This window comes from Candidatus Bathyarchaeota archaeon (genome assembly GCA_026014465.1).
Taxonomy (GTDB): domain Archaea; phylum Thermoproteota; class Bathyarchaeia; order Bathyarchaeales; family Bathycorpusculaceae; genus JADGNF01.
Genome location: JAOZID010000004.1, coordinates 172,381 through 230,051, shown reverse-complemented (window position 1 = coordinate 230,051; position 57,671 = coordinate 172,381). Strand labels below are relative to the sequence as shown.

The window sequence follows — 57,671 nt, the reverse complement described above, 5'->3', positions numbered from 1 at the left end:
ACGTTGAACATGAACTTTAAAAGTTTACGAACCTCCGCAAGCTCGTTAGCACAAACAGCAGCACGGTCCTTATTGTTCTTCTTCAACGCGCCCATACAGGATTCAAAAAGTTTGCGGTCACGCTCTTTAAGGCGGTAGCTAGCCTGCTCCAGCTTGTTTTGCTGAACCTTGAGCGAGTAAATGGACTTGGAAGCAACTTCCTTAAAAGTCGGAGGAGGAGAACGACTTAAGCCTCTAATTTTTGCTCCCTCCCCAACTCCGCCATCGTAATTTCTCCGTTTTTAACCTATATTCCAGCTTTTCCTACTTCTTTGACGTAAACTACTACGGGAGGTTCTGGAAGGTCAGATCCGTCAGAGGCTTCGGATGAATCAGCAGCTGCAGGTTCTTTTTTAGGTTCTTCTTTCTTTGCTTCTTGCGGCTTTGACTCTTCTTGCTTTTGCTCTTGTTTTGGTTTCTCAGGTTCTGTTTCAACGACCGTGGTGGTTTTCTGTTCAGGAGCTTTTGCCGGGGGGGTTTCGGGTTCTGGAGGTGGAGAATCACCCAGGAGCATGTTTGAGAGTTTGGCTCTGATGGATTCAAGGTCAGATTTTTCAGCGTTAGCCCGTCTTATGTGTTCTTGCATTAGGCCAAAAGCGGATTTGTACACGTCTTCGGCTATTTTGCCTATTTCGTGTTCCAGTTCAAGGTGCAAGACGCCGTAGCTTAAGGCTTTGAGTTCTTCTTCGCAACGGTCAATTTCATTGGTTATGTCGTCGGAAAGAGACTGTGCATCTCTGCGTAGCTGACTTAGAATGGAGCTGAAATTGCCGTGAAGTTCATTATAAAGCTCAGGGCTGATTTTCTTTTTATCAGCCAAATCTTTGAGGGCTTCATCTTTACGCCATATGAAGGGAATTTGGTCGCAGAAAACTGCGGCTTTAGATTTAATTTTTGAATTTAAAGTAACCTCGGTTCCGTCGAACACAAGGTCTTCGATGGGCTGCTTTGTGAACCGTCCATCGCTTGATTCGATAAATGCAAAGTCAAGTTTACCACTTGGAGATGTGGCAAAGGTGATTATTCGTCCAACTGAACGACCGTATTCGTCTTTTACTGGTTTACCAATGGAAAGAAAAAGGTTGGAGGGTTGAGACATGTTTTACACTCCTGTTTAGAATCCTTGCGTTGATTTCTCTGTCTGTGACGCTGAGGATGGCATTGCTTGGGGCAGGTCTGGGAACTTGTCTTTGACTTTTTGTTCTGCAACGGTTGCGGCTTCTGCAAGGATCTTTGAGGCGTCCTCGTTTACTGCGTCGAAGTTTAGTGTCATGCCTGAGCCTTGTCCTGCTTCGATCATGATTCCGCTGAGCATGTTTCCGATTTCACCGAGTTCATTTTCGGCCTCTGGGAACACGCTGGTTAGACCAGTTCGAACAGAACGTAGAACACCCACTGCGGGACCTAAAGTGGATACTACATCACCTAGCTCGGATACAGTGCGTAATCGTAAAACGATTTGTTCAAGGGCAAGTCGAGCGTTTATTATGAGTCTTTCCATCTTGCGCACTTCGGCAAGTTCGTTGGCAAAGACGTTTGCGCGTGCAGTGTCGTGCTTGGTGTATGCGTCAACTATTCGGGAGAATATGGCTTTGTCACGTTGTGAGAATCGGTCAGTTGCTTGGTCAAGTTTTTGAACTTGAAGCTCAATACGCCTAACGGCGAAATCTAATCTTGGTTTAAGTGGACCTGGCGGCTTTACAGCGTCTTTTATGCGATTTGTGAACGGTGTATCATCCCGTTTAGTATCCCATTTCTTAGTGAACCTTTCGGACAAATTATTTCCTCCTAACACAGAGGAGGTGGAAATGGGTCTTATACATTGTTAATATGATGACAATATGGACGTATATACGTAGAGATATACTGGCTCAAAAAAGGGGTTTTAGACTTTAATTATAGAATTAAAACAGGAGGCAGTCACTTTTCAGAAATTAGACAAAAAAGTGTAAGCTATACTAAAAAGAAGCGCAGTTCACTTGCTAAACAAGGTGAAAACTATGGGTGAAAGATTAAAGATATTTGCTGTCGTTGCACTCTTAGGCTTCATTGCCGGTGTAGTCGCCCAGTTGTTTGCCGAATATGCAGTACCATGGATTATGACTGTGCTGCCAGGTATTCTAGAAGCGAAATTCTTGCTTTCAGGCTTAGCTGGGTCAGTGCTAACAGTCGCGATGGTCAGCGTATGGGCATACTTCTCAGGGACAAGAGACAGATAAATAATTCAAACAACCCTTTTTCTTTGCGGTTGCACGTTTCCAAAGCCGCTACTTTGGACTCTGTTCCCTGCATAAAAAGAGGGCAAAACAAAAAAGTAGTGGACTCAGTAGCGGAAAAAGATGTCATCCGCGCGAAGCGTCTTCGTACCTCGATTTCCTCATTGTCCAGCAACATAAAACACGTACCGATTTATTTGCTTTCCTAAAGCAGACAAACAAAAAGCAGCCTTTTTGGAAGTATTTTGGAAAAGACAAATAGGGCACTTGTTGCCAGTGTATAGTGTGAGCCTTTATGACTATGTGGTTTTATGTCAAAACAAAGGATACCCCCAAAAAAGTCGGTGATGTAGTTTGTGCCTTCAACGTTTTCCAAGATGACCATCCAAAAGGCAGGTACAGTTGGGTCATGGAGGAAGGCAAAGATGAGTACTGGCAAATAAAAAGCAAATATGAAGGCATCAAAGAGGATTTAGCCAATGTGGCGGTAGTTTACAGGGTAGGAGACACCGTGGTTTTAGGTGAGGTCAAAGACAATTTAGTGCCAAACCTTCTCGACCCGCTGATAGGACAATACGGTTTTGACAACATCAAATGGATAGTATCAAACCCCAAAAAATGAAATGCCAATAATAGTTCAGGGTTTGTGATATAATTTCTAGCGTATTCGGATTATTGAGAAAGGCTTTTAAGAACAAAAAGGAGTTATTAAAACTCTCATCCATAACATAGACTGAAGGATGTTTATATGAAAAAAGATGGCAAATACTTATTCACTTCAGAATCTGTGGGCGAAGGACACCCCGACAAGGTTTCAGACCAAGTTTCAGACAGCATTTTGGATGCTATTTTATGCAATGACCCAAAAGCTAGAGTTGACGCGGAAACTCTTGTTATGCAGGGGACAGTTGTAGTTACAGGTCAAATCACAACTAAAACTTATGTGAATATTCCAAAAATCGTCCGCCAAGCCCTAAAAGAAATTGGCTTAGACAACGCCAAAGACGGTTTAGACTGGGAGACATGCGGCATCTTGGTTTCATTAACCGAGCAATCCCCAGACATTGCTATGGGCGTGGATGAAGACGAAAGCCACGAGCAAGGCGCAGGCGACCAAGGCATGGTTTTTGGCTACGCAACCAACGAAACCAAAGAACTCATGCCCCTACCCATTATCCTTGCCCACAAACTCGTCAAACGCCTATCAGACTGCAGAAAACAAAAAATCCTGCCCTACATGCGCCCTGACTGCAAATCACAAGTCACCGTCGAATACGAAGACGGCAAACCAAAATGCGTCCAAGCAGTAGTCATAGCCGCCCAAAACAACGGCAAAGTCCCCGACTCCCAAATCGGCAAAGACGTAATTGAACAAGTGATCAAAGCCGTAATACCCGCAGAAATGCTCACCCCCCAAACAAAATACATCATAAACGGCACAGGACGCTTCGTGCTAGGCGGAACCCTCGCAGACTCAGGTTTAACAGGCAGAAAAATCATCGTCGACACCTACGGAGGCGTTGGAAGCCACGGAGGCGGATGCTTTAGCGGCAAAGACCCCTCCAAAGTAGACCGCAGCGGATGCTACATGGCCAGATACATAGCCAAAAACATAGTCGCCGCAGGCTTAGCCGACCAATGCGAAATCCAAATCAGCTACGCCATCGGAGTCGCACAACCCATCAGCGTCTTAGTAAACACATTTGACACAGGAAAAATCCCCGACGAAAAAATCCTAGAACTCGTCTTGGAAAACTTTGACATGCGCCCCAAAGCAATCATCGACCACCTACAACTACTCAGACCCATCTACAGAAAATCCGCCGTATTCGGCCACTTCGGCAGAACCGACGTAGACTTCCCATGGGAACAAACCGACAAAGCAGAAACCCTACGCCAAGCACTAAAACAATAAATCAACGGAGACACATAGTCTCCATCACCCTTTTACACAAACAAAATTTTAGGTTTCCAAGTAGCCGTTTCTTGAAGCCATCTTTGTCTTTTAGGTTACAAACGGTTGTTGGCTTCACATCTGTGGAGGAGCGGGGTCTTCAGGTGCAGTTACCGCGGATGAAAGGTCGAGTTTAGGGCGTTTGCGTCTTGTTCGTATGACAACCGTGATGCTGATGACGATTGCGATTGTTGCGATGGCTGCAATTCCGATGAGGTATAGCGGTAGGATTATGGTGTTTTGGGTTTGGCTTGTTGTTCCTGCATATTGTTCGTTGCCTATCCAGCTTGCGCGTATGTCCAGCAGTCCAGTGTCGTCGGATGCCCATGTGTAAGTGAAGCTGCCGTTTGTTTGGGATAATACGGTGTTTAAAACTTCCCAAGAGCCGCCATTGAAACTGCAGTACAGGGTTACTTCTTGGTCAGCTATGATGGGGGATAGTTGACCCTGCGCGGTTATGCTGCTGCCTTGAGTGGTGAAGGTAGGTGAAACCGATATGTCCAAGGTGGTTGCTTCTAGCTTCTCGAAGCTGGCAGAAACCTGCCCAGGAGCAATTTGCTCGTAGTCATCCAACGGCAGTATTCGCAAAGAAACATCCTTTAAGTCGTTGGGGCATTCACCGACCCGCCAGCCTTGTTGCCAGTTTGGGGTAGTGCATTCTGCAACATAATATGTTACGCCGTCGTTTGTTAAAGAGTAGACCCTTGAACGGGCGTCCTGGGGCACTTCATCAAGGTGGATACCAATGTTCATGTGTTCCTCAGCCACGTAATGCAGAAGCACTACGTCTAAGCCGCCTGCAATCAAAACTGAAGCAGCAATTATAGCCAAAAGATCACAATCGCCCTTGTTTCTCAGCATGGTCTCAACAGCGTAGTATGCTTCCAAAGTTTCCTCGTAAGGTATCTGATGAACCAAAGTAAGAACCCCGTTTGCAAAGTCCTCGTCATTAGGGTAAATCTGTCTAAGGCAGTCAGCAACGGGCTGTAGGGCATAGGGCGTAACGAACTTTGGAAAGTCGGTATCAGATGAAGAACGGTGATTAAGACTGCTGTAGTGGTTGTTTAGAGATGCGGGGATTACTACGTTTAGGTTATGAGAAAATGTTCCGTCCTCGTGATTGATTAACTGGTAAGTGAGATGTGTGTCCTGCGCGTAGCTTTGCGGCATAACACAAACAGAAGTCAACACAGCAACAGCGAACACTACTATAGCGTGTACATACTTGGTTCTCATAGCGCTTCCACATCCGCAAGAATTTTTACGCCACAATAGTTTATGGGGGTTATGAATGATGAATTAGGAACGTTCATCTATTTTTCCACCTGACTTCACAATATACTCTACAAGTTTCTCTGAGGCTTTATCTAGACGTTCTTGAGGATTATCCAAAGGTTTTCCTGAAGTAGAAAGATGAAGCTCAAGACACGGCTTATTTTCTTTACCGTTAGGATGCGACTTAACATAAACAAGAGGATGCAACTGCATCACTTCATCAATCAAAGGAGCTAAAACGGATTCCATGATTTGCAGGACATAAACGCTTTTTTCGTAGAACCTAACGCCGCCTCCGGCTTCTGCAAGCAAAGACGCAACGTACGCATCGAATATAGCCTCCACCTCAGCAGGCACACCAGGCAACGCCACTAAAACCACGCCGTCAATATTCACACGAACCCCAGGTACAGCTCCAATAGGGTTAGCAACGGGAGTTGTTCCCTGAGGGAGAGTTGCCATTTTAACACGGGGCGCAGACGAAATCTGTTCAGGATGTACATCCAACGAGAATTTGGAGCATTTCTCTTTAACCATACGCAGGGCTTCTTCGTCAACACTTAAGCTACGGTTAAGAGCCAAGGCAAGACCCTGCAAGGTTTTGTCATCAAAAGTTGGACCCAAACCGCCAGTGGTCAAAATAAACTTGGGTTTTCGCGCCACAGCTTCACGAATAGCCGCCGCTATATCATCTACGATGTCGGCAACAACGGTTATACGGTTTACGTTCACGCCTAACTCTGTAGAACGTTTTCCCAACCAAGAAGCGTTAGTGTTTAACACTTTGCCGATAAGCAATTCATTTCCAATACATAATATCTCCAACCCTGCCATCACAGCCAAGGGCATCTCTTCTCCTCTGCAGGAAATAAATCAAAACTCGCCTTTTTTATACTGTTTGATACTGAATCCAAAAAAACTCTAAAGAAAAATAGCCAAAAAAACAGAGCCGTAAACAATCACGACCAAAAAACAAGCCTTATAATGCATCAGAAAAGACGCCCCGAAAAACAGGAAAGGAAAAATAGGCAGCCATTGGGCACCACAACTTGTGTGTTTACCCGAATTTTCCAGATATGTATCTTTGGGTTAGTTCGCTTTGTGGGTTTTCGAAGACTTGTTTGGTTTCGCCGTATTCTTCAAGTTCGCCAACGTACATGAAAGCGGTGTAGTCGGAGACGCGAGCTGCTTGTTGTAGGTTGTGGGTGACAATTATTACAGTGTAGTCTTTTTTTAGTTTTAAGACTAGGGATTCGATGGTGGCTGTTGACTGTGGGTCTAAAGCGCTACAGGGTTCATCCATCAAGATAACTTCAGGTTCAGCTGCCAAAGCTCGGGATATGCAAAGCCGCTGTTGCTGACCACCCGACAAAGTAAGAGCACTATCCTTTAGGCGGTCTTTAACTTCACTCCACAACCCCGCTCCGCGAAGGCTCCTTTCAACAAGAGCATCAAGCTGCTCACCCTTAGCAGTCTTATGAAGCCTAGGCCCAAAAGCAACGTTATCATATATGGACTTAGGAAAAGGATTAGGCTTTTGAAACACCATACCCACGCGGCGCCTTAAATCGTAAACGTTACTTTTGTTGCTGTAAACGTTTTCTCCATCAAGAAATATTGAGCCAACTGTGCGGCATCCAATGATGAAGTCGTTCATTCGGTTGATTGAACGAATAAGGGTGGATTTGCCGCAGCCTGAGGGTCCCATTATGGCGGTGACGGCGTTTTCTTTGACTTCAAAGTTTACGTCTCTAAGGACATGATTTGATTTGAACCACAAATTGAAATTTTCAGTTTCTACTTTAAGCAAAAAAACTGCCTCCAAACAAAGAGTTGAACAGCAAATGTTTGCGACTTAGTTGCCAACCAGGATTCAAAGACATTGCTGACGCTCCGTAAATTGACCAACAAATACAAAGGAACAGGTTATATCAATTCCCACAATAGCCACAATAGACTATTATCGAATATACAAACTATATAGACAAAAAATTTATCATATAATTCTCCTCATCACTACAACTCATTAGGAGAAAGGAACCAGAGGGTTTTCGGGGTTGCAGACTAACCAAAACGAAGAAACAAGAAAAGTACAGTTTACAGGAGGCTCCACCTTTATCATCTCACTGCCAAAGAGGTGGATAAACCAAAACCAACTTGAAAGAGGCAGTTTCATAAAGCTACGTCAAGAAGAAAACGGCACATTGATAATTATTCCACCCAACTCAACCATACACAAAAAACTAGACCAAGCAGCAATCAAAGTTTCGCCTAAAGACAAAACAGAAACTGTTACGCGAAAAACGATATCTGCTTATTTGGCAGGGTTTAACTCGATTTACATAAAGGTTGGGAAGCAAGTTGCGGCGAAGCAGTTATCTTTGAAGCAAAGGCATGAAATCAAAATTTTTGTTCGTCACATGCTTGTGGGTACAGAAATCGTAAATGATACATCATCGCAGATAAGCCTTCAAGTTCTCCTAAGTTACCCCGAGTTAACAGTACAAAATGTTCTTAGAAGAATGAGCATAATAACCGCGTCCATGCACAAAGACGCCATAACAGCCATAAAAAACAACGACCACACCTTGGCAAAAGAAGTGATAGCTACAGATAACGAAGTAGACCGTTTCAACTTGTATGTAATCAGGCAGCTTAAGATGGCTATCCAAAATCCGCGTTTAGCTAAAGAAGTTGGGTTGTCAAGTGGAAAAGACAGCTTATGCTACCGGTTAGTAACCAAAGCTGTAGAGCGTACAGCAGACCACGCCGTAAACATAGCTGAAAACACGTTAACGCTCAAACATGAATTAGACAAAAAAACAGTTGAAGTCCTCGAAAAAATGAGCACCACAGCCATAAGCATGTTTGAAACCGCCATAGATTCACTGTTTAGGCAGGACTACAACAATGCAGAAAGCCTCATAGAAAAAATCAAAGAAGTAAAAGAGTTAGAAAAAGAAGCCGTAGCATCATCGGCAACGCAGAAAGACACAGAGGAAGCGACGGCGTTGCGCTTAATTATTGAGAGCATCAAAAGAACCGCAGAATATGCAAACGACATAGCGGAAACAGTTCTCAATTTAACAATAGAATCTGTACTAACGTGAGAGAAATGCTGGAAAGAACAAGGGAAAAATTGAGAGAATACTTGGACAACAAAACTGAAATAACAGACATACTTTCGATAGTGATTATCACTTTGGGGGTGATGCTGCTTGTTTCAGGGGTTTACCTCATGGTTGTAGGGGAAACCATATCGGATCCAAGCGTCCACCGCAGTAGCGTCCAAGCAGTAATTTCAATCATTGAGTGGATTCCAGGAATTCCCATTTTGATAAGCGAATTAGCAAAGTGCAGCCTAACAACTATTGGCATAGCCAGTTGGGTCATTGGAATTAACCTGCTGCTTGTGGGTCTTGGATTATGGATTAGACACGCACTGGCCCGCATAGCAACAGCAGTAATTCTTCTAGTATCAACCGCGCTTCAAGTTATCCAGTTCATGCTCTCAGGCGCAGGAGGCTCACCCTCATCAGTCTTCGGAACAATAATCAACTTAACCATGCTCTACTTCGTTCTAACAAAATTTGACGAAAACACCACACCAACCCAGTCAAAAAAACCCTAAACGACAACAAAACTAAACAACCAAAAAGAAATAAACAGCTAAAACACACTCCACCTGCACAATAACTAAACTAAGAATCAAAAAGCAGCTGCAGCAACAAATAATCTTAGGTTACTATCAGATAAACTCAGTTTTTGATAACCCGTTTGCACTTCACTTCAAAGCAAAGTTTTCCAAGGACAGTTTGGAGTTTTAGCCACGCGGGTAACGGGCGGTTTCCAAGAATCAGGAGCGTATCAGGAAAGTGTATATGACCTCGGGGGTGAGGGGCACGCTGTTTGAGTCGGACGAGTCGGATAGGAAACAGATGTGGGCTGTTGCTTGTCCAGTGAAAGCCCATTCGGGGATGTAGATTGTTGCGGTAATTGTGGTTTCATCTTGTGATGCAGGGGTGTTTTTTTGGGTGAAGAAGCCAAGGGGTACTTGTTCGTGGTCAAATACTGTTATGTCTAGGTCAGACCACAAAAAGGAGTCTTTGAGGGTACTCATATCGAGAGTGATTTTGAAGGTTTCTCCGCGGTTAATAAGACCGTCAGCCTGGATTAAACTAAATGTGTTCATTTTGTTTAAAGGGAAAAACGCTACGTCACCAAGGTTTACGTCAGCAACGTCCACAGAGGCAGTAACAGACCAAAGACCAAAGATTCCTTCGGATTCAGCTACATTTGCAGCGGGCATTCGAAAGTCAAATAGAGCAAGACCAGCAGAGTCGGTTCGGGCGCTTCTAAAGAAAGCACGTGAGCCATTAGGATAATTAACAGAGAAGGCAACATCCTGATTGACTAAGGAAACGTTTCGGTATGTGACTTCAGCGCATATTTGCACTATACTCTGGGGTACATAAGGACCACTATTAACGTTTGAACCCACACCACCGGTGTTAGTGAACACGTCAAGGCCGATTAATTCAGGGTTTGTCCCCGAAGCCGTTGCATCAACAGATGCTAGGGGCGTCATAGCAGCTGCTGCAGTGCTTGCTTCGCTAAAAAGCACAAAAGGAACAGAAACAACTAGAAGAATCGCCGTCACCGTAATTATGAGACTTCTTTGCTTCATCTTTTCTCACTTTTAGGCAGTTTAGTTTAGCCAACAGGCACAGGGTAGTTGTAAGGGTTTTAGGGGATAATTTGGAAATGGACAATGGTTTCGGGACAGTATGGTACTCCGCCTGCGTGGGGTTCGTCGGTTAAGATGTCAACGTAAACTGTGGCTTCGCCGATGAACGCCCAAGAAGGTATTGCAATGTTGACGTCCACGTTGGTACTGTTTGTTAACTCGGTTTTTGCTGCAACAAAGGAGCCTATGGGAGTTTTAACTTCGTCGTATACCGTAACGGAAACAGCAGACCGCATTGACGAGCCTGCTATGTTCTGAACGGGTACAGTAAGTTCTAACGTAGAGCCTCTTTGTACGTTTCCAGGTAACTGGACACCCGCTGTTTTAACCAAGTAGTTGTATGTGAAAGGAGCAGTATCATTTGCTGGGGGCATTTGGGAGACAGTTGCTAAGGCGGTTATTGACCAGGTTCCAAACAAGCTTTCAGGGTTATCAGTATCGGGCCAGGGTAAACGGTAGTCCACGCAGGCGTGTCCGGTCGCGTTTGTCCGTCCAATTCTAAGAGTTATTGTTGAGCCAGCAGCATCTTGGACAGAGAAACTAACATCTTGGCTGGCAACTGGAGCATCGTTAAGCTGGACAAGAGCGTACATCTGTATCAACTCTTGAGGGCCATAAGCACCCGCAACAGCCCTTGGTCCATTGCCACCGCGACCAGTGAAAACATCCACGACAAGCCCCGAACCGTTATATGCATCAGCAGAAAGCGCAAAAGTTATGGAAACAGTCAAATCAGAATCAGTAACGGTGATATTTCCAGACGATGGAGTAGCCACGTAACCTGAAACGTTCTCAACAAGGTACTGATAAGAGCCAGCTTCAAGCACGAAAGCAAGCTTGGAAGTAGTTGACGACAAGGATTTATTATTACAAGTCACATACCACGCCACACCAGAGGGAAGACCAGTCTGCTCAAAAGTAAGAGTAGTGGCACCCGCGCCAGCCTTAAAAGTGAGGTATATAGTTTGATTGGTATTAGTGACCTTAACAGTTCCAGATGACGGAGTAACCTCATAACCTGCATGGACGTCAACAGAGTAGGAATAAGAACCAGCTTCGAAGATGAAAGGGAGGCTGGAAGCGTTTGACGACAAAGTTTGACCACCACAGGTTACAGACCACTCAGTACCCAAAGGAAGACCAGACTGATTGAAAACGACAGCATATCCTTCAGTAAGTGCAACCTCTATTGAAACAGTCTTAGCAGCATTGCTAACTTCAACAGTTCCAGACGAGGGAGTAGCCGAATAACCCGAAGGTACCTCAACAGAGTACGAAAAAGAACCACTCCACAAAGAAAAAGAAACAGTAGAAGTAGTCGACGACAAAGACTGCCCACCACAATGCACGGACCACTCAGTACCCAAAGGAAGACCAACCTGCTCAAAAGCAACATTGTAAACTGCAGAGGACGAAGACTGAACTACAACAACCGCGTCATTCGTGCCTGCATCACTATAAAAGTCCCGCGGGTCAGCATGGACTTCTGTGGACATTCGCACATCAATCAGGTAAGCATTTGATAGAGTAAGTTCACTACTCCCAGAACCTGTGACTAGGAAAACCAGTGAGGCTAAAACGCCTTCAGTGTTACCTGTCGCAGAAGTAACCCAGCGAGTACAAGTTATACCACCCTTGGTTGTACCGTTCTCATTATCCCATGTGGTTGCGGTATCACCACCAAGAAAAGTGTTGCTATTGGGGTTACTTTTGAGAAATGATCCTTCGTTAACATCGGCTAATTGCAGTACGTGTGGATTCCAGCTAATATCAGTTGACCAAGCCCAAACTCCAGATGCACCAGTGATGTACAAATCAACAGTAACATAGCTGTTTATAGAATCAGACCCCGCCGTAATAATTGAAACGTTGGTTGTGCCCTGTTTCACTACACTAATCGTTCCAGTAGCAACACCAGCCGCATTACTGCTAGAAACCAAAACGGTAGACAACACAAGTAAAGCAACTAAACTAAGGCTTACCACCAAAGTCTTTCTCGTAGCAATCAACTCCACATACAGTTTAGAACATGTTCAGTCAAAGAGGAAATGCTTACAGCTAAAGCGAAGCCCTCTCTTTCATGAACACTAATAGTACACATTGCACCCCAGCGATAGTTTGCTGCTAATTATTTGTGTCTTCAGTAAATAGACTATGTAGAAACCAGTAGAACACAACTCAAATCAGATAACATAAATAGAAAACACATCACCAAAAACAGGCAAGGGTTCCAGCCAAAAACAAGGCAAAAACCAAATAACACACAAAAAGCCAGCTAAGACCGTTAACCAGAACGCCAAAAATGAGCACCAAGACGATTAGGCTTTTTGTCTAACCAAAACACGACAGCCAAAACCAAGACTATTACAACAACTGCTCCAGCATAGGCCAGCGTTAGGTCTGAAACAGAGGATTCATCAGGAGAACCCGAAACAGAAGAACTAGGCGTAGACGAAACCACAGGAGAATACGTGTCAACGGTTATGCTTCCGTTTTTTGTAACAAAGTCTATTTCGTTGTAGCTTTCAACTCCTTCGTTGATAATGATCTCCATTAGGATTGCTTGGGTGAATGTAATTTGTGACTCGCCTAAACCTACTACTTCGAAGGATAGAGTGAGAATTGTTCCGCTGCCGTTAACACTGTTGGTGCTAAGCAGAAGGCAGGATAATTCTGGAATAGTCCCTTCTTGGATTTCAGGAGCTTGTTCAGTCCAGAGGAAGAGAGTTTCGCCGTAACTGTTTAGGAAGGACCCTTCTTCGACGTGGGTAAGGTTGAGGACAGCAGAGTTGAATCTTAAGGTGTTGATGTTCCAACACCAGAGGTTGTTAACGTTGGTTACAACGATGTCTATTTGGACTGTTTCTCCGATTTGGTCGGAGGTTAACTGCAAGGTGGAAGGTTCAACGCTTATTGTTGGTGGTTCGTCAGCATAAACTGGATTGAGGGTTATAGAACTCACTGTAAGGGCTAACACGATGAACAAGGCAGTAACAGAGCGCTTCATGAGCATCCTTTTTTTCCTACCTGATTTTCACATATTAGACTAGTGAAATAGATTATTGAGACAAAAATACACTATATAGAAAAATCAGGCCATACGTCTCTCAAAAATGAGGAAGGAACAGAAATACAAAAGCAATCATTTCCGTTTCTTCAACCAAGAGATAGACCCTGCCAGAGTAAACACCGTAACCGCAACTAAAATGCCTATCATCGCAGGGGGCATAGCAGCGAAGGATTCTTGAGCAGGCGATTGATTAGGATTTTGGCTTGGAGCATAGGTATTACCAGGACTTCCAGATGCATCTGAAGTTTGTCCTACATACACTGTGACCGAAGCCGTGCTGTTATTGCGTTCAGCATCAAAAACGGTTAGCAGTACGGTGTACGTTCCAGCAGTTAGATAAGTGCAGTTTTTCGTCACGGTGGTTCCTATGTCCTTATTTCCTGGGTCCCAATGGTACGCAATTATTGTGCCGTTCTCTGGATCGTAACTTCTAGACCCGTCTAAAAGTATTGACCCGCCAACATCAAGTGTAACTGGTTGGGATACAGGCGCGCCATCAGAAGATATCACTGCAACAGGGGGCAAAGTATCCAATGCCGTAATTGTAACGGTGTCACTGTCTGTGCCAAGTGAATCGGTTATAGTCAAAGTAACTTCATGGTCTCCTGAAGCATCAAACACGTAATCTACAAGTTCGCCTTCCAGCGTTTGCACAGTGCCATCCATGAAAGTCCAAGTATAGATCGGGTTTTCTCCTGTTGAAATAGATTGGGAACCATTAAGAACTACGGAAGTTCCCTGAGGCACTGTCTGGTCCTTGCCTGCGCTTGCAACTGGAGGTCCAGGTACTATAAGAGTAACTGCTCCAGTGAAGGAGTCTGAAACTGGTGTTATATACGGTGCAGGAAAACTAGGGTTACCTTGAGTGTTAGGGGAACGTAAACTAATGTTGAAAAGTGTTACTGGCGTACCTGAGCATTGTTTTATGACTTTGAAGTTAAAGGAAGCAAGTACGCCGCTTCCGCTCACTCCCGTCTTAGAGGAGAGAATAGTGCTGGTAACACCGCTGTTTATTGTGCCATTACTTGGGTCCATAGTCACAAAAAGGGTGGTACTGCTGTCGGTTAAGAATTCGCCTTCTATGGGCGCTTCAAGCAGCTCTATGCAGTCTGGGTCCCAAGTTATCTCAGTGTGCCAAGCCCAAAGGTCTTCCACATCAGAGATTGTCATGTTCATGGTGAAGACCTCTCCGACTTCAGTAGCGGTGTAAGAAGGCGGGTCTAGAGCAACAACTGGTTGTGTTTGAGCAGAAGAAGCAGGCAAATAGGGAAACATCAGTGATAGAAATACAAGGGAAGTTAACAACACAATTACATTTAGTTTTATTTTCATTTTAGGTAAAACTCCCATTAGCAGTAACATAACAAGTGGCAAAGAGAAACAGGTCATTAAAATCCAGTTTTCCATCGCCGTTTAAATCAAAGGACGAATCAAAAACATGATCAGTATTGTATTGGATGTAGGCGTTTTCGAAGGCATCAACGTCAGCATAGGTCACAGCATTATCACCAGTGAAGTCAGAGAATAAAACGTTAAAGGCGGCAGTAGCAAACGCGTTCTCGCCACAGTAGGATGAGGAAGCAAAAACTGTGTAGACGCAATCATCTGGACCTGTCAGGGGAAGATTGAAGGAATGGTAGTAGCTGCCTTGAGAGCCGTTGCTTTGGGGAAAGCTCGCAACGTTTTCGGGGGCACCGTTTGTTATGGTGAAGTTGAATGAAGCTTCAAGTCCCATGGGGAAGCCGCCTTCACTTGGCCAACCCGAATACGTGTTCGCATAACCATAGGCTATTCCTGTGTGTGCCCCAGTTGGGATTTGGATGCTTAGAAGAGCTGTACCAGTCGCACCTGCCACAAGTGAAGGCGTACCAAAAACGTGAGCAACAGGTATACCAGCACTGTCATAAACAGTGATTGTCACCAACATTGTATGCCCAACGTTATCATTGTTAGCGATGTTTACAGCAAAACAACCCAAGGTGCCTGCCGAAATGCTGTCTTGGGGGTTTGCGGACATGTCAGATAAATACGCTGAATTAATATGAACAGGCAAAGGTGAAGGCGATTTTGTTCCAGTTTTGATAGAGTGGGTAATTATGGTGTTTTGGTTTGAGTCTTGAACTTGTAATCCGACTATGCCGTCATTTACGTTTAGGTCGTTGCAGTGTAAGGTGCCGTTAAGAGTTGCGGTGCTGTATCCGCAGTAGGTTTGATTGCTGGGTGTAATGGTAAGGTCTAGATTAAATGCGAGAGCCGAGGTTGAGAGAAAGCTAAGCAGAAGTAAAGGGATTAGAAGAAAAGGAATTAGATATTTTGCTTTCATTTCCATCACGGCTCAGCATCTATCATCAATATGACAGATTTTTCTGGGCACAAAGGCAGACCCCCGACCGCGGGATTGTCAGTGTGTATGTTGATGTAAAGTGTTGCTGGACCAACGAAAGCATAACTGGGTATGGGTAAATTCAGGGTGAAGGTAGCATTAACTGTGTCGTAGGGGATGGTTGTTGGGGTTATTTGGTTGTTTATGGCTTGGGGTAAAAGCTGGTAGGATATTGGAACGTTATGGAAGTCATAAAGTGTTCCTGAAATATAGAAGCTGGTCTGCTGGTCGGCTACAGCGCTCCAGTTAAGATTGCTAACAGTGACATTTACGTTTACAGAGGGACCACTGTATCTGCTAAAATGCGGTCCATAGGTAGGGTTGACTTCACCGTTGTTGTTGGTGATTTTGATATTGGCTGTTTCAAGCACATAATCATACAGGAATACACATGAGTCGCTTAAAGCCACGTCACCGACATTTACTGTCGAATTTATCTTAACCAATCCAAATGCTGATGTAGGGTCTACATCATACCAAGGAAGCCTGTATGAAGCAATAGCTATGCCCTCATTATTTGTAACTGCTATACGCGAAGCAACTTGCTTGTCATTGAGGTATATGTTAAACGCTACTGATTTTTGCGTCACCGCAACTCCTCCAAAAGAGGACTTTAACTGAGCGATGATGGTTACTTCTTCTTCTGGACCAAAGGCGCTTGAATTAGCATTCAGTCCCTGGCCGCCTCTGTCTGTTTTTATGTCAATGGTGTACATGAGCGGCACCCAGTTCCAGGTTATGCTTGAGTCTTGAGTTATGGTGAAAGTTGTAGAAACACCACTGCCGCTTACAGGAACAGAACCAGTGCCAGTCCAGCCTGTACAGACAAAAATCATTCCGTTTTCAGTCACCGAATTATAGGAAACGCCATCAATTACAGTAGTTGCTGCGGTAAGGGATGCAGTCACAAAGTCCCCATCAGCATATTCATGAACTCCAGCACCGGGACTTGGAACGCCATGCGCGGAAGAAACGGACAAGGAAACAGGTTCAGGAGTAGACGTGGGGCTGGGCGTGGGAGTAGGCGAAGAGGAAGGTGTAGAAGTAGGTATGGCTACTTGTTCCCATAACCAAGTTATGGATGAATCTTCTGTGATTGTTATTGTAGTTGAGTTCCCCTCGCCAGTTGGCGAAACTGAACCTGTACCAGTCCAGCCAATACAGGTCCAATTTTTGAGGTTGTTTTCATAGGCGATGTTGGGTGCAGTGCAGGGGATTTCGGTGCCAGAAACGTGCTGGGTTATGCCATTTGTGTCAACGTAGGGTTGAGGTACACTGTTAGGGTCTGAGCCGATTGGAATTAACGCATGATCAGAAGCAACGCTTAACGTATACAAAGTTTCGCTGCTGGCCACTGTTAGAAATGCGCTGTTTGTTGTCGCAGTGCTGGATTGACCAGCCGGGTTTCGCACATCACCATCTGAAATAATTATATCACTGGTGCCATAGCCGATAATTGTGAATCCCAGCCATACCATGCCAAAAGCAGACTGGTTGGTAGGGTTGCTATCTAGCCGAACGCAGCTAATACCGCCGTCTATGGTTCCGGTGATTTGATCCCTAAGGCTTTCGCTAAGACCAGAATACATTGTACTGCATTCAGGAGCCTCACCTAAATCGGGGTCACCTGAATAAACATAGGTTAATTGCAGTACGGACGGGTTCCAATCAAGCATGAAGTTATATGCCCAAACATTAGATGCATCGGTCATATCTACACTCACCCAGAGTTCGTAGCCAATATCATCGGTTAAGGTTAGGCTGTCAGAAGAATTATCGTAAAATATGGCGCTCATTGTTCCAATAGCTGGATCAGCAGCATTAACCGAATATGCAGCAGTTAAGATGGGCAAGATCATTATTAGACATAAAGTTAGTCCAAGTTTATTTCTGCGTTTCAAGCTTCTCCATTCCCCAAGAAACAATAACGCTAGACATAGTTTAGCTAATTAGTATTATCTATATAGAATACAGTCAACACTTTAGAAACACAGTCTTATTTAGACGGGTATGTAAGCATACGAAACAGCAGAGTTTGGACAAAAATTGGGGTTTTCGCAGGTTTTTAAGGAAAATGCAAAACCGCAGAAGGTTTGAGTTAAAACCAAATTTTTGTGAGGAGTACAAGCATAATTTGTTGAAGCGTTTTTACAAAAAAAGAAAGGTAGGTTGCTTTCACGTTTGTGAAGCAAGTTTAGATGCGTTTTGAGAAGCTGCCTTTTTTAAAGGCAACAAATGCTACGAAGCATGCTGCGAGTGCGGCGAGTGCACCAAGGGTGTATTCTGGGATAACCAGAAAGCCGCCAGTGGTAACAACGTTGTCAACGAGGATGTCTACGTTTGCGTCGTATACGCCGTTTTGGTTGACGTCTACTACTACGTCATATAGACCAGGTAGTGCTGAAGCATAGATTACTGCGTCCACATCGCCGTTGCTGTCAGTGGTGATGCTGGTTGCAGTACCAACGACACCTGCGGGGATTGCCATGCCGTCAGCCCAGGTAGCATCTTCAGTGACGTACAATGGGTATGTTGTGGATACAGGAAGACCAGTTCCGACTGCGTATACTGTTTCACTAGGGGCGAATGTGTCTTTTGCTGCATCAAATTCATCAGCGGTCATGAATGTTGGTGGTGGGTTCACGGTGAGTACTGCACTGTTTGCTCCTGCATCTGCACCAGCGCCTTCAATGTCGAAGACTTCTGCGTTGGAGATGACTATGTCACTTTGGCCGTTGCCAACAACTGTAAACCAGACAGTTGCTATGGGGAATTCTGAGAGAGTTGTTACACTTGGTGGGGAGCTTAGTCTGAATTGGCTAAGACCGTCTTTTAGAGAGCCGCCTGTGTGGTTGTAGAGAGATGGATTGCTGCCAAAGAGACCAGTTACCTCATCTTCTAGAAGGTTAGGTGAGGTTCCGATGTAGGGCATTTCGTATGCGGGTGGTGGACCTGGGGGATCAACGCTTGTTTTTGCTTCATAGACGCCATAAATGTCTAGGACTGCAGGGTTCCAGCTGAGATCAAAGTGGAAGCCTAGTAGGTTGGTTGCACCAGAGACTGCGATTTCTACACCGACGTAATCGCCGACGGCATCACTCACAGTCATAGTGTCCAGACCGTTGTCACTGAACACTACACTGATATCACCAGTAGCTATTCCAGTATCTGCATTTGCTACGTTTACTGATAGCAACGCTGGCGCCATCAGGAAGAAAACTAACGCCAAAGTCACTAAGGGTTTTTTCAAAGTTTTCATCATGTTCATATTTCATTCCTCAATTACGAGTTTGTCATTTGTTGAAAAGGGGTTTTTAGGAATAGTAAGCGATGTATGACTGGATGAACAGTAGAATGTCGTTAAAGTCAACTGTTGCATCAGCGTTCATGTTTGCATAGGGGTTTAGCTCATTGTCGCTGTAGAAGCGTAGGTATGACTGTACGAAGTAGATAATGTCTTCAAAGTCAACTGCGCCGTCGGGGTATTGTTGAGTTTGACCTGCAGCTGTTATGTAGGGCTGTAGTTCAGCGTCAAGGACTTGACCGCCAGCCATGTCTGCACGGTTTACTGGGATGTAGCCGTTTGATTCAAGCAAGCTTGCAGTTGAGTTGTAGTTTGTTGGCAATCTTAGATAGCTGACCCAGATTGATTTTACGTAGTCATCGCTGGTTGTTGTTGGAATACCATCAGTAACTTCCCAGAGAGTGCGAACTGCTTTGTACACACCGTTGATAACGTTTGTTTTTGTTGGTGCATGATACTGTAGGGTATCAGCGTTGTAGATGTTTATTCCGACAAGACCGCCTATCTCCATGAAGCCCATACCGATAAATCCGATTGCATAGTCGCGGTTAGAATTGATAGTCATATATTCGTATACGTCAGCGTTGTCAGTTAGAGTGATATGGCTCTGGATGTCTGCGGGTGCATAACCGTTCAAGCTTAAGAAGAAATTGTCAAAGCATTCAAAGGTTCCTGAGGATTCAGGGCGGATAATCCTTGTGATTTCTACAGCGGGTGCAGCAGAGACCAAGTAGTTTGCGGGAAGGTCATCCCAATTGGTGTAAGAAGCGTTGCAGTATATGTCAGCAACCTCTGCAGCAGTCAAGTCTTGTTTTAGGAAAGAATTACCACTGCTGATAACTATGGCAATGCTGTCAGAGCCAACTGCCCAAAGCTGGACATTTTCGGCACCGCTCATTCCCCATTCGCTGACTTTGGGATTGCGCGACATTTGACCTACATCTGCAGGTGTTCCATCAGTGTTGTATACGCCTTTGAATGCGTTGCCGCTTCCTCCAGTGAGGGTGGTGATTGCAAAAGATGTGTCATAGCCTATGCCCAGGTTAGCAAGGTGGGTTGGGAATTTGTCAGTTGCGCCTGCATCTTGGGATACAGGTGCGAGAGTGGAAGAACCTCTAGCAGTTAGACCGTTGCTGTTAATCAAAGCAGCGCTTGCTGTAGTTGCTGTTGCCGCAAAAGCCATCAAAGCAATCAAACTAAGGCAAATTATAGTCATTTTTATATTTTTCAATTTTTCTCCTTCTCCATTATATTCAATTCGTATTGAACGGGTTACCGTTCAGCATCTAAATTTGCCACTAAACATATCTTCATTATCGTTATATTTTATGTAATAAGTAACAAAACAATAGTTTCAGCATTATCACTCTATAGAATACCAAATTTTTGCATTTCACTATCAATTATAAATAGGAAATTAATATTTCCACGAGTACTCTTTATGCTTCCTGATATTGGGGAAGCGAGGAAACTTTGGACAGCAGAATTCTAAAAGAAAAAATAGTTAAAATAGGTCTGCTTGCTTGTGCGGTTTCCTCAATCGCCATAGTTCTCATCATATTGTCCGAGATATTAGCCAATGGAATACCACAGCTAATCGATTGGATGACAAATGGATTTGGAATGAAGTGGGTACCGCACATAGGTGATGAAGGAGTATACGGAATCATTCCATACATGTATTGGACTCTTTACATTGGAATAGCAGCAATGCTGATTGCGACGGCAATAGGGCTCCCATGCGCAATTTACCTTTCAGAATTTGCAAGCTCCAAAATTAGAAACCTCATTAAGCCAAGTTTAGAGATGCTGTCAGGTTTTCCATCTATAATACTTGGATTAATAGGAGCCACGATAGTGCTTGTAACGCTTCAGAGGTATATAACGTGGGCACCTAAAGTACAGGCCATAGCAGCGTTTATAGTCTTAGGGATAATGGCGATACCGACAATATCAACAGTTTCGGAAGACGCCATCAAAGTGGTCCCAAATGAATTAAGAGAAGCAGCATATGGCTTAGGGGCAACGAAATGGCAAACCACCCGCAAGGTGTTATTGCCTTACGCTAAATCTGGAATTCTTGCATCAATCATATTGGCACTAGGAGCCGCAATTGGAGAAGTAATGGCCATTTATTTCATATTAGGCGTAAAACAACCAGGTCCCGACATCACCCTTAGCCCATTTACTGACCCCAGTGTTCTTACATCACTATTGCTAACAGCCGCAGAGAGTGATTTTGGACTTGATGGGGAATTCGGGCACGCAGTTTTCGGGATAGCATTTGTTCTTTTCGTCATATGTGCAATTTTGAATATTGTAACAAGAATAATAGTGTCAGGAAGTAAAAGCGGAGAAAAAACAGTAACTGCGCGGCGATAAAGAAGGTGAGAGAATGAATTTGTCAAAGTATCCAACTCAGTTTTTGCAGTATATTAGGAGCAAAAAGAAAAGAAACTTGGCACCAGGCATCATACTTAGTGTTGTCGCTATAATTCTTGCGGTTATTGTTGTAAACCATTGCGTGTACATGGCATATAACGTTCATGACGAAAACATAACAGGAGCAACAGGCATATTCAATGAAGTTGTCTGCGATTTTGTCGCTGCAACATTTCTGCTAATACCATGTACCGCTTTATTTGCAGTAGGATATCTCTTGATAGAAGGGCACTCGTTAGGATGGAAAACATCATACATCATAGCCGTATCGATGGGTATTGTCGCAATCACAGGCATAATAGAAATACAGATTGCAGTTTTAATCATAGCGTTATTAGTTGTAGCAGCAACAATAGGGTTAATAAACAACAAACGAACCCCAGACAAAGATACACCAACAACCACTGAAGCTACAGTACGTTTCGGATTGAAACTTGCGGGAGCAATTTGTTTAATCATACTATTTGGAATGTTTGCTTATATTGCAATCAGAGGTTCAGGATACGCCAACTTAGACTTCATCACCAGATCATGGGATCAACCCATGGAAGAAAGAGTATTAACAGGAGAAGCTCCAGGTCGTCCACTAGGCGGTCTATCTGATTATGTTATTGGTTCGTTGTTGCTTGTTGTGATATGCGATATAATAGCTGTTCCGTTAGGAGTGGGCGCCGCAGTTTATCTTGCAGAATATGCACCAAAAAACATGTTCACAGACATAATACGTTTCTTTATAGAAACGCTTGCAGGAGTCCCTTCAGTCGTTATAGGGTTAGTTGGGGCGGCAATTTTTGTTACCCAGTTGGGTTTTGGCGCATCCATATTATCAGGGGGGCTAGCATTGATGATGATGATTTTACCTTGGAACATCAGAGTTGCCGAAGAGGCAATGAGGGCAGTTCCGCAGTCTTTCCGAGAAGCTTCTTATGCTTTAGGCGCAACCAAATCGGAAACCGTCGGCAAAATCACGCTTTATGCCGCAAGTCCAGGAGTTATAACAGGCATAATATTAGGTGTAGGCAAAGCTATAGGAGAAACAGCAGTCATACTGCTTACAGTTGGCCCTACACTGCCAAAGAGCCTTCCAGGATCCATTGTTGGAACTAACCAGTTCGTGCCAGCCCTACCGATATGGATATCACAAGTACGAAATTACTTCATCCATGGAGGTGTAGGCCTAGTTAACACATATAACGTGATTTATGCAGGAGCATTAACACTAATAATAATTTTCTTGATAATATGCATCACAGGATTGTACTTGAGGAATCATTTAAGCAAAAAACTTGCGGGAAGATAAGACATGAAGCAGAAGAAAAGGGCAGCTATGAGGAGAGCAGTTTCGGCGGTATTGCTAGTTTTGATTGCTACAGTGTTTTTTACAGCATCAACGGTTCACGCGGCAAACGATGATTGGGAGATGAGGTTAGAGGTTAGCAAAGTGGGAACCGCAGCTACGGGAAGCGCGGGTTTTGTGCCTTTTGACCAGATGCAAGTAACCGCGAAGGTAACATACGACGATGTGCCCTGCTCAAACGTGCTCATTTCATTCAAAGTTCAAGGACCAGCAAACTCAGATAACCCCGATAACGTAGTCAACATCACTATGGTCGAAGAAACAGATGCAAAGGGTGTTGCGGGTTTTTCTTGGCGTGTTCCTTTGTTTAATCAGGATGTGAATTCGGTGGGAAGCTGGCAGGTTACAGCGACGGCGCAAACCACTGAGGGCAGTATAAAACAAGAGTTAACATTTGATGTTGATTTTGATGTGGAGATATCTTCGATTACGTTCTTGGATGTGGAAGAGCAAGAGCGAACAGAGTTTATTCAAGGTGAAAATGTAACAGCTGTTATGGATTTAGTCAATAATGGGCAACCTGATACGGTAACTGTGACCATGAGCGTTCAGGACGCGTCAGGAAATGTAACATCAGTTATAGAATTTGAAGAGCTTGTGGTCAACGCGAGCTCTAACCGGTTGCAGGCGTTCTTTATGGTTCCAGAAAACGCAGCGTTGGGCGAGGCAACGGTTAAAGCTTCAGTGCAATCAGATAAATACAGAGACAAAACCCAAGTATCTGAAAACAAAACCGTTCACTTCACAATCACCAGCGAAACCTTCATACCCAGTGATACAACAGAGCCCGCAGAAAGCACCACAACCCTCTTCACATGGCTACTGGTCTCCACAGGATTCTTCACCTTCACAACGTTTTACATGTTCCTCAAACGAAAGATTATGATATTTAGCCCAAGAAATCCAAGCATGTCACCTCCAGAAATTGACCAAGGTCAGTTCCAGTCAGGTTACCAAACAACAGCCACAGACAACAGCCAAACTGTGGTGCCCATGGACAGCATATCTAGAGCAGACGCACTAAACGACTTGTACAAAGGATTGGAACTATACAGGGAGCCGACGTCCCAAACAATACCAGGGCGCTTGAACAGGATTTCAAACGTCGCATCCAGAATCCAAACCTTAAAATCAGTTCTAAAACTCGAAAAAGAACAACTGGTCATGGACTTAGCAGAACTTAGCAGAAAAGTAGGCGAACAAGAAAGCGACCTAAACAATATCGAAACCATAAAACTGGAAATCGAAAAACTATCGCGAATGCTAAAAGAAGAACCAAACCAACACCACGACTAAACATCAACCAAACAAAACGCCAAACCAAAAAAGAACCTCAACGGTGCTTCCATGCCCCTCTTTTGATTGGCAGCACGAAGCTTTTGTCAAAGTTTTTGTTAGAAACACTTTTTGTAAGGCGGTAGAAGCCCGTTTAGGGCGGCGGCTTGTTTGTTGTTAGTTTTCCTGTGACAAAGGGTATAGCTAGGGACATAACTAGGGTTGCAACTACGACTAGGGAGAAGCCAACTTCGGTGAGTATGCCTCCTTCTACGGCAACTGAAGCAATTACGATGCCTATGGCTCCGCGTCCGCCTAAAATGGAGGCGACTTGTCGGGGGTGAAGGTTTAGTTTGAACTGTAAGGAGCGGTGTGAGACGTAGTATGTGACGTATACGCCTGCGGCAAACGCTAGGGCGGTGATTAGGGCTAAAGCGGCGTAGACGCCAAGTTCAATGTTTGCCAAGATAACTTCTAGGCCTGCGACGCCAAAGAAGAAGGGGATGAAGAAGATGCGGTTTACGGTTGAGAGGGTGTTGGATATTTTTTCGAAGGCTTTTTTCCCGATGAGTCCGTCGTGGATTATTAGTCCTGCGAAGAAGGCGCCTAGGATGTAGCTTAAGCCGATGTTTTCGAATATGACGGAGATGCCTAAAGCGCAGATTATTAGTAGGGCGAAGGGGAAGTCTGCGCGTTTGAAGAAGCATACGGCGCGTCCTAGGAACCGTTCGCAGGATTGGGGTCGGCTGTTAAGTATCCAGTCAACAGAGGCGAAAACCAGTATTAACAGGGCGGTTTGAGCTAAAACCAGCAAGGTGGCTTCGATTGAACGGGTTAACGCAGCCAGTATGATGAAAGCCAGCACATCGGATACGGTTACAGAGGAAAGGATGATTTGTCCCGTATCGGTTTTGAGCAGGTCAAACTGTAAAACCAAAACAGACACCAAAGAAATTGAGGGAACTGAAATTGCCAGTGCAATCACAAGGTTAGCCTGAAGCCCAAAGGGAAGCAAAAACGCGGCGGCTACGGTGGTTAGAATCAGGGGCATTAAAAAGCTGGTTAGGGTGAGAATAGTGGCGCCTATGATTTTTGTTCGCACCATTTGGGTTTTCATTTCAAAGCCGATGTGGAAGATGATGAAGAACAAGGCGATGTATGAGACGGATAGTATTTCGTCGCTTACGGTTATGAACCCCAGTAGGGCGGGTCCAACAATCATGCCGCTGAGCAGTTCGCCTGCAACCGAGGGCAACCCGATTTGCTCAAACAACTCGCCAACTATGATTGCAGCAGCAAGCACGATAAGGGCGTCAGTTATGATGTTAAACATCTTTCATCATTCAGCTAACAGCGAATATATGTAGATAGCGCCTTGAGAATTTAAGCACGCAAAAGCTTTTGGGCAAAATCCGCGTTAAGCGTGAAGCAGCATGCCGATGGAGGCGCCAAAAAAGTGGTGAGCGTGAAGGCTAGCAAAGCTTGCGTTAACGTTATTTTGGGCGGTTACTATTTTTTGCTTAGCCACCATTTGAGGTATTCTTTTCGTCGAGCTGCACGGGGGTCTTCATCGTCGTCGAACATTTTTTTGTCTTTGGCTTCGACTATTTCTTGTTGGGTTACGGTTAAGCCGCAGCTCGTGCAGATGTAGTTTTTGGAGGCGTACTTTAGTTCTCCGCCGCATTCAGGACAATAAGGCATACGGTTTCACGGCTTTTATTTCTGGACATAAATTCCTCTTTTGAAAGATATTAGTCTTCGCCTAAAAAACGCTAAAGGGTTCCCTGCAAGTTCCAAAAGAAACAGGCAGCCAAACAGGAGAATGCATAAACTAATAAAAAAACTTCAGGAGAACAAGAAAAAGTTTACGTTTAAACGTAAGTTTTTTGTTTGATTTCTTTAATGGCTCCCAGAAACTCGGTGTGCTTGAGGTCGTCGTAGTTTATGCCGTATTTGAGGCACAGGGATTTGAGTATCATGGTTTCGATGCTTCTGCCGCCTACGCCAAAGATGCTTTGCAGGGCTAACGAAAAATTTTCCAGATGCTTGGGGATGTCTTCTTTTTTGAGGGAGAACTTTTTTTCGAGGTGGAAGTATACGATTTGTTTTGGTGATTCGCCTAGATTGGTGAGACCGTCTTCTATTGCTTGTAGCAGAACGTCGTCAAAATCTTGTGGTGGATTAGCTATTTTGGTTCTCTCCGTTTTCATAGTGTATTGAACTACTATTTAATGGATGATACGAAGTATTAACAGGGTTATACGTCATTTAGCAGGGCCTCCACGTCTTTGGGGACATCCTGGTCGGCTGTAGCGCTTACAACATCTATGCCGTAGATTTTCCCCAGCCCCTCAAGCTCTTTTCCGCCTGAAAGGTCAAGAAGCAAAATCTTTGTGGGCGTAACATCCATCTTCTTAGCCAGCAACGCCACTATATCGTTCTTTTCGCCCTCCAAGGACACGTCAATTACTACGCGGGTTTGAGCTTTCTCTGCTATGACAGCAAATTTTGAGGGAACCCCTGAAATTCCTGTTATTTCACTGTGCAGTTTCACCGTTAAGCCTTTCTTCTCCAAGAAACGTTTTATGTTGTCCAGAATGGGGAGTTCTTCACTGAATTTTTGCACAACATCGTCGTCTATGCGGTAGGAGAAGACTTTGACGTATTTGACTTGCTGGAAAGTAGAGGTTGTGCCGCAGTTTTGGCAGATATGCACGACTTCGGGTTTGTCAAAGCGGTTGCCGCAGTTGTCACATTGGTAAAAGTTGCCTATGATTTTGTAGGCGGCGGGTTGGTTAGTTAAGTCGGTTGAGCATCGGGGGCAGATTAGCTTGTTTCCCCTAAGAAAATCGCTGCGGGCGCCTATGTATCCGCAGGTTTTGTGTTCGATTAGTTCGGTTAGCATTACGTTTTCAGAGTCGCATCGGGGACAGTGGAACTTTGAATGTACTTCAGGAGAGGAACAGTTGGGGCAGAGCAAAACGCGGTTGGCAATTTTGCTTTTTAGCATGCCTTTTTTTGTTAAGTCATCAAGAACCCCTTTCGCAGCGGGCAAGTCTGCGGTGCCTAAAACGTTTTCTATGTCAAAGTAGCGTATGCCTGATTTTTCTAGTGAGGGCTTAAGTTCTAGGACGCCTTTGCTAATTAGGTTCCCTAGTAAATCATGGGTTTTTTGTTCGTTGATGAGTTCTTGTGATGCCTGCGCTGTAGCAGGGGCTTCCTTTTTTTCTTTCATGCGCTTAACCTCATATATTACCCAACACATTAAAGAAAGCAACGGTTATCAACAGAAGAATAACCGAGTGGCGTAACCCAGCCGAATAACTGCGGTCACCAATTTTGCCAGCAATCAAGCCTCCAAACAGGGATTCTATGATGGATGCCCAAAACAGGATGGACGCGTAATAGTTTATGTCTAAAACGTTGGCGGTCAGGTTGCCAGTGTTTTCCAGTGTCGTACCTGAAAGAGGTCCTAGGAACTGGGTTAGCATGACATAGGTGATTATGAGAAAGATGGTTAGGGCTAGGTAGATTGTGAGGAGGTAGGGTCGGGTGTTGTTGGCTTGTTCTTCTTTGAATTCTTCTAGGCTGGAGAAGAGTTCAACGCTGGAGTTTAGGACTTCACCCATCTTTCCACCAGCCTGATTAGCCTCAACCAAAATTGTTGCAAACCTAGACAAAGCTGAATTATTGACCTTTTTTGTCAGGGACATAATGGCTTCTTCCCAACTTGCCCCCAACACGAACCGAGATATAGCCTGCTCTAACTCGTCAGATAAGGGACCGTAGCCTTTTTGGGAGGCTTCTTCCACGGCGCGGGGCAGGGTGATTCCTGAACGCACCGCTTCAGCGATGTCTCGCAAAACACGGGGGATCGCATGTTCAACTTGTTTAACCCAACGATAATTACTGTACTCTACGACGGCGGGGAAAACCAAGATGATTATCATGCCCAAAGCAAAAGTGTTGTTGACTTGCTGGCTTAAAGGCACCAAGTAGGGCTGTGTGGGCGCGTATAACCCTGAAAGCAACGGCAGCAGCATAACGATTATGCCTACGGCTGCGGAAACGGCGAACACGGCAAGTTTTAGTTTTCTTTGAAAGTACATGTTAATCCTCCGAGGGCAAAATGCCATCTAGCAATACGATAAAGATTATGCAAATCACGGGCAACCCGAAGAACACTACAAGGTTTAGCTGCATAGCAGGGGACAAGCCGAACTGTGCAGAACCTAAAACAGACAGTATGGTGAGCATGATGATGAAGGTTATGGGCGCCATGACCATGGCTGTTACGTAGAGTTCGGAGAGGGCAACTAGGGCGGAGAGGGTTTTTTTGAGTTGTTCGCGTTTTAGGGCGAGGAGCCGTTTGGTTTCGAAGTGCAGCAGGGATTGGAGGTCGCCGCTGGTTTTGGTTGTGTTTGAAATGCCTTTTAGAAGCTTGGAGAAAGTATCAGAAGGACTATGCATCGTAAGGTCCTCTAAAGAAGCGGCTACGTCGAGTCCGAACAGTTTGACGTTGGCTACGAATCTTGTTGCCAGTGACTTGATTACGGGGCGGGGTTCGACTTCGGAGATGCGTGTGAATATACGTTCGACGGGGACGCCTCCAGCGGCTAGGACGCTCATGTATCCGACGGTGTAGATAAGGTTGGAGTCGAGGTGGTTTTTTCTTTGTCTGACGCGGTAGAGGGGTAGAGCCATGAAGGCTGCTGCGATGATTGCTGCTGCGACAAGGGATAAGCAGGAGGTGGCAACTATGCTGGTGAGCAGGGGCACTCGAAGTAGAAACATGTGCAGGAGCATGCCAACGCCAAAGGTCACAGCAAACGAGAGGGTGCAGGAGAAGAGCATCAGCGAATAGTAGGACTGATAGAACATGTGGATGCCGCTTTTCTGGTAGCTCTGCTGGAAAGTAGAGAACTGGGGCAGTTTTCCGCCAAACAGTTTAAAACTTACGTTAGCAAGGCTTTCAGAAAAGCTGGTTTTCGACATTTAAATTCCAAACCTCGCTTTGTTGTAAATTTCACCAGGGTTGACGTAGTATTTTCTAATCACGCCAGAGACTTCATCGTAGTCCTTAAGGCCCTTGCGTGCCATCCACTTCAAGACGTACTCGCGTTTTTCCAGTTCCTCAACAACGCTTTCTATAGGAACATGCTTCATGGCGGCTACTTTCTGAAGCGCGACGCTTTGCTTGTAAGAATCCACCTGCAACGGGAATGTGTCGTCGCGTGGGTCCCATTCGAAGAGTTTTTGGAATTTGACACGTTCGGTTTTGGGGTCTACTCCCGCGATTTCGGAAAGGTCCAAGACGCGCCTGACGATGTTGTCGCGGTATTTGGTTCGGTTAATCAACGCGATGACGTTCATCATGGGGAGGAGCATGGGGGGTATGTTCATGGGTTCGGTTAGGAGGCGTTTTTCTACGGAGTCTACGTCTTCTGCGTGTATGGTGCACATGCCGCCGTGCCCAACGGATATGCTCTGGAACAGGGTGTAGGCTTCTTCGCCGCGGACTTCACCCACGATAATACTGTCGGGTCTTTGCCGCAAAGAAGACTTTAGCAAATCAAACAATGTAACCTCTTTAACGCCTGCCTGCACAGAAGGACGCGTAACCATCGGAATCCAGTTCTCATGAAGCCGCAGCTCGCGCACCTCCTCAATAGTAACCACTTTCATTTCAGGCCTAAGGAAAGAGCAAATAGAATTCATCAAAGCAGTCTTTCCAGAAGCCGTAGCACCCGCAATAGTTATCGAACGACGGTTCTCCACCAAAAGCCAAAAATACGCAGCCATAGCAGGCGGCAAAGTTCCCAAGTTTATGAGGTCAACGATGGTGTAGGGGTTGGCGCGTACTTTTCGGATGGTGAAGGTGTCTCCGCGTTTTGAGACTTCTTCTAGGGTGAGTTGTATACGAAAGCCTTCGGGTAATGCGCCTTCGAGGATGGGGTTGGAAACGGAGATTTGGTGTCCCGCGCGGTATGCTAGTCGGGTTACGAAGGCGTCGAGTTCTTTGTTGGTTTTGAAGACTACGTTTGAGGGGAGGGATTCGTAGAGGCGGTGCCAGACGTAGATGGGAATGCCATAGCCGTTGCAGCTGATGTCTTCGATGTTTTGGTCGCGAATTACCACGTCCACGATGCCGTAGCCTAGAAAATCGCGTTTGATGTAGTAGATGAATTTTTCTAGGGCATCAGATGTGACGTTTATTTTAAAACGTTTAATTAGAACACTAATGCGGTCTCTTAGAAAACCCTCCACCAACGATTCATCTTTGAGGATGCGCAGGGGGATTTGGGTTTCTTCTTTTAGAAGCGTCTTTAGCGTGGAAAGCATCTTCGTTTCAGTTTCATCCATCGTGGGTTCGATAACAGAGTACAGCAGCCTGCCCGTTGCTTTTTCAACTTCGATTCCTACGTTGCCAAACGGGGGAATAACAGAGTAGAAATCTTTGAAGGTGATGTTTTGCTTTTCTTCTGTAGGTTCAGGAGCAGGTTTAGGAGCAGCTTCTTTTTTGGCGGGTTTCTCGGTTTTCTTGGGTTTTTTGTTTTTCGAACGTTTCGATGAAGTTACGTCAAGGAAGATTTGTGGCTTGGATTCCAATTCGGTTTCATCTGAAGCCATTATGGTGCCTCCTGAGTTACCGTTTTTTGACCAATAGTTGTGCCTACCACGGCTAAGATGCGAAAGTCTTCTGCTTCTGGGCTGGTGGATTTTAGGTTGAAAGAGTATGTGCCGTTTTCGTCTAATTTTACCCATGCGGGGTTGGACAAGGTGGAGTTGTCTGAAGCATCGGTGAGGTTTATGCTGGTGCCGTTTACGAATATGGAGGTGTAGGTGTAGGCTGCGGGTAAACCGTCTGTTGAGGATGCCGCAATGGTGTATGTTTGCCAGCTGTCTGCAGGTATGGTTGAGCCAGCGGAGTCGTAGGATAGGAGGATGTTTATCCAGTCAACGTTTAGGAGGAACTGGGAGCTGTCGTCTTTTACTCCGGTGATTTTGATTTGGTAGTTGCCTGAGGTGTCTTGGAAGTGTTCTGTGCCAGAGGGTATGTTCTGCGAGGAAAGCTCGGGCGTGTTTGGGGTTGAAGACGAAGTGTACTGGGCAGTGGTTATGTAGCTTTGTGAGGTGAAATTGTAGAGTTGAACGGTTACGTCGACGTTTGCTACGTCCCAGTAGCTCACAGCAGACCATAACATCGAATTCGGGTCAAGGATGCTTGAAGGTATGGTGAATTCAACGTCTGCGGTGTACTGGTCTGAAATAGTCCATGAGTGTACAAGGGATGCGTCTATTTCCCAGCTGCTTTGAGATGTATCTTCAGATTCTAGTCCAGCAAGCAGCCGCAGCGTCAAAGTTTTTGAGGTAAGATACGAAGAGATAGACACGTTATTCCAGCCGGTAGACAAATCCTCGAACAGGGTTTCCCAGTTTTTCCCGTCCCAAACGTCTACTTGGAGGGCTTCCTTGTCCATTTTACCGCCGTAGATGCACAGCCACTCGTTGGTTTGTTCGTAATCCAGATTTGTCCACTGCAATTCCAAGTTTAGTTCATAGTTTACCTGGTCAGCTTCTACGCTTATTGTTACTAAATCAACGTTCATGTCGTCATTGTTGTTATCAGTAAAGCCAACCCAGCGCATCCTGAAGCCCGAGACAAAGAACTGGCTCTCGGTTATTGTGTCTTGGTAGTGAAGCCATTCTCGTTCAGAGGAGGTTTCACCAAGGTCAGCAGCATTAACCCAATAAAAGCCATTGTAATACTGAAGAAGGAACTCCCCAGATTCACAGCCACCATCACGGTACCAAAAATCCACGTAAACAGCATCAACCTCACGAGTATCCACACCCGCCGTAGTCAATTCACCATACTGCCAAGAGCCCCCATCAAAATCTGCTGAAACTTTCCCGTCATACGCAAAGTTTTGCTCGTTATTCCAACGGCCAGAAGCGCTCCAGCCCGGAGGAGGAAAGATACCTTCAAACGATTCCGCATCAATCAAAGGCACAGTTGATTTGTCACTTGTCTGCTCTTCAGTCAACACGTCATATTTGCCGTCAGGTCCCACCTGCTGCGCCTTAAAATCGCTGCTGCTTCCCAAAGAAGGAACCTCGTCCACGTTAGATTCGTTGGTAGCGACAAAGCTTTCCGTATCCGTAACTGACCCGGTATAGTAAGACTGGAAAACCATAGATTGCAAATCACTTTGCGCCAAATCTTCCACATCACCGCTAACGTATTGCGTATCAGAAACCACACTGGACGCGGAAGGATTAGACGACACAGTTCCATCTCCCCCTGAAATGGTAACTGCGCCGCCACTGCCGCCCCCCTCAGGGGCAGATTCAACCGTGACCTCTGCTGTAGTGAAAACGCCCTCAGGAGCCTGCTCGTAGCTTATCGTGAAAGTTGCAACTCCAGTTTCGGTTGCTTGGTAAATCCAAGTGAAATAGGCGCTTTCGCCGCTTCGAAGCAAGGGCACCGTTAAAGAGTCAGGCGCATCTTTCAAGGTAACTACGCTGCTGGGGGATACGTTTAGCGTGACGGTTAGGTTTTGGATGAGGTCCATGTCGGGGTCGGTGTTTGTGACTATGAGGAATAGGGAGAAGTTGCTGTTTTGGTAAACTGTTGGGGGTGAAACAAAAGAGACGAGTTCGCAGGTGATTTGGCTGGATACTGTGAAGCTGTATTCGTAGGTGTTGCCTGCTTCGGTTACCAGTTGTATGACGTATTGTTGGTCGGGGGAGACGGGGAAGTCGGGGAATATGCTTTTGGTTTCGTCTGGGGCAAGCTGTTCAGCTAATTCAAAGTACCATTGTGCTTCGGGGGTTACGGATTCGTTGAAAAAGCCAAGCCAAAGAACTGTTGCAACTGTGGTGCCCGTGTTTGTTACGGTAACGTTTAGGGTGTTGTCGCTCATTACCAGCACAGAGTTGAAGGCGAGGTCTTCTTGAGTACGAACCCACTCAGCATCAGCTACTAGCCGTGCGGTTTCGTTGTAGCTGTTGATGCTGCTTAGTATTATGCTGTAGAAAGCAAATCCAGAAAGCAAAATTAACATTATGAAGGTGGCGCCCACGATGGTTCCAACACCACGTTTAGAGCGCCTATGCTTTATAGAAAACAGTGCCTTTGCCTCCTCGCTGGGTAACAACCAGAATCTCCAGGGTAGAACCTGATTCGATGGGGATGGGGGAAACTAGTTTGAGCCAGAATAGCTCGTTGACGCCTATTCTCACGTTTGTTTCGGTGAGGTATTGGGTTACGGCTGTGCCGTTTAGGTAGACGGCGTTTATGGTGATGTCTATTTCGCCGTGGTTAAACAGGGTTAGGTTGAACTGGTTGGATGTGTCGTACCAGACTCTGGTGATTGAGAAGCTTTCTCGGACTTGGGCTGCGTCGTTTTGGGATTGCTGCTGGAAGAAGCTGCTTGACGAGTTAAACGAGCTCACGCTGTAAGCGTACACTGCAACACCTGCAACGGTGACTATGAATATCAAGATAAGGCTCCCTATGACTTCGCTTACGCCTTTCTTGTTACGCAACAGCTTCTTCAACATGGTTTTTGACCTTGTCAGTTAGGTTTGAACTAAAAAAAGGAAAAGGGGCAGATAGATCACCCTTCTTATTGGGCTTGGACTGAAGTGCTTACGGTGGTGCCGTCAGTACAGACAACCTTTACCTCATAGAACAGGTTAGACGTCATAGTGTAGGGTAATTCTAGATATGCTGTGCTTTGCACGTTAAGAGCAGGCGATAAGGTTGTAGCATTTGCTACGGCTGTTCCTTCAATGTAGAACTGGTCGAGTTGAAGGTTAACACCGCCGACGTTTCTGACGTAGACTTTTACAGTGCTAGTTGATGCTACTGCTGAGTCAACCTGTAACACTCCAGTATTTGTTGGGTTTTGTTGTACACCGCCAATCCAGCCCATCACATAGGCGTATACTACTACACCAGATGCGACAGCAAGAAGCATGAGTATCAAAGAGGCTATAACTGCGGAGAAGGCAGTCCTGTTTTTGAGTAATCTTCGAGCTTTAATCATGTACACTTCACCTCCAACCATCTCTATCTCAAACAATAAGACACAAGAAGTTGGATATTAAATAAGATTATGACCTACACATACATACCACTACTCAAGAAGAACACAAACACAAAACCACAAACAAACATCAAAAAACAAAAAAAGCCATCAAAACCCAGCAACAAAACCAACAGGTTAAACGTGGGCATACAGGTTGTCGCCACTATAAGTCCCAGTAGCCATCTCGTTTTCTATCTCACGCAACAGCAAGATACGCTTAAACGTCGGCGGATGCGTAGCAAATAAGCCATTCATCTTAACCCAACTGGATTTCGCCTCTTTTTCCATAGCATGAATTAATTCGCGTTCATCCAAAACGCCGTCCTTATCCAGGTCGTACTCGTTTTTCTTCTCCATTATCTGAGCAACTTCTTGCCGCGCCATGGTAGGGTCTTCAATGTAGAAACTCCGTGCGTTGCCTTCAGCCTTGGGCGCTATGGATAAGCCGTACGTGATTTTTGCCAAGGCACTTTGGAGTCCGCGGGGGTCGCTGGTTAGGTATGCGCTGTAGGAATCCGCGTAGTGTTCACGCAGCCTGCTAAGCCGTCTTACTGCAAGAAAAGACAAGATGTAGACAACAAAAGAAATTGCGCCTATAGCCAGCAACGCTGCGCCAGCGTTTCCCTCGTCACGTCCGCGCCTAGAACGTGCACCGCCAAACCATACAGAACGCAGGGCGATTTGGGATATCCAATAAGCAATAAGGGGTAAAGCGGAAAGAACTGTCATGACCGCGTAGTCTTTATGTTTAATGTGCCCCAATTCATGAGCCAACACAGCCTTGATTTCGGCTGGATTCAAACTGGTCAGCAGACCCTCATGCACCGCCAAAACCGCACTTTTGCTGGTTCTGCCAAACGTAAACGCGTTAGGAGCCTTATTGGGCACCGTAGCAAGCCTAGGCATAGGCAGTCCATCTTTCTCAGCTAGTTCCTTAACTGCGTTTTCCAGCCACGGATTTTCCCCTGGCTTAAGGTAATGCAGATGCGTACTCGCGCTAACAATTGCAGGACCAAGGGCATACTGGAACAAAACAAACAAAACCGTCCCAGCCACCGCAAGAAACACCCCAGTCACGACGTCAAAATCCAGCACCGCATACTGCAAAATGAAAATGACACCTAACAAGAACGCGCCAAATATGAAGCTGGCTAAAAAAATGCTTGTGCCCATAGCGAATTTTAGGTCTTTTAGCCCAGCCATCGTGTTGGTGCTCCGGTCTTTTGTAGAATGACAGATTTGCCGAATTAAGTCTTTCGAAATAAAGCAAGCAAACTTGGTGAACGCGTATGTAGAGGAGAAGTGGGGGTGCTGAAAGGGGCTTTAGGCATCAGGGTTTTGGTCGCACACAAAAACACATATTAGACGCTTCTATATTTATTAGTTTTATCTAACTTATGTGTTGGGTTAAACAAGCAAGGCGAAGCATATGGAACTCATTCAAGCAGGGCTAATCGCCAGCTTAATTGCAGGCTTAGCAACAGGCGCAGGAGCACTACCAGTACTCTTTACAAAGAACATCTCAGACGATGTCATGGACCTTTTGCTGGGCTTCGCCGCAGGAGTGATGCTGGCTGCCACCGCGTTTAGCTTGTTGGTTCCCGCTATTGAACTAGGCGGCGCCTTGATAGCAGTAGCAGGACTAGCCGTAGGAGCGGTTACGTTGCACCTTATGGATAAGTGCATTCCGCATTTTCACCCCGTAGCAGGCGCTGAAGGCCCCAAATCCAAGATGCCGCGCGTTTGGCTCTTTGTCCTTGCCATGACCCTGCACAACTTCCCCGAAGGCTTAGCCGTAGGAGTGAGCTTTGGCGCAGGCAACATCGCCACAGGATTAACCACCGCCATAGCCATTGGACTGCAAAACTTTCCCGAAGGATTAGCCGTTGCATTGCCACTACTGCGCGAGAAATACAGCGTCAAAAAAAGCATAAGCTACGCCACACTAACGGGTCTAGTGGAGCCGCTAGGAGGCTTAGTCGGAGTCGCCATAGTCACCATATCCATGTCAGTTATGCCCTTTGGATTAGCCTTCGCAGGAGGCGCCATGCTCTTTGTGGTCATCGACGAAATGATACCCGAATGCCACCGCAAAGGATTCGGACGCAAAGCCACATTTGGCTTCATCACAGGCTTCACCATAATGATGCTCCTAGATACCATCTGTGCATAGAACTTGTTCAAGAAGCTACAGAGGAAAACAAGAAAATTTGGGAAAAAAGGAAAAAGGGTGTTAGATTGGGTAGGCGCCGCAGATTTTGCAGAAGTGGATTTGGGTTTTGATGTGGCTTTTGCAGTAGGGGCATTCGATGCCGCCGTTGTCTGGGTAGATGTCTTTGGGTTTGCCGAAGATTTTGCGGAAGCTTTGGTAGTAGAGGAGTTGTTCTTTGTCTTGGATTTTTACGTCGTCTTCTTCCAGGATGGCTTTCTTTTTGGCTTCGAATTCTTCGTCGGTGAAGACGTCGTTGAACAGTGTGCGGAGAACTTCGGTTCCTGTACCTGCTTCGAGGGGTGCTTTGGGTCGCCAGATGATGTCTTTGGGTATGACGTCTTCGTAGGCTTTGCGCAGTAGCCATTTGCCGTATTTTACGTCGTTGGTGAAGCTGATTTTTAGTTTGATTGGCAGCTTCTTTGCCCAGTCCATGAAGCGGGGGTCAAGGTAGGGGGCTTTGATTTCCATGCCCAAGGACTGCGCCATAGGTATGGAGGAAAAACCCATCTCTGCCCACATTTCCTGCTGCTTCTTTGCAAACTCTGCTTCGGAGAGGTGGAATTGCCAAGGGTAACCAAAAAGTTCGTCCAAACCGTCGCCAGTGAAGACGGATTTTATGCCTTTTTCTTTGAGCAATGTCAAGCCTATGTAGACGGGCATGCTGTTGCGGATTTCCATGGGGTCATATTTTTTGAGGGCTTCTACGACTTTGGGTGCGTTGGCGATGACGTCGTCGCGGTCGAAAACGTGGGTTTCGTGGTTGAGGTGTAGGAGTTCAACCATTTTTTTGACGTATTCGGTGTCTTTGGGTGTGCCCTGTTTGAACGCCATGGTTAGGCATGGGATTTCTGGTTTGTATTTTACTGCTTCGTGGACAATTATTTGGGTGTCGGTTCCTGCGGAGAATAGGAAACCGTCCGCCATGTTTTCTTTTACTACTGTGTTGATTAAGGTTCGTGTTTCTGGCAAAAGGTTAATGTACTCTTTTTCGTCAAGTGCCATTTTGTTTTCCCCGTAAATACTGATTTGTCACATCTGAAGTATTTAAATTTATCCACTTGAATAACAAACGTGTTTAACCATAAACACCTGTACAAAAATAGGCATAAATAATGAACAACCGCCCCAAAAAACGCTTCAGAAAACGTTCAGTTACATTTAAAGGACACAAAACAGCCTCTTAAAACCATAAAACCCAACCAAACAACAAGGTGCACCCCCTTGAAAGTAAGCCTAGTCCACCTCAAAGTAAGAAACGCCCTACCAGACAACCTAAAAGCCGCCAAAACATGCATCCAAAAAGCCGCACAGGAAAACCCCGCGTTTATAGCTCTCCCAGAATACTTCTCCATCCCCAACAACATGGAACACTTCACCTCCGCCAAAGACATGAGCCACGAAACCTACACGGCAACCTGGGAGTTCCTCGAACAAGCCAGCACGCAAATCCCCCAGACATACCTGATGGGCGGCACCGTTCTTGAAGAGGACAACGGCACCTTTTACAACACCAGCTCACTGTGGAAAAACGGCGCTTTAATTGGCAAGTACCGCAAACGTAACCCCATCGCCGTGGAACTCGAAGCAGGCGTAAGCAAAGGCACCCAACCCGCCACCTTCCCCACACCGCACTGCACCGTTGGCATGCTAATATGCGCCGACATGTTCGACCCCCCAACCATAAAAGACATCGTCGATTTAGGCGCCGAACTCGCGTTCCTCCCCGTCGCAGCCATGGGCACCCACCCCCACGTCAAAGGACACCCCCTAACCGAAAAACTCGCCACCGAGAATGGGCTCTACGTCGTCAAAGTCGGCAACGTCAGCAGCAGCGCCCGAGGAGGCAGAAGCGCCTTCATCACACCATGGGGCATCAAACAAGAAGTCACTGACGCTGTTGAAGACGCAGTTATTACCCAAGACTTGGACATGGAGAAACTGCGCGAATACCGCAAGAGCCTCAAAAAATAGCCCGTTAGGGTTTTTGTTTTCTTTTTCTGCGCCAAATGCCAAGGGTAACGGCGGCTGTAGCGGCTATGACAGCGGCGGCTGTTGTGGGCAAGAACCAGGAGTCGTTGGCGGAGGTTGTTTCGACTGCGTTTGCTAGGTTGACGGTGACTTGGTGGATGCTGTGTTGGTAGGTGAAGGAAAGTACCCAAGCATCATCAACTGAGACGGCTTCATAGTAGAGTTGTTTGCCGTCGAGGTAGACTTTGATGTTTTGCGGGCTTGGAATAAGAGTTTTCGCGACCGTTAAGTCAACATACCCCGTAGTTCCCGATGGTCCACTGACGGTGAAGCTAAGTTCAGAGCTGGTGCTGTTGAAAGCTAACTCGGAAACGGTGCTGTTGGATTCAACAAAAAACACGCCCGTATTGCCAAAGGATACAACATTAGTCGGAGACGGAGAAGGCGACACAGTCACAACAGGCACAGGCGTAGACGTGGGGGTAGCTGTGGGTGTTGGTGAAGGCGTAGGTGCAGGCGTAGGTGAGGCAGTTGCTATTGGAGCAGGAGTTGGCGTTGGGGTAATTGTCGGAGTGGGGATGGGAGAGGATGTCATGTTGGGTGTTGGAGTAGGGGTGGCAGTTGGCTTGGGTGTAGGAGTTGGGGAAGGGGTAGGCGTGGGCGTAGCTGTAGGTGCGGGTGTTGGTGTTGACGTGGAGTTTGTGGTCGTTGGTTTGAGTGCGGGGTTTGTTGCGTATTTTAGGTAGCGTCCTGTCTCGGTTAGTTGTTGGAAGCAGATATGGGGAATGTTTTGGGAGTCAAGGGCGAGGTCTATGTAGAGGTCGCATGTTGCGTGGTAGACGGGGTCGTTTTGTCCTTTTGCTACTTGGACTGTCCAGCCGCTGGGTGTTTGTGAGGCATAGTTGATGATGTTTTTATCGTATCTGCCTGAGTATTCGCCGTAGATTATGTGGAGGTTGTTTTGGGAGTCTATGGTTATGACGCGGGTGTTTGAACGGTAGTCTATGGCTTGTATGGTTTCGATGAACCAGTTTGAGGCGGCTTTGGAGGCGTAGTTTACGGTGCCGTTTTTGGGGTCAATAAAGCAGATGTGGGGTACGTCGTTTTGGTCTAAAGCAAAGGAAAGGTACATGCCCTGCTCTTTTTCTGAGGAGTGGACTACTTGGGTTGTCCATGTTGTACCGTCGTAGCTGGCGTAGAGCAGGTGGCTTGTTGAGTTTGAGTAAGCTATGTGGGGGTTGCCGTTTGAGTCGAGGTCTATGTCGTTGTCCCAGCTGACAGCGCCTGATGCGTCAACAACATGAATTTGCCAGCTTGACCCAGCTTTTACGGCATGCCACAGTTCCCTGCCACTGCTAAAGAGCCCAGCATGTGAAGTGTAGCTTATATGAGGAACCCCTTGGTTGTCTAAGGCGAGGACGCAGTCACCAGAAAAAGGCGCGGGGTCTACTAATTCGATTACCCAGTTTAAGCCTGTCCAGCGTGCATACTTCAACGGTGCTCCTGAATGGGCGTCTTCGTCAAAAAAAGCTATGTGGGGGTTGTCGTTTGAATCCAACGCCAACGAAACCTCTCCGGCGCTTCCAACAACGGGAAGCCTATCAGTAACCCAAACTGACCCATCATAACGTGAATAACTCAGGTTACCATGTATTCCCGAAAAATCATGATACATCTCGGCAAACACTATGTGCGGGTGGTCATGAGAGTCAATTGCTAATGAATACTGAAAACCCAGATTTTTTGATTCCTGCAGGACCTGGGTGCTCCAATCGGGTGCAGAAACCTGAGCCACAGCAAAACCCGCAGATAAAACTAAAGAAGAAACCAGCAGAAGTATCATACACAAACCCAGCCGAGATGACATTTCCTCTTCACCCACAAGAACAACCAATAAACAACGCATTATTAAAAATTACGGCACTACAAAAAACCAGACCTAATAACCTTGCAAACCACTCAAACAGCAGAGGCAAACAAAACGCTTGCCAAAAACAGGACAAAAACCGTTTAGGTCGAAGTTTTCTTGTCGGCGGTCTGTTGTTGTTTGGGCTTAAAATGCGGGCAGGCAGTCCCGTTGGCATCTAAATTAGTAAAACCCGCAGCTTTGCATCTGCCGTTATCAAAGTTTTCGCATTCCCCGTGCTTATGCTTGTAAAAATCCATCTTAGGCGCACTACTGCGAACCCGCTGCAAAGCATTCTTCAAAAAACCCATCCAGCCAAATCTCCACAAACAACTACTACCTTAACCAAAAAAGAACTACCGATTTAAAGCATTCGACCCAACCCCACACCACCAACCTATTAGCAGCCATTAGGATCCAAAGTTTATTTGTATGCAGAAAAGGGGGGGAGGGGGTCTATCAAGCAAGGGCAGCGGTTGATGGAGGGGTTAGGAGAGGCGTATGTGCATTGCGCGGAGTAGGTAGGCTCCTGAGGTTTTGACTGCGGATAAGCCGTAGGTTCCGCCGCGGCGCATCATTTTAAGCACGTAGCTGGGTCGCAGATAGAATTGTTGATAGGCTTTGTAGCGTAGTGCGTTGAGTTTGTCCATGCTCAGCCACGGCGTCTCAAACGTGGCACCTGCGGTGTCGTAACGGTTAAAATCGGTGATGCGCAGCCAACCGTTCTTTACAACTTCGTCGTACATTGGGGTTCCGGGGTAGGGCGTGGCAACGTAAAAGCCGACATCGTCGGGGTTGAGTTCTTTGATAAAGTTGATGGTTTCTTTGGCGGTTTGCTCGGTTTCTCCTGGGAAGCCCAGGACGGTGTTGGCGATGGTCATGAGTCCTGCGTTGTGGGCGGTTTTGTAGGCTCTGCGGGTCTGGTCGAGTTGTATACTTTTGTTCATAGCTTTAAGGATGGTTTCGCTTCCTGATTCGACGCCCAGCCAAACAGCAAAGCAGCCTGCACCGCGCATCTTATCCAGCAACTGGCGGTCAACCATGTCCACGCGGGTTCCGCAATCCCACATCAAATCCAGCTTACGCGCACGCAACTCATCACAAATCTTAAACACACGGTCACGGTCAACGGTGAAGGCGTCGTCGTAGAAGGTAACTTGGTTTACGCCGTACTTGTCGTGTACAAGTTGCATTTCGTCGACGACGTTTTTGGGGCTGCGCCAACGATATGCTCTGCCAAACATGCGAACGGTACTGCAAAAGTCGCACCAGTAAACGCATCCGCGGCTGCTAATTAGGGGGAAGAGGATTTGGCCCATGCGTTTGAGCGAATCCAAGGGCATCAAATGGTGGGCGGGAAACGGCAGTGAGTCGAGGTCTTGGAGGAAAGGGCGCTCGGCGGTGCGGCGGATTTTGCCGTCTTCTCCTCGAAAAGTTATGCCCAAAACTTTGCTTATACTGGCGTTGGCTTGGATTTTCTCAAGAAGCTCAATGAGGGTTTGTTCGCCTTCGCGGCGTATTACGATGTCTAAAGCGGGGTACTCGTTGAGGGCGTTGATGTCCCAAAACGTTCCGTGCGAGCCGCCTAACATGGTTGTGGCGTCTGGTTGGACTTGTTTGGATATGGTGATAAGTTTCATGGCGGATTTGTAAAGAAGCGTGGTTGCGGTTACGCCTACAACGTCCGAGGGCGTCTTGGAGAGGCGGTTTTTGAAGCCTTCGTAATCGAGTTTTTCAGCTTGACAATCAATGATGGTAATTTCGTGCCCTGCCTGCTCAGCAACCGCGCCCAAATAGCCAAGTCCAAGCGGTATAAACGGAGGATGAGAATGAACACCTGGCGGATAAGGAGGATTAACTAAAGTAACTTTCATTTTTACTTAAGCCTGCAAGTTGAGTTCTACGGTTAGACATCATATAATTGTTTTCCTAAAAAGGCAAAAACCCAAAGAAAAACAAGAAGCAAAAAGAAGAAGGCGGGGTTAGGAGAGTTTTATGTGCATGGCTCGTAGGGCGTAGGCTGCTGAGGTTTTAAGTCCTGATTTGCCGTAGGTTCCGCCGCGTCGGAGCATTTTGAGTACGTATCGGGGGCGTAGATAGAATTGCTGGTGGGCTTTGTAGCGGATTTCTCGGATGCGCTCCATGCTCAAGTAGGGTGTCTCGAACGTGGGGGTGGCGGTGTCGTATTTGTTGAAGTCAGTTATGCGCAGCCAACCGTTTTTGATGACCTCGTCATACATTGGGGTTCCGGGGTAGGGCGTGGCAACGTAGAATCCGATGTCGTCGGGGTTGAGTTCTTTGATGAAGTTGATGGTTTCCCATGCAGTGTCTTCGGTTTCACCTGGGAACCCAATTATTGCGCTGGCTATAACCATCAGCCCTGTTTTTTGGGTCATTTTAAAAGCTTCGCGGGTTTGGTCTTTCTTGATTTTCTTGTTCATTTGCCCCAGAATCTTTTCGCTGCCAGATTCGACGCCGTACCAAACTGCCAAGCAACCCGTGTCGTGCATGGTCTGCAACAGTTCCTTGTCGACGAGGTCAACGCGGGTTTCGCAGTCCCACTCGATTTTGAGACCACGTTTTTTGATTTCCGCGCACATCTCCAGCACGTGGTCGCGGTTTACGGTGAAGGCGTCGTCGTAGAATGTGAATTGGCTCTCGCCGTATTTGTTGTGGAGCAGTTCGATTTCGTCGACGACGTTTTTGGGGCTGCGCATACGGTAGCCTCGTCCAAACATTCGAACCGTACTGCAAAAGTCGCACCATTGGACGCATCCGCGGCTGGTGGTTAGGGGGAATATGGTTTTGCCCATGCGGTGAAAAGCGTCTAGGGGCAGTAGGTGATAGGCGGGGAAGGGCAGCGAGTCGAGGTCTTGGAGGAAGGGGCGGTCTTCGTTGCGTTTGGGGGTTCCGTCGGTGCCGCGATACGTTAGTCCCAGTACGCCTGCTAGGCTTTTCTTGTTTTTTAGGCACTCCAAGATTTCCACGAAGGTCTGCTCGCCTTCACGTCGCACCACAATATCCAAACTGGGAACTTCGTTTAGGGCGTTAACGTCCCAAAAGCTTGCGTGTGAACCGCCCAAAATCGTGACCGCATCAGGGTGAGCCTCTTTGGCGCTGTTAATCAAATTCACAGCCGACTTATACAACAACGTAGTCGAAGTCACACCCACAACATCAGAAGGAACCTTCTCAATACGACGTTTAAAAGCGTCATAATCCAAATGCTCCGCCTGACAATCAATAACCGTAACCTCATGCCCAGCCTGCTCAGCAACCGCCCCCAAATAACAAATACCCAACGGAATAAACGGCGGATGACTATGCGCATTAGGCGGATACGGAGGATTAACCAAAGTAACTTTCATGTCCGACATGCCCCACTAAGATAACCACACCTAGCCAAAATGAAATATAATGTTTTCTAAAACCCAAGAAACCAAACGCAAGGATAAAATGAAAACAGGTTAGCTAAACAGGAACGGTTTGTGCAAGAAATTTCTGAGTTTAGAAAAGAGAAGAGGGGGTGGGTTATGCTCTTTGCATGCATTCCCATTTGGTGAAGAGGTCTAGGACTTCGTCGCCGCCGTGGCCTTTGAGGAATTCGCGTGTTTTTTTGTCTGCTACGGCGTTCTTTTGGAATTCGCGGATGTAGTCTGCTTTTTCGGCTAGGAAGATGATGCCGTCAAAGCCTGTGCGGGCTACGCGGGTTGCTACGGTCATGATTTGGTTGGTTGGGGAGACTGTTTCCCAGGTTTCGTTGGGTCCGCGGACGTAGAAGTTAGCGAAGACGGGTTTTTTGAGGACGCTCTTGAAGCCTCTTGCGATGGTTTCCCAGTACCATGGGGTGGGGTATGCTTTGGAGAACATGGGGACTACGAAGTAGTCGGCGTATTGTGCCATGTCGTCGAAGTCGTAGCCAAAGCGGGTTCTGCCCAGCAGTGGGTCGGGGAGTATGTTTACGTAGAGGGGTTTGCCTGAGACTACTTCTTTGACTTCTGCGAGGAAGTCGGTGACTGTTTTTGCTCTCCAGTCTAGCCAGCTTAAGCCGCTTTTACGTTGCTGTTCGATGCATCTTGGGCACGTGCAAAAAGCGTAGTCGGCGAAGTGTTGGCTGCTGATGCTAATGCCAGGGGTGGCTTTGGTTGCTTCTTTGATGATTTTGAGGTTGTATTCGCGGGCTTCAGGGTTGGTCATGCAAACTACGTCCCAGCGCAGGTTGTAGCGTTTGTTGGTTCGAAGGGAAGGACCATTTGAACTGACGGACACCCAGTCAGGGCGCTTTTCAGCCATATAGTTGTCGCCAAAGCATGCAATGTTAGTGTACATTTCAGGGTTTACTTTTCCCACAATGCCAGATTCAGATTTGAGTCTGTAAAAGTTTATGTCAACGCCTTCAACGGGTTCGGGCTGATATAGGAAAACTCCAGTTTTCACAGTTTTCACCATTTTATCCTGTTTATTGCTAACGCATTTAATTTTGCAGGTTATTTAAGCTTTCCAGTTTCCCTTATCAGAGAGAGCAGATTGCACCAGCCCAAACAAGGCTTGCTTTAGGAAAGGAGACAAATCCATCATTTCAGCTTCTGCCGCAGTCAAAACCAACGGTGTAGAGTCTGCGTCGCCGCCAGGTTTTTCTAAAAGCCCACCAAAAGCCTTGCCCAAACCCGAGGCGTCGCCAAGTTCAGGCGTAACTAAGCCGTTCTGGAAGTCCTCATCAAGCTTCGCTGCAGCCAAAACAGCAGAAGCAAACAAGGGATTATTTTCTAGCGACTGTGTTAGGAGGTTGCGTAGGGCGTTTTGGGTTAGACCTAAACGTTTGATTTTGGAGAGTTCCTGTGCCATTTTTTCAACAGACAAATGCCGCTCATCTAGTCGCTGCAGCAGGGTTCTGTTAAGGGGGTAGCCGCCGATTTGGGCTTTTCTAACGGCTTCTTTGACGGCTTTTCGTGTGCAGCAGCCAACGAGTTGTCCTAGGTCTGAGGCTGGACCTCCGTAATCAAGCCGCTCGCCGCGTCCTGTTTTGGCGACGACCATGGCGTCGGTTACGGTTCCTGTCGCGGTTTGCCCTGAGTATCGGCTGCGCAAATCCAGCTCTTGCAGGGCGGCGGTTTTAGCTTCAGTAGCGGTTATGATGGTTCCAACTAAGCCGCTGTCTACGGGGTTGCCGTCGATGATGACCATGATGTTAATGGTTCCTGTGGTTTCTTGGAACGTGATTGTTTCGCCTGAGGATTCTGCGTGTGTGCATCCTGCGGTTGCTATGACGCTTACGCCTAAGTCTCCGCTGGTTTTGGAGGCAACCACGAAGTCTTTGACCATGGCAAAAGTTATCATCCCCATGAAGGCGTCGTTTAACCCGAGTTTTTTGACTGCTTGCAAAATGAAGGCTTCGGGGTCTAGGTGAAGGTGGCTGTCACCGTATTCCGCGGTGACTTGGGTGTTAGCGATAATTCGGGTTTGTTTTAGTCCGCCGCCGTTGTGGATGGCTGAGCCTGTTGCGGTTAGGGGGTTTTTTGAAACCACGGCGATTATGTTTTCGTCGACAACTAGTTTGATGCCGTTGCCTACTAGGGCAATTTCGTTCACAGAGCTCGCTCCTCTCTACTTGTTAGTCTGCTCGCAGTTATTTTTGGTTATGGTAATGGCTTTTTCGGGGCACAAGTCGGCGCAGACTCCGCATTTAGTGCAGGAAGAAACGTTGGTTACGTGGGGTTTGTTGTCGTCTGCGGGTTCTAAAATTCCTTGCGGGCAAACACCAAGGCAGACCATATCGGGACAGGGAGGGCATTTGTTGTGGTCAATAGCTATGTGAGTCTTGCGTGTGTCCATGGGAAGTCAACAGTTTAATAAGTACCAAAAATATATTTGTTGCGCGAGAGGATGGACGAGCATGCAAATGGGACTAGTAACTTATGCCCCTGAAGAAGTGGAAGGCTTTGACATGCCTGTTTACTTCGCTAAATGGGTTGACGGGCAAGCCAACCCCGCGGGCAAACACATGCAAAACGACGTAACCTGTTTTTGTGACGCTAAAGCGATTAGGGAAGACCCCAGCATCGTAGCGGTAGGCAGCAACGGCAAAAAAGCCCTACGGCGCAACAGGCACTCGAATTTTGTGTTTGATTATATTTGCCCCACCAACCCAGAGTATCGAGCAAAAGTCCTCAACTACATAGAAAAGCTAAACCGCGAAGACATCCAAGGAATCACGTTAAACCTGTATCATTTTCCCGAAGAAGAATACTGTGTCTGCCCACGCTGCGTAGAGCTTTGGCGCAAAAGCAACCTAAACTGGGTAGACTGGCGAGCAAAAACCACAACAGACTTCATCGCAAAAGCCAAAGCATTAACCAAAGGAACCTTTGCAGTAGAAATGTACCCTGACCCGTTGCTGGCTAAGGAACGCTTTGGCATAGATTTTGAAGCCATAGCGCCGATGGTGGATTACTTCCATGTGCCCTTATCGTCGCGGGATTACATGACTAACTACTGGGTAGACCTGCTAACCCGAGACTTCCTAAAAATCCTCAAAAAACCCGTCGTGGTGGAGCTTAGCGGTGAGATGCTTAACGACGAAAAAACCGAAGCATTACTCAAAACCGTAGCGTACCTAAGCAGGCACGACCTCAAAGGCGTCCTCCTACTGGTGCATGACTCCGAAAACGCAAAACAAATCGCACGCTTCGCAGTCCACAGCAACAGCTTCCGAGAATGGCTAAACAACAACGAATTCGCCGAAATGAACCGCATAGTAAACAACTGGGCAAAAATCTACCAGTAACACTCCAACACAACAGCCACCCTTTTTCCACTTTTAACACAGATACAAAAGCCAAGTTTGGTTGCCAAAAAATAAAATGGGTTATTTGTGGTTTTTGAACCAGTCTTTGGCTTTGGTCATGGTCCAGTTGTGGTCTTTTGAGAACAGGAAGCTTTGCACTTCTGTCCCCACTTGGCATTCGCCGTTTTTGAATTTCCCTTTGGGGCAACCTATTATGGCTTTAATGCCCTCGTCAACAGATATGTCTATGGTTCGCATGGAATCGTCATCGTACTTGTTAGGGTCTTCATGCCCACTTCGAATATAATCATCTGTTTCTTCCCACGGCACAGTTTTTCACCTCACCCTCTACTACGTCGTCCAAGCGAAATTAGAGCTATAACAAAAAACGCAATTCCAGCCCAAAACACGCTTCCGGTTAAAAACCAAACCACCAAAGCTACAATACCCGCAGGTAGTACGAAAACAAAAAATTTCGCCACAAAAACAATTACGGCAAGCCCAACTATGACAAGCAACACCAAAAAAACAATGTCAAACAAGGCGCCTAAAACCTGAAAAGGAACAAATTGCATACAATTATAACCGCAACAACCTATTTATCAGTATACAATTGCCACCAACGGTCATTGGCTCAACTATGGGGTTTTGTGGTTTTTGTTCTTGAAGGGAAAATGAGCAGGATTGTTGTTGCGGCAAAGAACAGGATAAGTGCGCCTGTGAATACGGAGTGGGTTAAGCCGTCTACGAAGGCTTGTTTTGTGAAGTTAATTACTTCTGCGGCAAGGTCGGGAGAGAGTTGGGCGGCGGCGATTTGCGCGTTTTGGATGCTGCTGTATATGGCTTTGGCGATGTGGGCGGGTAGGGCGGCTATGGTTTGTGAGGAGGTTACTTGCTGGAGGTAGGTGGAGTTGACAATCGAGCCGAGTACGGCTATGCCTAGTGCGCCGCCGATTTGTCGGGTGGTGTCGTTCATGGCTGAGCCTATCCCTGCGCGGCTTGTGGGTATGGAGTTCATGACGGCGTTGGTTGCGGGGCTCATGACTAAGCCGATGCCTACGGCAATTAGCAGCAGAGGAATGACGGTTAGGGCGTAGGGGTTTTGGGTTGCGGCGGTTAGGCTAAAGAAGAGTAGTCCGCAGCCTGCTGTGGAGAGCCCAGTGCTTATGGTTAGTTTGGCGCCGATTCTTTCGTTGACTTTGACGGAGAGCAGGGTGGTGATGAAGACAATTACGCTAAGGGGCAGCATGCTAATTCCAGTTATGAAGGGGCTGTATCCTTGTACGGACTGCAGGTACTGGCTAAAGAACAAGATAGAACTCATTAACGCGAAAGTGCTAAGAGTCAACGCTACAAGTGACGCCGTAAACGACATGTTCCTGAAAAAGCTCAAGGGCAACAAAGAATTAGCTGAGCGGCGCTCCCACAAAACAAAGCCCAGCAGAAACAGCCCAGCTATTCCAAAAGAGGTTAAGACGTTGCTGGAGAACCAGCCGCATTCACCCGCAGTTATGATGGCGTAAACAAGAAACATCAGCCCTAACGTGGAGAGTATGACGCTAAGCAGGTTTGGTTTAGGACTGTTTTTGTCGCGGGATTCAGGCAAGAACAAGACACTGCCAACTAAGCCTATGGCAACGATGGGCAAGTTAAGGTAGAAAATTGAGGACCAAGCAAAATGACCAAGCAAGTAACCGCCGATTATGGGTCCAAACGCCGCGCCTAAACTAAACACGCTTGACCAGACGGCTATGGCTCTTGCGCGTTCTTTGGGTTCTCGAAAAACGTCGGTTAGAATCGAGAGCGTAGAGGGCATCATTATGGCTGCGCCCACGCCAGTGGTGCTGCGAAACAGTATGAGCATATCTGCGGAGGTGGAAAACGCTGCGCCTAAGGAGCCTAACCCAAAGATGACTAGACCTGTTTGGAGGAGGCGTTTGCGTCCGTAGCGGTCGCCAATTGACCCAAAAGCCAACTGCAAAGCAGCTACAACCAAAAGGTAGATGTCAACAATCCACAAAAGCTGAGTAGCAGTTGCGCCCAGATTACCCGAAATAGAAGGCAAAGCAAGGTTCAGGACGGTGTCAGCTACTGCAATCACAAACAAAACCGTGCATAAAACAAGCAGAGCCAAGTTGTTTTGGTTATGTCTGGATTGGATTGCAGTTTTCATGAAGGTTCCCAAGCTTGAAGGGAACTAACCGTTAAGAACACTCATATAAAGATTGATTGAACAAGCGGGCAATCCAACATGCGTTACGTGCTGTGGGTTAGTTAGATTAAGGGGGCGTGTTTTCGCAGGTGGAGCATGCCTGTTTTTCGCAGGAAAGCGAACGCGGCTGTGGCTGCTACGATGCTGCTTAGGGTGAGGGTTATAGAGTTGACGGTGAGTCCAAGGGGCGAGATGCCTAGAAACAGCCCAGAGATGCCTGCGATGCTAAAGCTTAACGCGACTGAGAGCACGGCGGTTTCGGGCAGGTCTAGTTTGCCGTCGTGGAAAAGCAGGTTAACAAGGCAGTAGCCAGGTACGAAAGCTACGAATGTGAAGCCAAAAAAAGAGGTGAACGCCGACAGCGTTGAATCAGCGGGTATTAGGTAAACGCAAAGCAAGGTTACGGCTATGTAAGAGATGATTGCGCTTAGCCATTTGATGGGGTTCACCGTTTGGTCCTTCGCGGATAAGACAACAAAAAATGAAAAGGGGTGGAGGTTAGAGGAACATCTTGAAGATTGGTGCTTCCTCGTGTAGTGGACGAGTTTCTAGATCTGCAGCTGCGGATGCGATGTATGTGTCTACGACTGCGACTGCTGGGAATACCCATTCAGCTTGCTCTGCGGGGCCAATCATGAGCCAGTTTGCGCCCATTGTCTGCATGATAGCGTTGGTTGCGGTGACACAGCCCTTGCGGAAGGTTTTCTCGATGTGAGCTTTTACCCAGCCCATGGTTGTAACAACGTTGCCGCTGCCTAAACCAACGGGGTGACCATACTTTTCTTTCATGATTGGTATGGTGCGCACTGCTGTGCCCATGTCGGGAGCGAATGCGGGGATGGCAGTGTCAATTAGAGGCTTTGTGATTCCAGCTTTGTCAGCTAGAGCCAAGGCTTCTTCGATAACTGTCATTTTGCCTTCTAGACTGTTGTCTTTGGGGTTGTCAGCTAGAACAATTGACATTTGGATGCCGCTGTCTTTTAGTTTCTCGATTTCTGCATCGGTGACGCCTTTGTAGACAGAGTTGTACAAGCAACGGTCTTGTAGACCCATTTCTTTAGCCATGCCAGCAGCAGCCATACGAGTTCGTGGACTCATAGCGTCCAACATCAAAGGAGCATCACTGTGAGTAGCAACGAAGTCAATGTATTTTGAGAAAGCAGTTTCGGTAGTTCCGACAATGTCAAAAGCAAAGGGAACACCGCTGATGTCACTTTGAGTCTGCATCTTGTTGATGATATCTTCAGCCATTTTGGCATCAAAAATGCCTTTATTTGCATCCTGAACCATTTTCTGGCCTAGCCAGAAGATAGAACCAATAAGGAAAGTTGGCAGTTCGCCAGGTTGGCCTCCAACCTGAACTTTTCCGACTTGGTAAACTTTTTGTTCGGTATTGAATCTTTTCATCGTTGTTGCCTCATCTGATTAACAGTTTATTGGCCGACTGCTTTCTTTGCGATTTCGGGAGCTTCTTCTTTGTTTTTACCAAAGAGTGCGCCGATTGCGTCTGCGTCGTCTTTCTTGACTGCTGCGCCGCCCATAATGATTTTGATGCTGTCTAGACCGGCAGCCTTTAGTGCTTCCATCATTTTGGGTAGCTGGTTCTTTGCGGGTATGGTGTTGACAGAGAGTGCCAGTACGTTTGCGTTGCTTTCTTTGATTTTGGTGATGAACGCATCGATGGGTGCGCTCTTGCCTACGTCAACTGTTTTGAAGCCTGCACGTTTTAGAGCTTTACGAACAGCTTCTTTTGCCGTGTCGTGCATGTCTGGTTCAATGTTGCCGATGACAACTGTGCCAAGAGGATTCGTTGGTTCTGGTGGTTCCTTTTCCATCATAGATTTTAGCCAGGACATTTTCAAACACACCTATTTCTTAGATTGATTAACCGTCGGGTTTTATATTGGAATAGCTATTTAAACTTTGACTTCACTAATCAGTTCTCTAAATGCAAAAAAGCGGTTAGCTGAGGAATGCAGTAGATGAGTAAACCGTCCAAGAAGCATGTGCTGTTGATTCTGATTGCGGCGTTTTCTTTTGTGTACCGCATATTTTTGATGCTGCGTCAGGGTTTTCCTCCAGGCGCGGACATTGGTTTGCACAACAGCATAGTCTACTCAATCACGCAGGGCGGCAACACAGATTTTCTGTGGAACTACTATCACATGGGAGGAGGCAGCTCAGTTACCTTCCCAGGCTACCACATCTTCACATCCTACATCATCCTGCTAACAGGCATGCCCGACTACATGGCTCACGCCTTTGTGGTTTCACTGTTCTCCTCGTTTATTGTCTTGGTTGCGTTTTTGATAACCCAAAAAGTCTGGAACACCTCAGCCGCTTTGATAATCTCGTTTCTGGTAGCAGTTTCAAGATTCGACATTGAAATGCTAATGTGGGGCGGCTACCCCAACGTAGTAACCCTCATGCTCATTCCCTTAGCGTTCTACTTGTTTTTGGAAAAAGACCGCCTAAAACCGTTACCCTTTATTGTGGCAGCGTCGTTTGTTTCAGCGGCGATATTTCTTACGCATTCGCTAAGTTCGGTCATGTTTGTTGCGATAATTTTTGTCACGGTAGCTTTGTGTTTTGTTTTGGCAAAAAAAATCCAAGTTGGAAGGCTAAGTTTGCTTTCGTGGTTTGTGCCCATTGTTTTGGGGGCGTTGATGATTGCGCCGTTTGTGATTCAGGTTGCGCCCGCGTATTTGGGTTCTAATTCAGGAACCTTCACGGGGGGCGTTGCAGATATCAGGTTGGCGTTACTTTCCACAAAGGTTTTGCCGTTAGATATGGTGGTTCCGCTTTTTGCAGGCATGATTTTGTTCTTCTTGTTTTCCTGGCGCTACAGAGGCAAGTTTTTGTCAGTTCCAGCGGTTTTGCTGTTTGTTTGGACACTAATTCCTGCGGCGCTCACACAGGGGTATTTGGTGGGGTTGTACACGGATTATAACCGTTTCTTGTACTTTGTCATTTTGCCCGTTATAATGCTAATCACGCTAGGCATCGACCATGGCGCACGGTTCTTTGCCGATGCAAGCCAGACTCTGGTGGGTCTAGCAAAAAACGCGCCGCAAATCAAGCTAAACAAAAAAGCCCAGCAAGTACTGGCCTATCTTACGCACAAAAATATTCTTGCAGTGTTGTTTTCGGTTTTCGTGTTGGTTGCGTTTTTGGCGGTTCCCATCTTTTCTCCGCCTACGCAGGGCATAACTACGCAAAGTTTCTATCAACTTATGGATGACCCCAAGTACGAGGCGATTCAGTGGGCACAAAGCAACACGCCAAAGGATGCGGTGTTTGTTACGGATGCTCAGTATGGCTGGTGGTTTTCAGGTTTTGCCCAACGCGCAACCATAAGCGCCGTTGACCCCCAGTACCTTGCCAACGCACGCGAATTCGAACCCGCCCAAGCCGCACGCTACCTGCTAGACACAAACTACCTAATCGACAACGGATTAATCCAAATCCGAGAAGACGGCGGACACATAGGACGCCACAACCCAATTTTTCTGGCTAAACTGGACAATCAGTATTTTCCGTATCCGTTTTGCCATTTGAGCAGTGATGAGATAACGGTTATGCTGCAAAATGAGGGGGAGGTGCAGATTGTTGATTTGGCGCAGCTTTCTCTTTTGGATATGCATTTGGAGAACAGCAGTGAGGGTGCAATGATTTGTGTGACGTATGGGAATGAGTTGTTTAGTTATACGCAGCAGACGGTGGTTGAGGCGGGCAAAAGTTTTGCGGTTGTGACGGTTGGGTTTGAAGTTTTGAAGCCTGAAGTGGAGCTTTTGACGCTGAATTTCATGTTCCACACTAAAGGCATGCTAATCGAAGGCGAAACCCAAGCGGTAACGGCTTTGGTTGACTACAACATGAAAGTTGTTTGCCAGTTCATATTCGTCGAGGGACAGCCTGTGGTTACGCAGTTAACCAAGGATAACTTGGCAGGTCTGGGGTTGCTCTATAACCTAAACGCCCAAGACAACGCAGAGATTTGTTTCCATCTGGGACTCTACGAATACGAAGAAAACCCCAACCCCACAACACCACAAAAAGAAACCAGCTTCTACAAAGAATTAGTCGCCAACTACACCAGCACATACCTGCAAACCACAGAAGAGTTGCCCTTGGAGGTTTTCGATTACCATCAAGCCGTAGCAGACCTCAACGCCTCATACATAGCCACACGCAGCGCTGAGCAAATCCCGCGTTTCTCCAAAGACCCCCTCTTTGACCTTGTATTTATTAACAATGAAGTAGCCATATTCCAAGTGCGCAAATAGCGGGGAGCAAAAAGAGGAGACCACTTGATGGTCGGTTTTGGCAAAAATCAGCAAACCTTTGAAGCTGTATTTACAGGCGTCTTTTCGGCGATAGTCTTCGCGCTGTTTTACTCTCTGCTAGGCGCCAACGGCTTAGTTTTAGGAAACGACCCCGCCGTGCACCTGCAAACCGCACAGTACTTCTTGTCAGTTGAAAAAATCCCGTTAAGCGACATCGCGTTCTATTCGCCCCTGTTCCACATTGTGTTGGATACGTTTATTGTGTTCACAGGCGCGGTTAGCGTGGAGCAACAAATCGTTTTGCTAAAAGCGGTGATGGCGCTGATAAACTGGCTATTGTTTTTCTCGGTTTACCTGTTTGCCGCCAAGATTTTCAACAAAAAAACGGGTGTTCTTGCCGCGTCGTTGCTGCTTTTGTGTTTTCCAATTTTTGAAATAAACATTTGGGGCGGCTACACCAGCATTTTAAGCATAGCGTTTATGATGCTATTGTTCACGTACTTGGCGTTGCCGCTTAAAAGCATGGGACACACCCTAATCACGTTCATGCTTGGCTTCTCTGTTGTTTTAGCGCATCAGCTCACGACGTTTCTCATAGCATTCATCTTGCCCCCATTCATAATCGTGGTTTTGTTGAAATCCAAGGGGCAATACCGCAAAGCCATAATCGCCGCCGCCACAGGAGCCACCATAGCTTTCCTGATTTACTATGTACAACCCATACTGCCCTACATAGACGAGCTTGTTTCTATTGTCTTCTTCGAAATCCAAACCATGCTCTACCAAATACCCGCCGTAAGCTTCGACGAATTCATCATGAACTTTGGCTTCATCTTATTCTTCGCCTTCGCAGGACTCGCATTAACGTTTTTCCAGCTAAAAAAACGCAAATCCCTCAAAATCTTCCTGCTCTTGGCATTAGCATTTGGGGTCCCACTGTTTTTCTCCCAATCCTACCTCGTCGGGTTGTATCTGCCCTATCAACGCTTCATCTACTTCTTAACACCCATATTCGCAGTCCTCGCAGCCTTCACGCTCTCACTACTAATTGACACCTCACTCGCAAGCTTCTTCAACAACAGAAGCGGCATAAAACACAAAGCCCTCAAAACAGCAGCCCTAGCCATCATCGCAATCTTAGCAGTGGTCATGGTCTTGCAGTTCCAAACGGTAACAGGAAAAATCGGGGAAGCAACCACTTTTTACTCCACCTCAGACATGGAAGCTTACGATGCGGGCAGGTGGATAAGCCAAAACAGCCCTGACAAGTCAGCGGTGGTTGTTGTTACTGAGCATCCTGGGCACTGGTTTAGGGTTTATTCAGGCAGAGAAATTATAGCTGAAACTGACCCTGTTGTGGAATGGAACGTCAACGCTGAATGCGTCATAGACCTTGCTTATGAGATGGAAAACCCGCTTATGTTGCTAAGGCTATATGAAGCCAGAGAAGGCATATCCGACGAGAACTATATCTCCATGAACGGGGTCTGGACACGCGCCACCTCTTCATACATGGATGACTCGCAGTTCTCGTACCGCGACCAAAACAACACCCTCCACAAGTATGAACTTTCAAGCTTGAACCGCACCATAGCAGTCGATGAACGCACCTCACCTAAAAAATTCACCATAACCTACACGGCACAAGAATTCACGCTAAAGCAAACCATACTTGCGCACAACAGCTCGTACGCGTTCACGGTTAACTGGGAGGTCAACGCCCTCAACGAAGACCTGAATTACGCCCAACTGTACCTGAGCGAAGGCTTAGCAGGCAACTTGCTATTTGACCAAGCCCAAGTGCCCAACGTACTGGACTGGGAGAACCCGTGGAGCAATCCCTCAAAAGTTGTGGAGAACCAGTGGGCAGTCAGCAGCTTTTACGCGCAGGATTTGCCAGAGAACAGCAGCGTAGCCGTTTACGCATCTCAGAACCAGACCGCGTTTGCCCTCAAATTCTTAGACACTCCCGACGAAGGAAACGTTGGCGCGCTTGCAAGTGGACGCATAGACGCCGTAAGATTCCAGTACAACTTTTTCAGAATCGAAGCGGGCTACACGCTCTCCGTATCTTATCAGACGTTGGCGTTTTCGGTGAGCAGTTACCCCCAACTGCAAAGCAAAGAGGAAATCACAGCATTGCTGGATTATCAAACCGTGGAGCCCTTTGAAGTGAAGTGCCGCAATTTCGCGTCTATAATCCAAGACAACTACATCGGCTACATAGTCTACGACGCCACCCGCTTTAGCCATAGCCTGCTAAACTCTCACTGGCTCGAAGTAGTCTACACCAACAGCAAATACGTGGTTCTGCAAATCAAAACCAGCCACCCCCACGTACCCATCCTCAAATAACCCAAACGCGGCACAGGCGGGGAAAAAGAGTAAATGATAAATGCTTGGGGTGTCCTTTTTTGAAGGCGCAGGTGCAGTGTATTGCTTACTCGGGGATTGTATGTGGGCAGGTTTCAGCCGTTTCATTTGGGGCATCTGGAAGCCATCAAAGACATTTTAGAAGAAGTTGAAGAACTCGTAATCGTAATTGGCAGCGCCCAGTACAGCCACGACAAAACCAACCCCTTCACCACGGGTGAGCGCTTAGTTATGATACGCTCTGCCCTTGAAGAAGCCAAAACCGACCTAAGCCGCGTCTGGATAGTCCCCGTCCCCGACGTCCACCTCCACATGATGTGGGTCAGCGCCCTAGAAGGCTACACCCCAAAATTCCAAATCGTCTACTCCAACGAACCCCTAACCCGCAGACTATTCATGGAATCAGGCTACCGCGTAAAAGGCATACCATTCTTTGAACGCCAATTCTACTCCTCCACCATGGTGCGCGAAAAAATGCTAAAAGACGAAAGCTGGGTCAACCTCGTCCCCAAAACCACCGCCACATTCATCAAAGAAATCGACGGCGTCAACCGCCTACGCGACCTAAACCAAACCGACAAAGCATGCCCCGAAGAAACCTAACCCAAAGTTAGAAGCCTGCCGCTACGAGGTCTTGGGGTTTTATGATTTCGCGCAGCAGCACGGTGGCGTAGGAGCCTTTTTGCAGCATGAACTCAACTTGCGGACTTTGCGCGGGGTTGTTTAGGTGCTGGAAGTTTTGGATGGGGCAGGCGGCGGCGCGTAGTTCTCCGCGGGCGTTGATTTCTGGGAGTTGTTGCATGTGAAAGCTTTGGCGGTCTATGCCTTCCTCAGCCATGATGCGCTGTTGGGTTTGTCCGATTTCGCCCTGTGAGAGTTTCTGGCTAAAACCGACCACAGGCAACGCCACCCGCATTTTTCCCGCCGCAATTTGCTCGTTCACCTGCGCTATTTGCGATTCTGCGACGATTTTGCCTGTTTTCACCATCGCCAAGCCCGTGCGCTCCACATTCACCACGTAATCCCCCACCGCAGCCTTGTTTAACGCTAAGCCTTGTTTTAGGCGTGCACTCAAAAACCTGTTAAACAACAACGACTGATACGCCTGCACAAACAACATACGCAGCTTTAAGGGCAAACGCCTAAACGCCCCCACAAAATCCCCAGGGCTCTGGGCTAAATGCTCCAGCATATAGCGTTCGTAGCGCAGTTGCCGCGGAAAATCCTGCAGAGCCCTTTGGAAATCTTGGGTTTCTTGCAGGGCGGCGCGGGCTTCTCGCGAGCTTGGGTGTTCGTGGGGGCTGGGTTTTGCCAAAAACAGCAGGGCAGCTTGCTCCAAATCGCCTTGGACGATGGCTTTTCCAACGAGATGTGTTATGGGGCGGGTGGTTCCGAAGCGTTGGTGACCGTAAAAGTTGGGTATGCCCCCAACGTCTTGTAGCTGCTCTATGGTCTTTGTGATTTGCTGTTGCGCCTCCGCGGCGGTTAGCGTGGGTTCTTGGATGGTTATGCGAAAATTGTTTCCCAGCAAGTAGAAGGTGGAGAGGGCTTCTCGAAAGTACCCCAAAGGCGTTAGGGTGAGGTCTTTGACGTTGACTTTCCCAGCGGATTCGAAGGTTGCGCCCTCCACGGTGACGTACTGCGCGGTTAAGGCTTTTGCGTCTTTGATGCCTGCAAACTGCACGCGCCCCGACTCAACGCCAAGCTGCGACGCTACATTCTTGACCGCCATGAACATATCCCAATTACGCTTCACCAAACTGCAAAGCAA

General features: G+C 46.8%; 53 protein-coding genes (2 of these 53 only partly in view). 14 read left to right on the top strand and 39 right to left on the bottom strand.

What is annotated here, in order from left to right; genetic code table 11:
- The 3 genes from NWF04_01150 to NWF04_01140 all read right to left on the bottom strand — a co-directional run.
- On the bottom strand, window positions 1-182 hold the beginning of the coding sequence (locus tag NWF04_01150) for a Snf7 family protein (GenBank protein ID MCW4005196.1). The gene continues 664 nt to the left of window position 1, outside the view; only the first 182 of its 846 coding nucleotides appear in the window; the start codon lies at window positions 180-182; its stop codon lies beyond the left edge, outside the window.
- A gap of 104 nt (window positions 183-286) precedes the next feature.
- Window positions 287-1,138, bottom strand: coding sequence for a CdvA-like protein (locus NWF04_01145; protein ID MCW4005195.1), 852 nt, complete (start codon window positions 1,136-1,138; stop codon window positions 287-289).
- A gap of 15 nt (window positions 1,139-1,153) precedes the next feature.
- Entirely contained in the window at window positions 1,154-1,816 is a 663-nt protein-coding gene (locus NWF04_01140; GenBank protein MCW4005194.1) for a Snf7 family protein, read from the bottom strand.
- A gap of 223 nt (window positions 1,817-2,039) precedes the next feature.
- Here NWF04_01140 and NWF04_01135 point away from each other — a divergent pair, with 223 nt between their 5' ends.
- From NWF04_01135 to metK, 3 genes are all read left to right on the top strand, one after another.
- Entirely contained in the window at window positions 2,040-2,258 is a 219-nt protein-coding gene (locus NWF04_01135) for a hypothetical protein (GenBank protein ID MCW4005193.1), read from the top strand.
- Window positions 2,259-2,550: 292 nt separating this feature from the next.
- On the top strand, window positions 2,551-2,877 hold the full coding sequence (locus NWF04_01130; GenBank protein ID MCW4005192.1) for a hypothetical protein: 327 nt from the start codon (window positions 2,551-2,553) through the stop codon (window positions 2,875-2,877).
- Between the two features lie 126 nt (window positions 2,878-3,003).
- Complete coding sequence (gene metK, locus NWF04_01125; GenBank protein MCW4005191.1) at window positions 3,004-4,170, top strand: methionine adenosyltransferase; 1,167 nt, start codon at window positions 3,004-3,006, stop codon at window positions 4,168-4,170.
- A gap of 114 nt (window positions 4,171-4,284) precedes the next feature.
- Here metK and NWF04_01120 read toward each other — a convergent pair whose 3' ends face one another.
- From NWF04_01120 to pstB, 3 genes are all read right to left on the bottom strand, one after another.
- Window positions 4,285-5,445, bottom strand: coding sequence for a hypothetical protein (locus NWF04_01120; protein ID MCW4005190.1), 1,161 nt, complete (start codon window positions 5,443-5,445; stop codon window positions 4,285-4,287).
- Between the two features lie 63 nt (window positions 5,446-5,508).
- Window positions 5,509-6,333, bottom strand: a complete 825-nt coding sequence (locus NWF04_01115; GenBank protein MCW4005189.1) for a molybdopterin-binding protein — start codon at window positions 6,331-6,333, stop codon at window positions 5,509-5,511.
- A 208-nt stretch (window positions 6,334-6,541) separates the two neighbouring features.
- Entirely contained in the window at window positions 6,542-7,294 is a 753-nt protein-coding gene (gene pstB / locus NWF04_01110) for a phosphate ABC transporter ATP-binding protein PstB (GenBank protein ID MCW4005188.1), read from the bottom strand.
- A gap of 247 nt (window positions 7,295-7,541) precedes the next feature.
- Between pstB and NWF04_01105 the strand changes: the two genes are divergently transcribed.
- Together NWF04_01105 and NWF04_01100 are read left to right on the top strand one after the other, a co-directional pair.
- Entirely contained in the window at window positions 7,542-8,594 is a 1,053-nt protein-coding gene (locus tag NWF04_01105) for a phosphate uptake regulator PhoU (GenBank protein MCW4005187.1), read from the top strand.
- 41 nt (window positions 8,595-8,635) lie between these two features.
- The gene (locus NWF04_01100; GenBank protein MCW4005186.1) at window positions 8,636-9,115 is read left to right on the top strand and encodes a hypothetical protein; all 480 of its coding nucleotides are present in this window, start codon (window positions 8,636-8,638) and stop codon (window positions 9,113-9,115) included.
- A 225-nt stretch (window positions 9,116-9,340) separates the two neighbouring features.
- On the opposite strand, the gene NWF04_01095 is transcribed toward NWF04_01100, so the two are convergent.
- From NWF04_01095 to NWF04_01060, 8 genes are all read right to left on the bottom strand, one after another.
- Window positions 9,341-10,171: a hypothetical protein gene (locus NWF04_01095; GenBank protein ID MCW4005185.1), complete on the bottom strand. Its 831-nt coding sequence runs from the start codon at window positions 10,169-10,171 to the stop codon at window positions 9,341-9,343.
- 59 nt (window positions 10,172-10,230) lie between these two features.
- Window positions 10,231-12,216 (bottom strand): hypothetical protein, encoded by a 1,986-nt coding sequence (locus tag NWF04_01090; protein ID MCW4005184.1) that lies wholly within the window; start codon window positions 12,214-12,216, stop codon window positions 10,231-10,233.
- 299 nt (window positions 12,217-12,515) lie between these two features.
- Window positions 12,516-13,244 carry a cohesin domain-containing protein gene (locus NWF04_01085; protein MCW4005183.1) on the bottom strand — a complete coding sequence of 243 codons (729 nt, stop codon included), beginning with the start codon at window positions 13,242-13,244 and terminating at the stop codon, window positions 12,516-12,518.
- Window positions 13,245-13,373: 129 nt separating this feature from the next.
- Window positions 13,374-14,633 (bottom strand): PKD domain-containing protein, encoded by a 1,260-nt coding sequence (locus tag NWF04_01080; protein MCW4005182.1) that lies wholly within the window; start codon window positions 14,631-14,633, stop codon window positions 13,374-13,376.
- Between the two features lies 1 nt (window position 14,634).
- Entirely contained in the window at window positions 14,635-15,624 is a 990-nt protein-coding gene (locus tag NWF04_01075; protein MCW4005181.1) for a hypothetical protein, read from the bottom strand.
- Between the two features lie 5 nt (window positions 15,625-15,629).
- A complete protein-coding gene (locus NWF04_01070) occupies window positions 15,630-17,480 on the bottom strand; it encodes a hypothetical protein (GenBank protein ID MCW4005180.1) in 1,851 nt (616 codons plus the stop codon).
- A 398-nt stretch (window positions 17,481-17,878) separates the two neighbouring features.
- The gene (locus tag NWF04_01065; protein ID MCW4005179.1) at window positions 17,879-18,952 is read right to left on the bottom strand and encodes a hypothetical protein; all 1,074 of its coding nucleotides are present in this window, start codon (window positions 18,950-18,952) and stop codon (window positions 17,879-17,881) included.
- A gap of 46 nt (window positions 18,953-18,998) precedes the next feature.
- Window positions 18,999-20,219 carry a substrate-binding domain-containing protein gene (locus tag NWF04_01060; protein MCW4005178.1) on the bottom strand — a complete coding sequence of 407 codons (1,221 nt, stop codon included), beginning with the start codon at window positions 20,217-20,219 and terminating at the stop codon, window positions 18,999-19,001.
- Window positions 20,220-20,461: 242 nt separating this feature from the next.
- On the opposite strand from NWF04_01060, the gene pstC reads away from it, so the two are divergent.
- The 3 genes from pstC to NWF04_01045 are packed head-to-tail and all read left to right on the top strand — an operon-like array spanning window position 20,462 to window position 24,083.
- Window positions 20,462-21,370 carry a phosphate ABC transporter permease subunit PstC gene (pstC, locus tag NWF04_01055; GenBank protein ID MCW4005177.1) on the top strand — a complete coding sequence of 303 codons (909 nt, stop codon included), beginning with the start codon at window positions 20,462-20,464 and terminating at the stop codon, window positions 21,368-21,370.
- 13 nt (window positions 21,371-21,383) lie between these two features.
- Window positions 21,384-22,730 (top strand): phosphate ABC transporter permease PstA, encoded by a 1,347-nt coding sequence (pstA, locus tag NWF04_01050; GenBank protein MCW4005176.1) that lies wholly within the window; start codon window positions 21,384-21,386, stop codon window positions 22,728-22,730.
- 3 nt (window positions 22,731-22,733) lie between these two features.
- Complete coding sequence (locus NWF04_01045) at window positions 22,734-24,083, top strand: hypothetical protein (protein MCW4005175.1); 1,350 nt, start codon at window positions 22,734-22,736, stop codon at window positions 24,081-24,083.
- A gap of 133 nt (window positions 24,084-24,216) precedes the next feature.
- Here the strand turns inward: NWF04_01045 and NWF04_01040 are convergent, their stop codons facing one another.
- From NWF04_01040 to NWF04_00990, 11 genes are all read right to left on the bottom strand, one after another.
- Window positions 24,217-25,395, bottom strand: coding sequence for a cation:proton antiporter (locus NWF04_01040; GenBank protein ID MCW4005174.1), 1,179 nt, complete (start codon window positions 25,393-25,395; stop codon window positions 24,217-24,219).
- 176 nt (window positions 25,396-25,571) lie between these two features.
- Complete coding sequence (locus NWF04_01035) at window positions 25,572-25,763, bottom strand: hypothetical protein (protein ID MCW4005173.1); 192 nt, start codon at window positions 25,761-25,763, stop codon at window positions 25,572-25,574.
- 170 nt (window positions 25,764-25,933) lie between these two features.
- Window positions 25,934-26,272, bottom strand: a complete 339-nt coding sequence (locus tag NWF04_01030; protein MCW4005172.1) for a hypothetical protein — start codon at window positions 26,270-26,272, stop codon at window positions 25,934-25,936.
- Window positions 26,273-26,319: 47 nt separating this feature from the next.
- A complete protein-coding gene (locus tag NWF04_01025; protein ID MCW4005171.1) occupies window positions 26,320-27,297 on the bottom strand; it encodes a hypothetical protein in 978 nt (325 codons plus the stop codon).
- Window positions 27,298-27,307: 10 nt separating this feature from the next.
- A complete protein-coding gene (locus NWF04_01020; protein MCW4005170.1) occupies window positions 27,308-28,171 on the bottom strand; it encodes a type II secretion system F family protein in 864 nt (287 codons plus the stop codon).
- 1 nt (window position 28,172) lies between these two features.
- Entirely contained in the window at window positions 28,173-29,057 is an 885-nt protein-coding gene (locus NWF04_01015) for a type II secretion system F family protein (GenBank protein ID MCW4005169.1), read from the bottom strand.
- Window positions 29,058-30,692, bottom strand: coding sequence for a type II/IV secretion system ATPase subunit (locus NWF04_01010; GenBank protein MCW4005168.1), 1,635 nt, complete (start codon window positions 30,690-30,692; stop codon window positions 29,058-29,060). It lies immediately after the preceding gene.
- Window positions 30,692-33,223, bottom strand: coding sequence for a hypothetical protein (locus NWF04_01005; GenBank protein MCW4005167.1), 2,532 nt, complete (start codon window positions 33,221-33,223; stop codon window positions 30,692-30,694). The genes NWF04_01010 and NWF04_01005 overlap by 1 nt, the downstream gene beginning before the upstream one ends.
- The gene (locus NWF04_01000; GenBank protein MCW4005166.1) at window positions 33,177-33,629 is read right to left on the bottom strand and encodes a hypothetical protein; all 453 of its coding nucleotides are present in this window, start codon (window positions 33,627-33,629) and stop codon (window positions 33,177-33,179) included. Before NWF04_01000 ends, NWF04_01005 begins: the two co-directional genes overlap by 47 nt.
- A gap of 65 nt (window positions 33,630-33,694) precedes the next feature.
- On the bottom strand, window positions 33,695-34,117 hold the full coding sequence (locus NWF04_00995) for a hypothetical protein (protein ID MCW4005165.1): 423 nt from the start codon (window positions 34,115-34,117) through the stop codon (window positions 33,695-33,697).
- 177 nt (window positions 34,118-34,294) lie between these two features.
- On the bottom strand, window positions 34,295-35,362 hold the full coding sequence (locus tag NWF04_00990) for a M48 family metalloprotease (GenBank protein ID MCW4005164.1): 1,068 nt from the start codon (window positions 35,360-35,362) through the stop codon (window positions 34,295-34,297).
- Window positions 35,363-35,588: 226 nt separating this feature from the next.
- On the opposite strand from NWF04_00990, the gene NWF04_00985 reads away from it, so the two are divergent.
- Window positions 35,589-36,332, top strand: a complete 744-nt coding sequence (locus NWF04_00985) for a ZIP family metal transporter (protein ID MCW4005163.1) — start codon at window positions 35,589-35,591, stop codon at window positions 36,330-36,332.
- A gap of 60 nt (window positions 36,333-36,392) precedes the next feature.
- On the opposite strand, the gene NWF04_00980 is transcribed toward NWF04_00985, so the two are convergent.
- Window positions 36,393-37,373 (bottom strand): asparagine synthase C-terminal domain-containing protein, encoded by a 981-nt coding sequence (locus NWF04_00980; GenBank protein MCW4005162.1) that lies wholly within the window; start codon window positions 37,371-37,373, stop codon window positions 36,393-36,395.
- Window positions 37,374-37,592: 219 nt separating this feature from the next.
- On the opposite strand from NWF04_00980, the gene NWF04_00975 reads away from it, so the two are divergent.
- Window positions 37,593-38,342 carry a carbon-nitrogen hydrolase family protein gene (locus NWF04_00975; protein ID MCW4005161.1) on the top strand — a complete coding sequence of 250 codons (750 nt, stop codon included), beginning with the start codon at window positions 37,593-37,595 and terminating at the stop codon, window positions 38,340-38,342.
- 4 nt (window positions 38,343-38,346) lie between these two features.
- Here NWF04_00975 and NWF04_00970 read toward each other — a convergent pair whose 3' ends face one another.
- The 7 genes from NWF04_00970 to NWF04_00940 all read right to left on the bottom strand — a co-directional run bounded on the left by NWF04_00970 (window position 38,347) and on the right by NWF04_00940 (window position 46,077).
- On the bottom strand, window positions 38,347-40,206 hold the full coding sequence (locus NWF04_00970; GenBank protein ID MCW4005160.1) for a hypothetical protein: 1,860 nt from the start codon (window positions 40,204-40,206) through the stop codon (window positions 38,347-38,349).
- A 143-nt stretch (window positions 40,207-40,349) separates the two neighbouring features.
- A complete protein-coding gene (locus NWF04_00965; protein ID MCW4005159.1) occupies window positions 40,350-40,556 on the bottom strand; it encodes a hypothetical protein in 207 nt (68 codons plus the stop codon).
- 177 nt (window positions 40,557-40,733) lie between these two features.
- On the bottom strand, window positions 40,734-42,119 hold the full coding sequence (locus NWF04_00960) for a radical SAM protein (protein MCW4005158.1): 1,386 nt from the start codon (window positions 42,117-42,119) through the stop codon (window positions 40,734-40,736).
- 108 nt (window positions 42,120-42,227) lie between these two features.
- The gene (locus NWF04_00955; protein MCW4005157.1) at window positions 42,228-43,613 is read right to left on the bottom strand and encodes a radical SAM protein; all 1,386 of its coding nucleotides are present in this window, start codon (window positions 43,611-43,613) and stop codon (window positions 42,228-42,230) included.
- A 163-nt stretch (window positions 43,614-43,776) separates the two neighbouring features.
- Entirely contained in the window at window positions 43,777-44,682 is a 906-nt protein-coding gene (locus NWF04_00950; GenBank protein ID MCW4005156.1) for a putative glycoside hydrolase, read from the bottom strand.
- Between the two features lie 54 nt (window positions 44,683-44,736).
- On the bottom strand, window positions 44,737-45,834 hold the full coding sequence (locus NWF04_00945; protein ID MCW4005155.1) for an adenosylcobinamide amidohydrolase: 1,098 nt from the start codon (window positions 45,832-45,834) through the stop codon (window positions 44,737-44,739).
- Window positions 45,835-45,849: 15 nt separating this feature from the next.
- Window positions 45,850-46,077: a 4Fe-4S binding protein gene (locus NWF04_00940; GenBank protein MCW4005154.1), complete on the bottom strand. Its 228-nt coding sequence runs from the start codon at window positions 46,075-46,077 to the stop codon at window positions 45,850-45,852.
- Window positions 46,078-46,138: 61 nt separating this feature from the next.
- Between NWF04_00940 and NWF04_00935 the strand changes: the two genes are divergently transcribed.
- Window positions 46,139-47,029, top strand: a complete 891-nt coding sequence (locus NWF04_00935; GenBank protein MCW4005153.1) for a hypothetical protein — start codon at window positions 46,139-46,141, stop codon at window positions 47,027-47,029.
- An 81-nt stretch (window positions 47,030-47,110) separates the two neighbouring features.
- Here NWF04_00935 and NWF04_00930 read toward each other — a convergent pair whose 3' ends face one another.
- The 5 genes from NWF04_00930 to NWF04_00910 form a co-directional block, all read right to left on the bottom strand.
- On the bottom strand, window positions 47,111-47,359 hold the full coding sequence (locus NWF04_00930) for a hypothetical protein (GenBank protein MCW4005152.1): 249 nt from the start codon (window positions 47,357-47,359) through the stop codon (window positions 47,111-47,113).
- A gap of 304 nt (window positions 47,360-47,663) precedes the next feature.
- Complete coding sequence (locus NWF04_00925) at window positions 47,664-49,202, bottom strand: DHA2 family efflux MFS transporter permease subunit (GenBank protein MCW4005151.1); 1,539 nt, start codon at window positions 49,200-49,202, stop codon at window positions 47,664-47,666.
- Between the two features lie 101 nt (window positions 49,203-49,303).
- Window positions 49,304-49,690, bottom strand: coding sequence for a DUF1616 domain-containing protein (locus NWF04_00920; GenBank protein ID MCW4005150.1), 387 nt, complete (start codon window positions 49,688-49,690; stop codon window positions 49,304-49,306).
- A gap of 49 nt (window positions 49,691-49,739) precedes the next feature.
- The gene (locus NWF04_00915; GenBank protein ID MCW4005149.1) at window positions 49,740-50,648 is read right to left on the bottom strand and encodes a hypothetical protein; all 909 of its coding nucleotides are present in this window, start codon (window positions 50,646-50,648) and stop codon (window positions 49,740-49,742) included.
- Window positions 50,649-50,674: 26 nt separating this feature from the next.
- Window positions 50,675-51,097, bottom strand: coding sequence for a cobalamin-dependent protein (locus NWF04_00910; GenBank protein MCW4005148.1), 423 nt, complete (start codon window positions 51,095-51,097; stop codon window positions 50,675-50,677).
- Window positions 51,098-51,223: 126 nt separating this feature from the next.
- Between NWF04_00910 and NWF04_00905 the strand changes: the two genes are divergently transcribed.
- From NWF04_00905 to NWF04_00895, 3 genes are all read left to right on the top strand, one after another.
- Window positions 51,224-53,527 (top strand): hypothetical protein, encoded by a 2,304-nt coding sequence (locus tag NWF04_00905; protein MCW4005147.1) that lies wholly within the window; start codon window positions 51,224-51,226, stop codon window positions 53,525-53,527.
- A 24-nt stretch (window positions 53,528-53,551) separates the two neighbouring features.
- Window positions 53,552-55,882 carry a hypothetical protein gene (locus NWF04_00900; protein ID MCW4005146.1) on the top strand — a complete coding sequence of 777 codons (2,331 nt, stop codon included), beginning with the start codon at window positions 53,552-53,554 and terminating at the stop codon, window positions 55,880-55,882.
- 81 nt (window positions 55,883-55,963) lie between these two features.
- Window positions 55,964-56,503 carry a nicotinamide-nucleotide adenylyltransferase gene (locus NWF04_00895; protein ID MCW4005145.1) on the top strand — a complete coding sequence of 180 codons (540 nt, stop codon included), beginning with the start codon at window positions 55,964-55,966 and terminating at the stop codon, window positions 56,501-56,503.
- A 7-nt stretch (window positions 56,504-56,510) separates the two neighbouring features.
- On the opposite strand, the gene truD is transcribed toward NWF04_00895, so the two are convergent.
- Window positions 56,511-57,671, bottom strand: the 3' portion of a protein-coding gene (gene truD, locus NWF04_00890; protein ID MCW4005144.1) for a tRNA pseudouridine(13) synthase TruD. It continues 207 nt past the right edge of the window; the window shows 1,161 of its 1,368 coding nt (coding positions 208-1,368); the start codon falls outside the window, past its right edge; the stop codon is at window positions 56,511-56,513.

Bases quoted from the DNA above. Each gene is read 5' to 3' on its own strand.
- NWF04_00995 (MCW4005165.1), bottom strand. From the start codon at position 34,117: ATGATTAAAGCTCGAAGATTACTCAAAAACAGGACTGCCTTCTCCGCA.
- NWF04_01095 (MCW4005185.1), bottom strand. From the start codon at position 10,171: ATGAAGCAAAGAAGTCTCATAATTACGGTGACGGCGATTCTTCTAGTT.
- NWF04_00905 (MCW4005147.1), top strand. From the start codon at position 51,224: ATGAGTAAACCGTCCAAGAAGCATGTGCTGTTGATTCTGATTGCGGCG.
- NWF04_01045 (MCW4005175.1), top strand. From the start codon at position 22,734: ATGAAGCAGAAGAAAAGGGCAGCTATGAGGAGAGCAGTTTCGGCGGTA.
- NWF04_00910 (MCW4005148.1), bottom strand. From the start codon at position 51,097: ATGTCCTGGCTAAAATCTATGATGGAAAAGGAACCACCAGAACCAACG.
- NWF04_01085 (MCW4005183.1), bottom strand. From the start codon at position 13,244: ATGCTCATGAAGCGCTCTGTTACTGCCTTGTTCATCGTGTTAGCCCTT.
- NWF04_00960 (MCW4005158.1), bottom strand. From the start codon at position 42,119: ATGAAAGTTACTTTAGTTAATCCTCCTTATCCGCCAGGTGTTCATTCT.
- NWF04_00970 (MCW4005160.1), bottom strand. From the start codon at position 40,206: ATGTCATCTCGGCTGGGTTTGTGTATGATACTTCTGCTGGTTTCTTCT.
- NWF04_01030 (MCW4005172.1), bottom strand. From the start codon at position 26,272: ATGAAAACGGAGAGAACCAAAATAGCTAATCCACCACAAGATTTTGAC.
- NWF04_00955 (MCW4005157.1), bottom strand. From the start codon at position 43,613: ATGAAAGTTACTTTGGTTAATCCTCCGTATCCGCCTAATGCGCATAGT.
- NWF04_01035 (MCW4005173.1), bottom strand. From the start codon at position 25,763: ATGCCTTATTGTCCTGAATGCGGCGGAGAACTAAAGTACGCCTCCAAA.
- NWF04_01025 (MCW4005171.1), bottom strand. From the start codon at position 27,297: ATGAAAGAAAAAAAGGAAGCCCCTGCTACAGCGCAGGCATCACAAGAA.
- pstA (MCW4005176.1), top strand. From the start codon at position 21,384: ATGAATTTGTCAAAGTATCCAACTCAGTTTTTGCAGTATATTAGGAGC.
- NWF04_01000 (MCW4005166.1), bottom strand. From the start codon at position 33,629: ATGTTGAAGAAGCTGTTGCGTAACAAGAAAGGCGTAAGCGAAGTCATA.
- NWF04_01120 (MCW4005190.1), bottom strand. From the start codon at position 5,445: ATGAGAACCAAGTATGTACACGCTATAGTAGTGTTCGCTGTTGCTGTG.
- NWF04_01145 (MCW4005195.1), bottom strand. From the start codon at position 1,138: ATGTCTCAACCCTCCAACCTTTTTCTTTCCATTGGTAAACCAGTAAAA.
- NWF04_01040 (MCW4005174.1), bottom strand. From the start codon at position 25,395: ATGTTTAACATCATAACTGACGCCCTTATCGTGCTTGCTGCTGCAATC.
- NWF04_00990 (MCW4005164.1), bottom strand. From the start codon at position 35,362: ATGGCTGGGCTAAAAGACCTAAAATTCGCTATGGGCACAAGCATTTTT.
- NWF04_01065 (MCW4005179.1), bottom strand. From the start codon at position 18,952: ATGAACATGATGAAAACTTTGAAAAAACCCTTAGTGACTTTGGCGTTA.
- NWF04_01010 (MCW4005168.1), bottom strand. From the start codon at position 30,692: ATGGCTTCAGATGAAACCGAATTGGAATCCAAGCCACAAATCTTCCTT.
- NWF04_00915 (MCW4005149.1), bottom strand. From the start codon at position 50,648: ATGAAAAGATTCAATACCGAACAAAAAGTTTACCAAGTCGGAAAAGTT.
- metK (MCW4005191.1), top strand. From the start codon at position 3,004: ATGAAAAAAGATGGCAAATACTTATTCACTTCAGAATCTGTGGGCGAA.
- NWF04_01080 (MCW4005182.1), bottom strand. From the start codon at position 14,633: ATGAAAATAAAACTAAATGTAATTGTGTTGTTAACTTCCCTTGTATTT.
- NWF04_00985 (MCW4005163.1), top strand. From the start codon at position 35,589: ATGGAACTCATTCAAGCAGGGCTAATCGCCAGCTTAATTGCAGGCTTA.
- NWF04_01020 (MCW4005170.1), bottom strand. From the start codon at position 28,171: ATGTACTTTCAAAGAAAACTAAAACTTGCCGTGTTCGCCGTTTCCGCA.
- NWF04_00925 (MCW4005151.1), bottom strand. From the start codon at position 49,202: ATGAAAACTGCAATCCAATCCAGACATAACCAAAACAACTTGGCTCTG.
- NWF04_00940 (MCW4005154.1), bottom strand. From the start codon at position 46,077: ATGGACACACGCAAGACTCACATAGCTATTGACCACAACAAATGCCCT.
- NWF04_01115 (MCW4005189.1), bottom strand. From the start codon at position 6,333: ATGCCCTTGGCTGTGATGGCAGGGTTGGAGATATTATGTATTGGAAAT.
- NWF04_00965 (MCW4005159.1), bottom strand. From the start codon at position 40,556: ATGGGTTTTTTGAAGAATGCTTTGCAGCGGGTTCGCAGTAGTGCGCCT.
- NWF04_01070 (MCW4005180.1), bottom strand. From the start codon at position 17,480: ATGAGCGCCATATTTTACGATAATTCTTCTGACAGCCTAACCTTAACC.
- NWF04_00935 (MCW4005153.1), top strand. From the start codon at position 46,139: ATGCAAATGGGACTAGTAACTTATGCCCCTGAAGAAGTGGAAGGCTTT.
- NWF04_01015 (MCW4005169.1), bottom strand. From the start codon at position 29,057: ATGTCGAAAACCAGCTTTTCTGAAAGCCTTGCTAACGTAAGTTTTAAA.
- NWF04_01075 (MCW4005181.1), bottom strand. From the start codon at position 15,624: ATGAAAGCAAAATATCTAATTCCTTTTCTTCTAATCCCTTTACTTCTG.
- NWF04_01135 (MCW4005193.1), top strand. From the start codon at position 2,040: ATGGGTGAAAGATTAAAGATATTTGCTGTCGTTGCACTCTTAGGCTTC.
- NWF04_01130 (MCW4005192.1), top strand. From the start codon at position 2,551: ATGACTATGTGGTTTTATGTCAAAACAAAGGATACCCCCAAAAAAGTC.
- NWF04_00980 (MCW4005162.1), bottom strand. From the start codon at position 37,373: ATGGCACTTGACGAAAAAGAGTACATTAACCTTTTGCCAGAAACACGA.